This window comes from Piscibacillus sp. B03 (genome assembly GCF_052246295.1).
Lineage (GTDB): Bacteria > Bacillota > Bacilli > Bacillales > Alkalibacillaceae > Piscibacillus.
The window spans coordinates 173014-230684 of the sequence record NZ_JBQQCO010000002.1 but is presented as its reverse complement, the minus strand read 5'-3'; the positions used below and the strand labels follow the sequence as shown (position 1 = coordinate 230684).

The 57671-nt window shown below is 35.5% G+C and carries 59 protein-coding genes, 1 other RNA gene and 2 other annotated features (2 of these 62 only partly in view); of the genes, 12 read left to right on the top strand and 48 right to left on the bottom strand.

Features of this window, described 5'->3' with window-relative positions:
* The 8 genes from dnaK to gpr form a co-directional block, all read right to left on the bottom strand.
* A protein-coding gene (gene dnaK, locus ACTWQB_RS02830; RefSeq protein WP_091772626.1) for a molecular chaperone DnaK crosses the window boundary here: on the bottom strand, positions 1-1746 show its 5' portion. The gene continues 84 nt to the left of window position 1, outside the view; the window shows 1746 of its 1830 coding nt (coding positions 1-1746); its start codon is at positions 1744-1746; its stop codon lies off the left edge, out of view.
* A 41-nt stretch (positions 1747-1787) separates the two neighbouring features.
* Positions 1788-2354, bottom strand: a complete 567-nt coding sequence (grpE, locus tag ACTWQB_RS02825) for a nucleotide exchange factor GrpE (protein WP_443137663.1) — start codon at positions 2352-2354, stop codon at positions 1788-1790.
* Between the two features lie 148 nt (positions 2355-2502).
* The gene (gene hrcA, locus ACTWQB_RS02820) at positions 2503-3534 is read right to left on the bottom strand and encodes a heat-inducible transcriptional repressor HrcA (RefSeq protein ID WP_443137662.1); all 1032 of its coding nucleotides are present in this window, start codon (positions 3532-3534) and stop codon (positions 2503-2505) included.
* A 76-nt stretch (positions 3535-3610) separates the two neighbouring features.
* Positions 3611-4774 (bottom strand): radical SAM family heme chaperone HemW, encoded by a 1164-nt coding sequence (gene hemW, locus ACTWQB_RS02815; RefSeq protein ID WP_443137661.1) that lies wholly within the window; start codon positions 4772-4774, stop codon positions 3611-3613.
* 50 nt (positions 4775-4824) lie between these two features.
* A complete protein-coding gene (gene lepA, locus ACTWQB_RS02810) occupies positions 4825-6633 on the bottom strand; it encodes a translation elongation factor 4 (protein ID WP_443137660.1) in 1809 nt (602 codons plus the stop codon).
* A gap of 445 nt (positions 6634-7078) precedes the next feature.
* A complete protein-coding gene (locus tag ACTWQB_RS02805) occupies positions 7079-7375 on the bottom strand; it encodes a hypothetical protein (protein ID WP_443137659.1) in 297 nt (98 codons plus the stop codon).
* A 17-nt stretch (positions 7376-7392) separates the two neighbouring features.
* Positions 7393-8514, bottom strand: coding sequence for a stage II sporulation protein P (spoIIP, locus tag ACTWQB_RS02800; RefSeq protein WP_443137658.1), 1122 nt, complete (start codon positions 8512-8514; stop codon positions 7393-7395).
* A gap of 69 nt (positions 8515-8583) precedes the next feature.
* Positions 8584-9678 (bottom strand): GPR endopeptidase, encoded by a 1095-nt coding sequence (gene gpr / locus ACTWQB_RS02795; protein ID WP_443137657.1) that lies wholly within the window; start codon positions 9676-9678, stop codon positions 8584-8586.
* 192 nt (positions 9679-9870) lie between these two features.
* On the opposite strand from gpr, the gene rpsT reads away from it, so the two are divergent.
* Positions 9871-10137, top strand: coding sequence for a 30S ribosomal protein S20 (gene rpsT / locus ACTWQB_RS02790; protein WP_443137656.1), 267 nt, complete (start codon positions 9871-9873; stop codon positions 10135-10137).
* Between the two features lie 55 nt (positions 10138-10192).
* Here the strand turns inward: rpsT and holA are convergent, their stop codons facing one another.
* Positions 10193-11221 carry a DNA polymerase III subunit delta gene (gene holA / locus ACTWQB_RS02785; RefSeq protein ID WP_443137655.1) on the bottom strand — a complete coding sequence of 343 codons (1029 nt, stop codon included), beginning with the start codon at positions 11219-11221 and terminating at the stop codon, positions 10193-10195.
* Between the two features lie 309 nt (positions 11222-11530).
* Between holA and ACTWQB_RS02780 the strand changes: the two genes are divergently transcribed.
* A complete protein-coding gene (locus ACTWQB_RS02780) occupies positions 11531-11665 on the top strand; it encodes a YqzM family protein (protein WP_134338326.1) in 135 nt (44 codons plus the stop codon).
* 81 nt (positions 11666-11746) lie between these two features.
* Here the strand turns inward: ACTWQB_RS02780 and ACTWQB_RS02775 are convergent, their stop codons facing one another.
* From ACTWQB_RS02775 to ACTWQB_RS02765, 3 genes are read right to left on the bottom strand one after another with little or no spacing between them, the layout of a single operon-like run.
* Positions 11747-13945 carry a DNA internalization-related competence protein ComEC/Rec2 gene (locus ACTWQB_RS02775; protein WP_443137654.1) on the bottom strand — a complete coding sequence of 733 codons (2199 nt, stop codon included), beginning with the start codon at positions 13943-13945 and terminating at the stop codon, positions 11747-11749.
* On the bottom strand, positions 13945-14514 hold the full coding sequence (locus tag ACTWQB_RS02770) for a ComE operon protein 2 (RefSeq protein ID WP_443137653.1): 570 nt from the start codon (positions 14512-14514) through the stop codon (positions 13945-13947). Before ACTWQB_RS02770 ends, ACTWQB_RS02775 begins: the two co-directional genes overlap by 1 nt.
* Before the next feature lie 46 nt (positions 14515-14560).
* On the bottom strand, positions 14561-15133 hold the full coding sequence (locus tag ACTWQB_RS02765) for a helix-hairpin-helix domain-containing protein (protein WP_443137652.1): 573 nt from the start codon (positions 15131-15133) through the stop codon (positions 14561-14563).
* Positions 15134-15210: 77 nt separating this feature from the next.
* On the opposite strand from ACTWQB_RS02765, the gene comER reads away from it, so the two are divergent.
* Complete coding sequence (comER, locus tag ACTWQB_RS02760) at positions 15211-16044, top strand: late competence protein ComER (RefSeq protein ID WP_443137651.1); 834 nt, start codon at positions 15211-15213, stop codon at positions 16042-16044.
* Between the two features lie 88 nt (positions 16045-16132).
* Here the strand turns inward: comER and ACTWQB_RS02755 are convergent, their stop codons facing one another.
* The 8 genes from ACTWQB_RS02755 to ACTWQB_RS02720 are packed head-to-tail and all read right to left on the bottom strand — an operon-like array spanning position 16133 to position 21122.
* A complete protein-coding gene (locus ACTWQB_RS02755; protein WP_443137650.1) occupies positions 16133-16861 on the bottom strand; it encodes a class I SAM-dependent DNA methyltransferase in 729 nt (242 codons plus the stop codon).
* 12 nt (positions 16862-16873) lie between these two features.
* A complete protein-coding gene (rsfS, locus tag ACTWQB_RS02750) occupies positions 16874-17218 on the bottom strand; it encodes a ribosome silencing factor (RefSeq protein WP_443137649.1) in 345 nt (114 codons plus the stop codon).
* 18 nt (positions 17219-17236) lie between these two features.
* Positions 17237-17815, bottom strand: coding sequence for a bis(5'-nucleosyl)-tetraphosphatase (symmetrical) YqeK (gene yqeK, locus ACTWQB_RS02745; protein WP_443137648.1), 579 nt, complete (start codon positions 17813-17815; stop codon positions 17237-17239).
* Positions 17796-18359, bottom strand: coding sequence for a nicotinate-nucleotide adenylyltransferase (locus tag ACTWQB_RS02740; protein WP_443137647.1), 564 nt, complete (start codon positions 18357-18359; stop codon positions 17796-17798). The genes yqeK and ACTWQB_RS02740 overlap by 20 nt, the downstream gene beginning before the upstream one ends.
* A 14-nt stretch (positions 18360-18373) precedes the next feature.
* Positions 18374-18664, bottom strand: coding sequence for a ribosome assembly RNA-binding protein YhbY (gene yhbY / locus ACTWQB_RS02735; protein ID WP_443137677.1), 291 nt, complete (start codon positions 18662-18664; stop codon positions 18374-18376).
* A gap of 16 nt (positions 18665-18680) precedes the next feature.
* Positions 18681-19484 carry a shikimate dehydrogenase gene (gene aroE, locus ACTWQB_RS02730; RefSeq protein ID WP_443137646.1) on the bottom strand — a complete coding sequence of 268 codons (804 nt, stop codon included), beginning with the start codon at positions 19482-19484 and terminating at the stop codon, positions 18681-18683.
* Positions 19485-19496: 12 nt separating this feature from the next.
* Positions 19497-20603 (bottom strand): ribosome biogenesis GTPase YqeH, encoded by a 1107-nt coding sequence (gene yqeH, locus ACTWQB_RS02725; protein WP_443137645.1) that lies wholly within the window; start codon positions 20601-20603, stop codon positions 19497-19499.
* 3 nt (positions 20604-20606) lie between these two features.
* A complete protein-coding gene (locus ACTWQB_RS02720; protein WP_443137644.1) occupies positions 20607-21122 on the bottom strand; it encodes a YqeG family HAD IIIA-type phosphatase in 516 nt (171 codons plus the stop codon).
* Between the two features lie 351 nt (positions 21123-21473).
* On the opposite strand from ACTWQB_RS02720, the gene ACTWQB_RS02715 reads away from it, so the two are divergent.
* From ACTWQB_RS02715 to sigK, 8 genes are all read left to right on the top strand, one after another.
* Positions 21474-21614: a sporulation histidine kinase inhibitor Sda gene (locus ACTWQB_RS02715; protein WP_443137643.1), complete on the top strand. Its 141-nt coding sequence runs from the start codon at positions 21474-21476 to the stop codon at positions 21612-21614.
* Between the two features lie 170 nt (positions 21615-21784).
* Entirely contained in the window at positions 21785-24121 is a 2337-nt protein-coding gene (locus ACTWQB_RS02710) for a Na+/H+ antiporter subunit A (RefSeq protein WP_443137676.1), read from the top strand.
* A gap of 1 nt (position 24122) precedes the next feature.
* Entirely contained in the window at positions 24123-24455 is a 333-nt protein-coding gene (locus ACTWQB_RS02705; RefSeq protein ID WP_443137642.1) for a Na(+)/H(+) antiporter subunit C, read from the top strand.
* On the top strand, positions 24455-25945 hold the full coding sequence (locus tag ACTWQB_RS02700) for a Na+/H+ antiporter subunit D (RefSeq protein WP_443137675.1): 1491 nt from the start codon (positions 24455-24457) through the stop codon (positions 25943-25945). Before ACTWQB_RS02705 ends, ACTWQB_RS02700 begins: the two co-directional genes overlap by 1 nt.
* A 6-nt stretch (positions 25946-25951) precedes the next feature.
* On the top strand, positions 25952-26428 hold the full coding sequence (locus tag ACTWQB_RS02695; protein ID WP_443137641.1) for a Na+/H+ antiporter subunit E: 477 nt from the start codon (positions 25952-25954) through the stop codon (positions 26426-26428).
* Positions 26428-26733, top strand: coding sequence for a Na(+)/H(+) antiporter subunit F1 (locus ACTWQB_RS02690; protein ID WP_443137640.1), 306 nt, complete (start codon positions 26428-26430; stop codon positions 26731-26733). Before ACTWQB_RS02695 ends, ACTWQB_RS02690 begins: the two co-directional genes overlap by 1 nt.
* On the top strand, positions 26714-27058 hold the full coding sequence (gene mnhG, locus ACTWQB_RS02685) for a monovalent cation/H(+) antiporter subunit G (RefSeq protein WP_443137639.1): 345 nt from the start codon (positions 26714-26716) through the stop codon (positions 27056-27058). The genes ACTWQB_RS02690 and mnhG overlap by 20 nt, the downstream gene beginning before the upstream one ends.
* A 121-nt stretch (positions 27059-27179) precedes the next feature.
* Positions 27180-27896: an RNA polymerase sporulation sigma factor SigK gene (gene sigK / locus ACTWQB_RS02680; protein ID WP_443137638.1), complete on the top strand. Its 717-nt coding sequence runs from the start codon at positions 27180-27182 to the stop codon at positions 27894-27896.
* Positions 27897-28171: 275 nt separating this feature from the next.
* On the opposite strand, the gene mtnN is transcribed toward sigK, so the two are convergent.
* The 18 genes from mtnN to ACTWQB_RS02590 all read right to left on the bottom strand — a co-directional run bounded on the left by mtnN (position 28172) and on the right by ACTWQB_RS02590 (position 44606).
* The gene (gene mtnN / locus ACTWQB_RS02675) at positions 28172-28867 is read right to left on the bottom strand and encodes a 5'-methylthioadenosine/S-adenosylhomocysteine nucleosidase (RefSeq protein WP_443137637.1); all 696 of its coding nucleotides are present in this window, start codon (positions 28865-28867) and stop codon (positions 28172-28174) included.
* Between the two features lie 21 nt (positions 28868-28888).
* Positions 28889-29569, bottom strand: coding sequence for a YrrS family protein (locus ACTWQB_RS02670; RefSeq protein WP_443137636.1), 681 nt, complete (start codon positions 29567-29569; stop codon positions 28889-28891).
* 75 nt (positions 29570-29644) lie between these two features.
* Complete coding sequence (greA, locus tag ACTWQB_RS02665; protein WP_443137635.1) at positions 29645-30121, bottom strand: transcription elongation factor GreA; 477 nt, start codon at positions 30119-30121, stop codon at positions 29645-29647.
* A gap of 69 nt (positions 30122-30190) precedes the next feature.
* Entirely contained in the window at positions 30191-30820 is a 630-nt protein-coding gene (gene udk / locus ACTWQB_RS02660) for a uridine kinase (protein WP_443137634.1), read from the bottom strand.
* A gap of 8 nt (positions 30821-30828) precedes the next feature.
* Entirely contained in the window at positions 30829-31470 is a 642-nt protein-coding gene (locus ACTWQB_RS02655; protein ID WP_443137633.1) for an O-methyltransferase, read from the bottom strand.
* Positions 31471-31540: 70 nt separating this feature from the next.
* Positions 31541-32659, bottom strand: coding sequence for an endolytic transglycosylase MltG (mltG, locus tag ACTWQB_RS02650; RefSeq protein WP_443137632.1), 1119 nt, complete (start codon positions 32657-32659; stop codon positions 31541-31543).
* 107 nt (positions 32660-32766) lie between these two features.
* Complete coding sequence (locus ACTWQB_RS02645) at positions 32767-33045, bottom strand: DUF1292 domain-containing protein (protein WP_443137631.1); 279 nt, start codon at positions 33043-33045, stop codon at positions 32767-32769.
* Positions 33046-33062: 17 nt separating this feature from the next.
* Positions 33063-33479 carry a Holliday junction resolvase RuvX gene (ruvX, locus tag ACTWQB_RS02640; protein ID WP_443137630.1) on the bottom strand — a complete coding sequence of 139 codons (417 nt, stop codon included), beginning with the start codon at positions 33477-33479 and terminating at the stop codon, positions 33063-33065.
* Positions 33480-33481: 2 nt separating this feature from the next.
* Positions 33482-33745 carry an IreB family regulatory phosphoprotein gene (locus ACTWQB_RS02635; RefSeq protein ID WP_443137629.1) on the bottom strand — a complete coding sequence of 88 codons (264 nt, stop codon included), beginning with the start codon at positions 33743-33745 and terminating at the stop codon, positions 33482-33484.
* A gap of 48 nt (positions 33746-33793) precedes the next feature.
* On the bottom strand, positions 33794-36439 hold the full coding sequence (gene alaS / locus ACTWQB_RS02630; protein WP_443137628.1) for an alanine--tRNA ligase: 2646 nt from the start codon (positions 36437-36439) through the stop codon (positions 33794-33796).
* A 192-nt stretch (positions 36440-36631) separates the two neighbouring features.
* Positions 36632-36838 (bottom strand) — a binding site (T-box leader).
* Positions 36839-36935: 97 nt separating this feature from the next.
* Entirely contained in the window at positions 36936-37085 is a 150-nt protein-coding gene (locus ACTWQB_RS02625; RefSeq protein WP_443137627.1) for a hypothetical protein, read from the bottom strand.
* 18 nt (positions 37086-37103) lie between these two features.
* A complete protein-coding gene (locus tag ACTWQB_RS02620) occupies positions 37104-37280 on the bottom strand; it encodes a hypothetical protein (RefSeq protein ID WP_443137626.1) in 177 nt (58 codons plus the stop codon).
* A 126-nt stretch (positions 37281-37406) separates the two neighbouring features.
* Positions 37407-39710, bottom strand: coding sequence for an SF1B family DNA helicase RecD2 (gene recD2 / locus ACTWQB_RS02615; protein WP_443137625.1), 2304 nt, complete (start codon positions 39708-39710; stop codon positions 37407-37409).
* A gap of 21 nt (positions 39711-39731) precedes the next feature.
* Positions 39732-40394: a tetratricopeptide repeat protein gene (locus ACTWQB_RS02610; protein WP_443137624.1), complete on the bottom strand. Its 663-nt coding sequence runs from the start codon at positions 40392-40394 to the stop codon at positions 39732-39734.
* 84 nt (positions 40395-40478) lie between these two features.
* Positions 40479-41591, bottom strand: a complete 1113-nt coding sequence (mnmA, locus tag ACTWQB_RS02605) for a tRNA 2-thiouridine(34) synthase MnmA (protein WP_443137623.1) — start codon at positions 41589-41591, stop codon at positions 40479-40481.
* A gap of 12 nt (positions 41592-41603) precedes the next feature.
* Positions 41604-42758 carry a cysteine desulfurase family protein gene (locus ACTWQB_RS02600; RefSeq protein ID WP_443137622.1) on the bottom strand — a complete coding sequence of 385 codons (1155 nt, stop codon included), beginning with the start codon at positions 42756-42758 and terminating at the stop codon, positions 41604-41606.
* Positions 42759-42770: 12 nt separating this feature from the next.
* The gene (gene cymR, locus ACTWQB_RS02595; protein ID WP_443137621.1) at positions 42771-43190 is read right to left on the bottom strand and encodes a cysteine metabolism transcriptional regulator CymR; all 420 of its coding nucleotides are present in this window, start codon (positions 43188-43190) and stop codon (positions 42771-42773) included.
* A 123-nt stretch (positions 43191-43313) separates the two neighbouring features.
* Positions 43314-44606: a replication-associated recombination protein A gene (locus ACTWQB_RS02590; protein ID WP_443137620.1), complete on the bottom strand. Its 1293-nt coding sequence runs from the start codon at positions 44604-44606 to the stop codon at positions 43314-43316.
* 202 nt (positions 44607-44808) lie between these two features.
* Between ACTWQB_RS02590 and ACTWQB_RS02585 the strand changes: the two genes are divergently transcribed.
* The gene (locus ACTWQB_RS02585; RefSeq protein WP_443137619.1) at positions 44809-45423 is read left to right on the top strand and encodes an RsfA family transcriptional regulator; all 615 of its coding nucleotides are present in this window, start codon (positions 44809-44811) and stop codon (positions 45421-45423) included.
* Between the two features lie 518 nt (positions 45424-45941).
* On the opposite strand, the gene ACTWQB_RS02580 is transcribed toward ACTWQB_RS02585, so the two are convergent.
* The 10 genes from ACTWQB_RS02580 to secD all read right to left on the bottom strand — a co-directional run.
* On the bottom strand, positions 45942-46220 hold the full coding sequence (locus ACTWQB_RS02580) for a hypothetical protein (protein WP_443137618.1): 279 nt from the start codon (positions 46218-46220) through the stop codon (positions 45942-45944).
* Between the two features lie 134 nt (positions 46221-46354).
* A non-coding RNA gene (ssrS, locus tag ACTWQB_RS02575) (6S RNA) lies at positions 46355-46536 on the bottom strand.
* Positions 46537-46638: 102 nt separating this feature from the next.
* Complete coding sequence (gene aspS / locus ACTWQB_RS02570) at positions 46639-48411, bottom strand: aspartate--tRNA ligase (RefSeq protein WP_443137617.1); 1773 nt, start codon at positions 48409-48411, stop codon at positions 46639-46641.
* A 12-nt stretch (positions 48412-48423) separates the two neighbouring features.
* Positions 48424-49692: a histidine--tRNA ligase gene (gene hisS, locus ACTWQB_RS02565; protein WP_443137616.1), complete on the bottom strand. Its 1269-nt coding sequence runs from the start codon at positions 49690-49692 to the stop codon at positions 48424-48426.
* A gap of 73 nt (positions 49693-49765) precedes the next feature.
* Positions 49766-49993, bottom strand: a binding site (T-box leader).
* A 53-nt stretch (positions 49994-50046) separates the two neighbouring features.
* The gene (dtd, locus tag ACTWQB_RS02560) at positions 50047-50490 is read right to left on the bottom strand and encodes a D-aminoacyl-tRNA deacylase (RefSeq protein WP_443137615.1); all 444 of its coding nucleotides are present in this window, start codon (positions 50488-50490) and stop codon (positions 50047-50049) included.
* A 14-nt stretch (positions 50491-50504) separates the two neighbouring features.
* Positions 50505-52697 carry a RelA/SpoT family protein gene (locus tag ACTWQB_RS02555; protein ID WP_443137614.1) on the bottom strand — a complete coding sequence of 731 codons (2193 nt, stop codon included), beginning with the start codon at positions 52695-52697 and terminating at the stop codon, positions 50505-50507.
* 149 nt (positions 52698-52846) lie between these two features.
* Positions 52847-53359, bottom strand: coding sequence for an adenine phosphoribosyltransferase (locus ACTWQB_RS02550; RefSeq protein ID WP_443137613.1), 513 nt, complete (start codon positions 53357-53359; stop codon positions 52847-52849).
* Positions 53349-55661 (bottom strand): single-stranded-DNA-specific exonuclease RecJ, encoded by a 2313-nt coding sequence (gene recJ, locus ACTWQB_RS02545; RefSeq protein ID WP_443137612.1) that lies wholly within the window; start codon positions 55659-55661, stop codon positions 53349-53351. Before recJ ends, ACTWQB_RS02550 begins: the two co-directional genes overlap by 11 nt.
* Before the next feature lie 64 nt (positions 55662-55725).
* Entirely contained in the window at positions 55726-56064 is a 339-nt protein-coding gene (locus ACTWQB_RS02540) for a LapA family protein (protein ID WP_443137611.1), read from the bottom strand.
* A gap of 156 nt (positions 56065-56220) precedes the next feature.
* A protein-coding gene (gene secD, locus ACTWQB_RS02535) for a protein translocase subunit SecD (RefSeq protein WP_443137610.1) crosses the window boundary here: on the bottom strand, positions 56221-57671 show its 3' portion. 829 nt of this gene lie beyond the right edge of the window; the window shows 1451 of its 2280 coding nt (coding positions 830-2280); its start codon lies beyond the right edge, outside the window; its stop codon occupies positions 56221-56223.

Below are 57671 nucleotides of genomic sequence, written 5' to 3'. Positions count from 1 at the left end.
AGCTTGCTGAGCTTGTTGTTGAGCTTGCTCATATAGTTTAACTGAAAGATTTTGAACTTCTTGTTCTAGCGCTTCCTTCTTAGCTTTAATTTCTTCAAAGTCTTCACCTTCTAGAGCTTTCTTAAGCTCTTCTTTAGCATCTTCAGCTTTTTGTTTTTCTTCATCAGATACATTATCGCCTAAGTCTTTAATCGTTTTATCAGTTTGGAAGACTAGTTGATCAGCTTCATTGCGAAGTTCAACTTGTTCACGGCGCTTCTTATCTGCTTCTGCATTTTCCTCAGCTTCTTTAACCATTTGCTCTACTTCTTCTTCTGAAAGGCCTGAAGAAGATTTAATCGTAATGGATTGTTCTTTGTTAGTTCCCATATCTTTCGCACTAACGTTAACAATTCCATTTGCGTCAATGTCGAACTTAACCTCGATTTGAGGTACACCGCGTGGTGCTGGTGGAATATCAGTTAATTGGAAGCGTCCAAGAGTCTTGTTGTCCTGTGCCATTTCACGTTCACCCTGTAACACGTGAATGTCTACAGCCGTTTGGTTGTCAGCTGCTGTAGAGAATACTTGAGAATGGCTTGTCGGGATTGTTGTATTACGTTCGATTAATTTAGTAAATACGCCACCCATTGTCTCAATTCCTAATGAAAGTGGTGTGACATCTAATAATACAACGTCTTTCACATCACCTTGTAAGACTCCGCCTTGAATAGCAGCACCTAACGCAACTACTTCATCAGGGTTAACACCTTTAGAAGGTTCTTTTCCAACTTCTTTTTCAATAGCTTTTTGAACAGCAGGAATACGAGTTGAACCACCGACTAAAATAACTTTATCAATTTCTGAGGCTGACATATCAGCATCTTTTAAAGCTTGACGAGTTGGTTTCATCGTTCTTTCTACTAGATCCGCTGATAATTCTTCGAATTTCGCACGAGTTAAATTCATTTCTAAGTGTAATGGACCTGCTTCACCTGCAGTGATGAATGGTAGTGAAATCTGAGTTTGAGCTACACCTGAAAGGTCTTTCTTAGCTTTTTCAGCAGCATCTTTTAAGCGCTGTAGAGCCATTTTATCTTGAGAAAGATCAATTCCATTTTCTTTTTTGAATTCTTCGACCATATGATCAATAATCACTTGGTCAAAGTCGTCACCACCAAGTTTGTTATCACCGGCTGTAGCAACAACTTCAAATGTACCATCGCCAATATCTAAAATAGAAACGTCGAAAGTACCTCCACCTAGGTCATAAACAAGTACTGTTTGATCTTCATCTTGATCAATACCATAAGCTAAAGCAGCCGCAGTTGGTTCGTTGATAATACGTTCAACTTCTAAACCTGCGATTTTACCTGCATCTTTTGTTGCTTGACGTTCTGCATCGTTGAAGTAAGCAGGTACTGTAATAACAGCTTTAGTCACTTCTTCACCTAAATAATCTTCAGCATAAGCTTTAATATGCTGTAAGATAATCGCAGAAACTTCTTGAGGCGTATATTCTTTTCCTTCAATTTCTTCTTTATGATTAGTACCCATATAACGTTTGATAGATTGAATCGTATTAGGGTTTGTAATCGCTTGACGTTTCGCGACTTCACCTACTTGGCGTTCACCATTTTTGAACGACACAACAGATGGTGTTGTGCGATTTCCTTCTGGGTTAGGGATGACTTTTGCTTCGCCACCTTCCATAACTGCTACACATGAGTTTGTTGTACCTAAGTCAATACCGATGATTTTACTCATTGATAAATCCTCCCTTATTCTTAGTGTCAATTATTATTTTTTTATTCATTAACCTTAACCATTGCTGGTCGGATTACCCGATCTTTCAATTTATAACCTTTTTGTAGAACTTCAACCACTTGATTAGATTCATAGCCTTCCTCTTGCACTTGCATCACGGCTTGGTGCAAGTTAGGGTCAAACTCTTCTTTTTCCGCTTGAATCTCTTCTACTCCAGCTTTTCCAAGTGCTTGATGAAGCTGGTTATATACCATTTTCATTCCTTCTACAAATGACTGACTTCCTTCATCGTTCACTTCTGTTTGAAGTGCTCGTTCAAAGTTATCTAATACAGGTAAAATTTCCGTAACTAACTCTTGGGATTTATATTTCAAGTCATTCTCTCGTTCCTTTTGAGTACGACGACGGAAATTATCAAAGTCGGCTTGTGTACGCAAAAACTTGTTCTTTAATTCTTCTTTTTCAGTTTCAAGTTGTTTAATTTGTTTTTGTAGCTGTTCATCGCTGTGTTGCTCTTGTTCTTCATTAACAGATTCATTACTTCCTTCGACCTGTTCATCGTTAGTAACTTCTTCTTGTTGTTCTTGGTTCATTGTTTTTTTATCCATTTCGTCACCTCCAACGATTCCCTTCCTTTTCCAATTGTTAAATATACCATGAATTCAGAAAATGACAAGTATTTAACCGTAAGAAAACTTGGCTATTGAATCTTGCCAAGTTTTTTATAACACTTTAACAATATAAGCATTTCCGCTTTTATTGTTCAGTAAACCACTTCTGTAATGTCTGGGACATTTGGCCACTCCATAAATCTAAAATCGATACAGCTTTCGCATAATCCATACGTGTGGGCCCGAGTAACGCAATCGTACCAACCTGATTATCACCAAGTGAGTAAGTAGTTGTGATTAAGGTACAGTTACTCATTTCTTCAATCTTATTTTCCTGCCCAATATAAATGTGCAGTCCTTCATCTTCACTCTTTAAGACAGGGGCAATCTGTTCTTCACTTTCCATAATGTCAAATAGAGATCTAATTTTATCGACATCAGCGAATTCCGGTTGAGATAATATATTTGTCTTACCACTTACGTATAGATTAGTAGGTTGTTCTGTAAACAAGGCTTGATTAAGTAATTGATAAGATTTGTGAAAGTCATTTGTATATTTTTTGAGAAGATACTTAACTTCTGTTTCAATAAATCTGTCAAGATATACAATTGGGACTCCACTTAATTTTTCATTAAGAATATTAACTGTTTTTTTTAAATCGGACTGGTCCAATCCTTCAGGAATAGCAAAAGAACGGTGTTCCACATGTCCTTTATCTGTAATAAGTATGGCAATTGCTGATTGGTTATTTAACGGAACAATTTGTAACTGTTTAAGTTTTGTTTCATAAACTTGGGGACCTAGCACCAGTGTTGTATACCTTGTCAACTCAGATAAAATGTGTGCAGAGTTCTGCATAACACGTTCTAACTCCATCATACGTTCACTGAATGATTGTTGAATTTGATTCACTTCATGTTTAGATAACTGCAACGGAGACATTATGTGATCGACATAATATCGATACCCTTTTTCAGAAGGGATACGCCCAGAAGAAGAGTGAGTTTTTTCTAAATACCCTAAATCTTCTAAGTCAGCCATTTCATTACGAATGGTCGCAGGGCTGAAAGATACATTCTCTTTCTTAGCAATATTACGCGAACCTACGGGTTGAGCGGTCTCTATGAAGTCATCAACAATCACTTTTAACACTAGTAATTGACGATCTGTCAACATGTCTATCACCCCTGTTAGCACTCAGTTGTTTCGAGTGCTAATTCTAATAATAAATTATCAAAATCATATTAACGTGTCAATTATTAAACACTTTTTTATAAGTATCTTCTTCTAACAAAAATGACGCGAAAACATCATTTCCAAACATAAGACCTTTATCGGTTAAATAAATACGCGTTCCGTCATTAATTAACCAGCCTTTTTCAACAAGGGATTCAATCTCGCTATTATATAATTCAAATAGGGAAACATTATATTTAGCTTTAAATTCTTGATCAGATACACCTTCTGCTCTTCGCAACCCTAAAAACATTTCTTCTTCTACTTTTTCTTTTAATGTTATAGAGTCTCGGTGGAGAACTGGTTTATTCCAATGTTCAAGTGCGTCATTATAATGGTTCACAGGTCTCAAATTAACATAGCGCTCTTCATTTAAGTAACCATGAGCCCCCGCACCAAAGGCATAATACTCTTCATTATTCCAATAAGTTAAATTGTGCTTACTTTCATAACCAGGTACAGCATAATTACTTATTTCATAATGTTTCTTACCCGCTTGGTCCATCATTTCCATTAACATAGATAACATTTCTGCTTCATCTTCTTCAGGTGGTTTATTTAATTTACCTTGTTGGTGACGCATATGAAAGATTGTTCTTGGCTCAATTTGAAGTGCATAGGCAGAGTAATGTGGTAAATCAAATGCTAATGCTAAATCAAGTGTTTGTTTAAAATGTTCTATGGATTGATCAGGTAAGGCATATATAAAATCCATGCTAATGTTATTTAATCCATATTTCTTCAACACCTGTACTGTGTTCGTCACATCTTCTACAGTATGGTTACGATTTAATAGTTTTAGAAAGTCGTCATCTAAAACTTGCACCCCTAAGGATACTCGGTTGATCCCATACTCTTTCATAACTCGAACATGGCCTTCCTCAAACTCACCTGGATTAGCCTCAATCGTAAACTCTTCCACCTGTTCCACTTGAATAAACTCATTGATCGTTCTAAGTAAATATTCTAATTGTTGTTCATTAAGGCTAGTTGGTGTCCCTCCACCAAGATAAACAGAGCGAGGAGAAATCTTTTGATCTCCAAGGTATAGTTGCATTTCTTTTCTCAGATTTTTTAAATATGCATCTGCTAATTCTCTGTTATAATATATTTTTGCAAAATCACAGTAATGGCAGATTTCATGACAAAACGGAATGTGTATATAAACTGAGCGGTCCAATTCTGCCACCTCCTAGTTACAAGATAAAAGGGCTGACCATTTGGCCGCCCTTATGAATCATCATCCATTTCTAATACAGACATAAATGCTTCTTGTGGGATTTCCACTTTACCAACCATCTTCATACGCTTCTTACCTTCTTTTTGTTTTTCAAGAAGCTTTCTTTTACGTGAAATGTCTCCACCATAACATTTAGATAAAACGTTTTTGCGCATAGCTTTAATGGTCGTTCTTGCCACCACTTTATTTCCAATTGCCGCTTGAACCGGCACTTCAAATTGCTGACGTGGTATAATTTTCTTTAATTTTTCAGCGATATGCTTACCACGGTGATAAGCGAAATCACGGTGAACGATAAACGATAATGCATCAACTGTTTCCCCGTTCAATAAAATATCCATCTTAACTAGGTTTGATGCTTTATAGCCACTTAACTCATAGTCAAATGATGCATATCCTTTAGTTTGGGATTTTAGCTGATCAAAGAAGTCATATACGATTTCCGATAATGGAATCTCATAAACAATATTAACTCGGTTCTCATCTAAATATTGCATATCGATGTACTGGCCACGTTTTTTCTGACAAATTTCCATAACTGGCCCCACAAAATCATTAGGTACCATAATAGTTGCCTTAACAAATGGTTCGCGAACTTCTTTTACGTTTTTAGATTCAGGCATTAATGATGGATTTTCAATATTAATCGTTTCTCCATCATTCATCTCTACTTCATAAATTACACTTGGAGCTGTCGTGATTAAATCAATATTGAATTCGCGTTCGATTCGTTCTTGAATAATCTCCATATGTAGAAGACCTAAGAACCCACAACGAAAGCCGAATCCTAGGGCCTGGGATGTTTCAGGCTCATATTGTAAAGATGAATCATTTAATTCCAAACGCTCTAGCGCTTCACGTAAATCGTTGTAATTATCCGCATCCACTGGGAATAAACCACAGTACACCATTGGGTTTAAACGCTTGTACCCAGGTAACGGTTCTTCTGCTGGGTTATTTGCTAGAGTAATTGTATCCCCTACTCGAGAGTCGCCTACGTTTTTAATTGATGCTGTTAGGAACCCTACATCACCAACTGTTAACTCATCTTTACTAATTGGTTTAGGCGTGAATACACCTAATTCATTAACTTCAAATGTCTTACCCGTTTGCATCATCTTAATTTCATCGCCGACTTTGATGCTACCTTCTTTAATACATATATAAGCGATAACTCCTCTGTATGGGTCGTATAAGGAATCGAAAATAAGGGCTTTAGTCGGTTCATCTGGATCCCCAGCTGGTGCAGGGATGTCTGTCACAATACGCTCTAAGATTTCATCAATTCCAACACCATCTTTGGCTGAAGCTAAAATAGCATCATCCGCATCAATGCCGATGACGTCTTCAATTTCCTGTTTAACACGTTCAACATCAGCACTTGGTAGATCAATTTTATTAATAACCGGAATAATTTCTAAGTCATTATCAAGTGCTAAATATACATTAGCTAGCGTTTGTGCTTCAATCCCTTGAGCTGCATCAACAACAAGCAAAGCACCTTCACAAGCAGCTAAACTCCTTGATACTTCATATGTAAAATCGACGTGTCCAGGTGTATCAATTAAGTGGAATAAATAATCTTCACCATCGTTTGCCTCATGTCTTAGTTGTACTGCATTTAATTTAATTGTAATCCCACGCTCACGTTCTAAATCCATTGCGTCTAGGAATTGTTCTTTCATTTCGCGATCTGTTAAAGCTTTAGTTTTTTCTAATATTCGATCTGCTAATGTTGACTTTCCATGGTCAATATGAGCAATAATCGAGAAATTTCGGACATTCTGTTGTTTTGCCAACTTTCATCACTCCTGTTTCTACGTCCATTAACGCTAGCTCGATTATAGCAATTGCGCCTATATTATTCAATCTTTTGCAAAAGTAAAAAGAAACCCACCTTAAAATGAGTTTCTAATAACATACTAATTTACTTTATTCTCAAGCTAAAAGTCGATAGTTATTTAATGTATAGATGTTCAAAAGATTTGTTAAATTGTGATGCGCGAAAGTGGCGACTCCTGGTCGGCTAAAAACGGTCACGTCCTGTAACCAACGCCAACACTAGAACGTCCTGTTAGTCGCGAGAACAGCACGAGCTGAAGATCCTCTAGTAGAAGGAATAGAATCCCTTCTACTAGATACATGAAAGCCGTGCCCACGGAAAGCATCCACTGATAGCAAATCACTATATAAACAACAATGTGTAACAGAGCAAATTTTAATGAAATTACGTTTTATACAAAGTTAAAAGAACATGGCACTAAATCGGTATAGAAATTGGAAAAGTACTGAGAATATTGTTTTTACGAATTCTTCTAAGAACATGGCAACACTGTAGAATGAACCAGATTTAGGCTCAACTTCTTCTTTCAACACTTCATCATGAACATCATTAAATGATTCAGTTGTGACGCTTGATTGTTTGAAATCCTCTTCTGTCTGAATAATGTTTCGTTCAGGTTCAGCTTGATTTGACGTTGCTGTTTGCATTCCTAAATAAAAGATAAAGAAACAGACGATGATCCAAAACAGTACTCTCATAACTATTTCCCCTTTTCTTATTGACTAGTAGCGCCTTCTTTTTCAAAATAAAACTCGCTAAACACTTCAGCAAAAGCATCAATTGCAAAGTTCAGCTCTTCAAAATCATTTTCAATCCCGCCAACCTCGACTACAATTGATTCATTAGATAAATCTTGATTGTAAATACCATTTGTTCCTGCACCTTCATTAATAATGACCCCTCGACTCAAACCAGGATATTTCTCTTCTAACAAGTCATGTAATTCTGAAGCGAATTGTAGGTTTTGCTCATAATGTTCATTTTCTCCACCAACAACAAAGGCTAAACGAGCAACTGACTTGCCATTAATTGATGCGGTAGTTTTACTTCTTGGCATTGCATCTCTATGAATGTCGATTAAGTATTTCATCTGATCATTACTACCCATAACTTCTTGAACGACTTTTCTTGAAAAGTCATATGATTGGCTATATCCACCTGGTGGCAGTTGTCTCCAATAATCTGTTCGATCAACATAAGGGTTTAAGCCATAATTTTTTAGCTTTTCTCCAAACCTTTCACTTAGTTTCATGACATTTTCTGTTTCGTGATATACGACATTAGCTGGGGTGCCATCTGGCAAATGCGGAAGAAACGATTCTCTGTTGTGGGTTGTATAGACTAAAATATTTTCATCAGTGACAGTCGGTTGTGGTTGCTCTGATTGTTGGTCATCTTCTTGATTTTCGAATAAGTAATCAGGTGGTTCAGTTTCAATAACCGTGGAGAACATGTTAGTACCTTCACCCGCCACCGCTATCGTACTATTTGTATTTGGAAACCTTGGCAATTCGTGACCAAACAATAACCTAGTATCTTGGTAAGGTAAGTTAGTAAATATCGGAAGAGCGAAACTAGCTACTGTAATTTGTTCATCGTGCTGTTCGTTTAGCCCGTCCAAAATAGGCTGATCGATCGTCATAAAAAAAGAATAAGAAGCACCGTCGATTTGATTAAGCCATTCTTCGAGAATATTCGTCGATGCTTCACTAAATGGTTTTATTGAAAATATAGGTACAAATAAAATCAGACATATAAAGAAAATTTGAAATAATAGAAAGGGATGCTGTTTAACCCTCTTAATTTGCGACCAATTAATTTGTATTTTTTTCTTCATTTACCTTTTCAACCTTTCTACTGAAGTTCTATTAAAACTCTATTCAGTAAGTTGAAAAGGTAGAACAAATTAATTTAAATAATGTTTTGCGTTTTCTGGAGTTATTGACTCATGTAAAGCTTGATTAATTCCGGAAGCTACAATTTCACTCATGTACTCAATAACTTCATCAACTTCCTTAGGGGTTACAATTAAATTGTGACCCGTCGGCCTTAAAACTTCTCTTATTAATTGACGCTTTTCATCTTCTTTTAAGGCACCAACAATCCCTAAATATGTTTGTCTAGCTTCTTCATCGGGTAGATCGTCTTCTGTGTAATTCCGTCTTTCACCAAAGTCCATTCCTGCTGGAGTAAGTGCTTTACCAGGCTTATCGCCTTCTTCCATTTCTCTACCGAAATGTTTTAAAATATAGTCAATGGTATCATTTGTAATCGTAACCGCATCTACGACAGTTGGTATACCAATTGAAAAAACTGGAATATCCAAAGTCTCTTTACTAACTTCTTTTCGATCATTTCCAACACCTGAGCCAGGGTTAATACCTGTGTCAGATAGTTGAATAGTCGTATTAACACGATCCACAGAACGCGCCGCTAAAGCATCTATAACAATCATAAAGTCCGGGTTTGTCTTTCTAACAACACCAAAGATAACATCACTTGTTTCCATACCAGTCAGGCCCATTACACCTGGCGTGAATGCTGATACAGGGCGGTCTCCTTCACCAACCATCTCCGGATGTAGTTTAAATAAGTGTGACGTTACATATAGCTTATTAACCGTATGTGGACCAAGTGCATCTGGAGTAACATAACCATTTCCTAACCCGACAATGAGACACCTTGCATCTTCTGGAATTGAATGTTCCTCCATCAACCTTTTTATCTCTTCACCTAATATGGTTGAAGATTGCCTACCAAATTTAGGATCCATATTACGTAAATCTTGAGCTTCAATGGTGACATAGTTTCCTGCCTTTTTACCGACTCGTTCTCCACCTTTTTCATCAATTTCTACTCTAGTCAATTTGTACTTTCCCTGCTCGTATTCTTTAATAATAATCCCATCAAGTTCATGTTTTTTATCTGGATTTTGTTCAATAAACATTTCTTGCGCTTCTACAGCCAAGTCTGTTCTTGGTCGAAATTCTCGTTGTTCCATGAAATCCCTCCTTATCAATTTTATTGTTACCGAAGTCATTTAAAATAAACGAATTGAGTGAGCAATTTTATGACAAGCGAAATATCTTAACAGCAAACTATTGAAAACTCTCGTAGGCTTTGATAAAATGACTTTTGTCCATAATTAAAGAAAAATTGTTTTACGGACATTTTCATCAGGAGGTGAAGAAAAGTGGCAAATACGAAACAAGCTACTAAGCGAATCCGTGTAAACCATGATGCTCGCATGCTAAACCAAGCGTTCAAATCAGACATGCGTTCTGCAATTAAAAGTGTAGAACAAGCTGTCCATGAGAAAAATGCTGATGCAGCTAAAGAAGCTTTAACAACAGCTGTTAGCAAAATTGATAAAGCAGTTCAAAAAGGTATCATTCATCAAAACAATGGTGACCGTAAGAAGAGCTCACTAATGTCAAAAGTTAATCAATTAGCTAACTAATAAAGAGCACTAAAAAATCCATTTCAAGACGAAATGGATTTTTTTATATCTTTTATTAACTTGCCTGCTTTAACCTTTGGACAACTCTTTGTAAAAACAACTCAAAAGCCAGCCACTGTTCGACTTTCCCAGTTTTCATTTTTTCATCGGTAATTGCCGCTTCTATTAGCATTTCTTTTAAAGCACGATCAGAAAAGCGTCTTTCTCTTTTTAATGCCATTTTAACTGCATATGGGTGTGATTGTATTGCGTTTGCAATTTGTTGTTGCTGATAGCCTTTTTGCTTTAATAATTTAGTTTGTAAAATCAATCTTATTTGAGAACTCACTAATGCCAATAATCCAATAGGCTCTTCATTTTGTTTCTTTAGCTCTTTCACTAATTGAACTGCTCTTCCTACCTTAAAATCAACTAAGTAATCAATTAAATTAAACGTATTAGCCTCGGCATGAACAGATACAATTTCACTTGCATCCTGAATCGTAGGTTGCTGGTCTCCACAATATAACTTCAACTTTTCTAGCTCATGTTGAGCCGCTTCAATATGTTCACCTACTCGCTCTGTAAATAATTCAATAATATCTTCTGTTAGAACTAAGTCTTTTTGTTCAGCAAGGCCTTTAATTACCTGTCCCATTTCAAAAGCTTTAGGTGATGAGCAATCTATAAACGTCGCAAATTTTTTTAAGGTTTTAACGATCTTCTTTCGTTGATCCATTTTTTCATAAGGTACAATAATAACTAAGGTTGAAAAATCAACTGGTTGATTAACATATTCTTCGAGTGCATCTAAATTATGTTCTACATCGGTTTTAGATTTTTGACCTGTTAAAAAGTAAGCCCGTTGAATTTCAATTAATTTATTCTCACTAAAAAATGGAAAAGTCTCAGCATCATGAATCGCCTCTTGAACTGGAGTAGTTTCCATGTCATATGTATTACGATCAAATTCAGGATCTGTTTTTTCAACTAACCCTTCGATTCGTTTTTTTGCTTCTTGTATAAAATAGGATTCTTCCCCATATAATACATAAATAGGAACCAGTCGATGGGATTTACCATTTATGAATTCCTGTGCGTGCATCTCTTTCAACACCTTTCTATGCCATTTATCGTATAACGAACCGGCACAGATGACAAGGGTTTTTAACACATATAAAGAGGGGAACGTCAAAGCTCCCCCCAATATCTATATAAACGCCAAAAATAAAATCCCGGGAAATTTTATTTTTAGCGGCGTTTGTTGTATAGTTATTTTGTGCGTAATCGTTTATAATATTGCTGTTAACTCTTAACAGTTAACGAATTTCTACAGTTTTTTGAAAACCTAAAAAAGTGATAGATTTTTTTAGAGAGATGAATTATACTAAAATGTAGCGTAGGAGGGATAACCGTGAACGAATTTGAAAAAGATGTACAATCAAAAAATAATGATGTCGTCGATTCCATCAAAGGTTTCAGCTTATCATTCATTTTCTTCTTGGTTATTTTCTTTATTGGAACAATTTTTAAAGTGGTTGGTTCTTAATAAAGATTAGAATGACGAAATGAATGTAACGTAAAAAGACTGTATCTAAAAGGTACAGTCTTTTTTGTATTCTACTCTAATTTATGGCTTAACTTTACTTAACGTGCCTTGTCCATTAGCATATTTTAATGTTATTGCACCCTGTAAGTCAGTTCTTAAAATTTCAATGCCTCGCTGTTCAAGTCTCTCTATGACCATTGGATCTGGGTGTCCGTAACGATTTTTCCTCCCCACTGAAATTAAGGTCATTTCGGGCTGTATGGTGTCTAGCCAGACATCAGTTGTAGATGTTTTACTTCCGTGGTGTGCCACTTTAAGTACATCAACATCTTGTAAGCGATTTTCACTAATTAAGGTTGCTTCAATATCACCCGTTACATCGCCAGTAAATAATATATTAAAATCTTCATAAGTTAACAAAAACACTAATGAACGATTATTCTCATCAATTTCAACGTTTTCATAACTAGGTGACAATACTTTAATTAATACCTTCCCAGCAATCAGCTTCATTCCAGCCTGAAGTTTTATATGATTGGCATGGTTAATTGAGTTAAAAGGATGCGTATAGATAGCTTCAGGTTTAAATGTTTTTACAAACGGCTTTAACGAGGCTGCATGGTCATGATCAAAATGACTGATAAATAATCCATTCACTGCTCCTCTTCCTTCTGACCAAAGAAAAGGCTTAATTATACGCTCGAAATTTAAATGTTCTTCACTGTTTGATAAAGACACTTCCTCACCTACATCAATCACATATACACCTTGATTATGTGGTAGTTCAATCACGATGGATTCAGCCTGTCCAACGTCCAACATCGTTACTGTTAGGTCTTGATTAAAATATTTTTGTACTAGAGGTATATACCAAATACTAACCATGAGAATTGCTAATAGGGCTGCTCGTTTGAACCTTTGTCGCTCCCAAGTATTCATGAACCATAAAAATATAAAGGCATAAAGAATCATTAAACTATATTCTGGCTTTCCAACAACCCATTGAGCGAACTCAGGTTGACCAGCAGAAAGGATTAATGTCATCATTCGGCTATGAACATAAGAAAAAATGGTTTCTAAAAATATAAGTCCACTTGGAAAGATTAAAGCGCATAACAAAACTAACATCAATATCGGGATGACAATTAATGTGAAGTATGGCACGTAGATTAAGTTCATAACAAATGACAGCACATTAGTATAATAAAAATAATAAAATTGAAGTGGTAATATAACTAATTGGCTAATCAAACTCACCATTAAAGAAGTCATAAGCCAGTTTTGTTTTTCCAGTAACTTTTTCGATAAGATTAGGCTCAAGGTTACAGCAAACGAGAACTGAAAAGATAATTGATAAAGTAGGTATGGATCAATTAATAATAAGGCCATAAATACCATAGATAAAAGATCCGTCGTATCAACTTTATGACTTCTAATGAAACTGAAGATAATCACTAAAACAGCCATTATCCCCGCTCGCATAACTGGAGGTTGTGCGCCAGCTAAAAAGATGTAGATTGGAATAATTGTTAACAAAATCATCTTGCTTTGTTCGTTAGTTAAATGAAGAACTTTATTTAATACAAAATAACATATGCCTAATAAAATACCGACATGCAAGCCAGAAATTGCGAGCAAATGAGATAGCCCCCAAAATTGAAAAGCTTCAATTAAAGGCTTAGGTAAGTCATTACGTTCTCCAAAGAATAAAGCATTAATCCACTTATAAGTATAAGGCTCTAACAATTCAATTAATTTCTCTCTTATATCATCACGAAACTGGTATAAATAAGACACCAAAGAGCGTCCACTACATTCAGTCAACTCGACTTGGTAGCTTACATATAAAACCCCTTGATAAGCTAAATAAGTTTGATAATTAAATTGTCCTGGATTAGTTGGTGGTTCTGGTAACTGGATATCACCTTTCATAACACATGTCGATCCATGATAAAGCTCAATATCATTTTCAGTTGATAAACTTATTTTAGAAATATTCGTCGCTCCAATAAAGCGCACACGTTCATCATCTTTTATTGGATTAGTTTCGACTTTAATTTGACCTTCATAATAACCAAAATCTTGTGCAGGAATAACGATATTTGGGGAAGTAAATGAGGAAATAAAAAAACAGATTAAAGACATTAAAATCAGGATTGGATTATGTATAAGTTTTCTTAACCATGTTACGCCTAGCAACAAAATCATACATAACCCAAACCATGTTGGAAGGTATCCCGCTATGTAGAAAAGAGCGAGAATATACCATTTACCTTTCATTATTCAACGTTAAAGAAAAGTTGATTAGCCTCGTGCCTCAATTGTTTTAGATCATGCTCATCAGAACCGCTTTCTTCAAGCTTCTGAAGTAATTGTGATATAAAATATAATTTTTCTTTAGTGTTTGTATCAATATGTAAATAATCTAACTCAACTTGTTGAACTTCAACACCTGCTTCATCAAGTAATTCAAGTGCATATGGATGGTTCTTATAATCGTTCGCATAATAGATTTTCTTAATCCCACTTTGAATAATCGTCTTTGTACAATTTAAGCAAGGAAAATGTGTCACATAAATTTCAGCACCTTCAGTTGGAACACCAAATTTGGCACATTGAAGAATTGCATTAATCTCCGCGTGAATGGTTCTAACACAATGTCCATCTATTACCTTACACCCTTCATCAGCACAATGAACACTTCCAGATACACTGCCATTATAGCCTCCTGCTATAACTCTTTTATCTCGTACGATTGTAGCTCCTACAGATAAACGTTCGCAGGTACTTCTTAACGCTAATAAATGGCTTTGTGACATGAAATATTGATCCCATGAGATACGTTCCATAACTTTACCTCCTTGTAACCTTTAGTATCATTATAAATGATTTATCCTAAGGAACGACAATAAATTCTCGAATTCTGTCTAAAGTTTTTTCACCAATACCACTAATATTTAATAGGTCCTCTGCTGATTTAAAAAAGCCATGTTCTTCACGATATTGAATAATAGCTTTAGCCTTCTGCTCTCCAATGCCAGGTATTTGCGTTAAATCATTCACATCAGCTGTATTAATTGGAATTTTGTTTGACTGAGTCTCATAACTTTCATTGTCATTATCAATATCACCTGACCTTACATGTATCACCATTTCATCTTTTAAGATCATAGCTAAATTAACACTTGCTTCATCAGCATTCTCCGTTAACCCGCCTGCCTGTTCAATGACATCAATTACTCTTTCACCATCTTTCATTTTATAAACTCCCGGAACTTTCACTTCTCCTTTCACATCAACCATAATTGAATCTGGTTGATTAATCTCGTTATGACGTAAATCTTCCTCTTGTTTAACAAAAACAACATCCTCTTGAACCACTAAATCATGTTCATTCTTTGGCCAAAAAATATAAACTATGATAAGAAAAATGACAGGAATGATGAACCACACTTTATTAATAGGCATGATTTAAACCTTCTTTCATATACATAGTGATGAGTTAGTATTTTTAATTGTCATTTGTCTAATAAGGGGGTTATTACATGAAGTGGGGAATCGTTGGCACAGGTAACATGGGGCAAGTTTTATTACACGCTCTCACCTCCAGTCAAGCTGTAGACCAACAAGATCTCTTTTTATATAATAGAACATTTATGAAAGCATACGGCCTAAAGCGACAATATCCAAATGTTCATGTTGTTCAAACGTTAGATACAATCGTTAGTGAATGCGATATAATTTTCCTTTGTGCCAAACCAAAAGAAATTGTAGATATTTCATACAAAATTAAGGATGAGGTTAATAAAAACCAATGCGTCATCTCAATAACTAGTTCTGTGTCAGTCCAACACCTTGAAAGTATTTTACCGTGTTCGGTTACCAGGATGATTCCAAGTATCACTAATCGCGCTTTAAGTGGTGTAACATTATTAACATTTTCAGAACATATGAATGAAGATAAAAAACAAACCATCTGGCAAACATGTAAACACTTTTCAACACCAGTTGAAATTGAAGAAGAACATGTAAGAATTGCATCAGATATAGTCTCGTGTGGTCCAGCGTTTTTAAGTTATATCCTAGAAGAAATGATTCAATCAGCTGTAGATAAGACTGGTTTACCGAAGGAACAGGCCACTACCTTAGTTGAGAAAATGGTTATTGGGTATGGAAAGTTATTTAAAGATCATGTGTATGATTTTTCCTCGCTTAAAGAAAAAGTTATGGTAAAAGGCGGTATAACTGGGGAAGGGATGGTAGCATTAGAAGATTCATTTATCAACGTATTTGATCACGTGTTTGATGCTACTCATGATAAATTTTACACTGAAAAAGAGCATATTGACGACTTAGTCAATGAGATGAACCTTAAATAAAAATATTATAATAATATTTTAGTCAATATAACAAAAAATTCAAGTGGGTATTTTGCTATTTTTGCAAAAGTACCCACTTGAATTTTATTTAGTGTTTCTTACAAACAAAAAAGATTCGATTTGTTTCTTCGCTTATATTATGTGAAGGTATAAGGTCAAAGTCTTCAAAAAGTTGGATATGATTAAATCCTGCCTTCTTGAGAAGCTTCTTATAAGTATCTACTGAAAAAGTTCTCTGAAAGTGACGTTCATCGTATCGTTTAAATAATCCCGAAGGTTCTTTCACAAAAAACGTTAGATCATGATAGACTTCGCCTAACCCTTCGCCTTCCTCTGTAAACCAAATATAACTTAAATCATTTCGTACTTCAGAAAAAACTTCTTGTTGAATTAACCAATTAATATAGTTCATGGAATGTATGTCAAAGCTAAACACTCCATCATCATTCAAGTGTTTATAGACACGCTCAAATACTTGAAGCAATTCACTTTCGTCAGTTAAATAGTTCAATACATCACAGTAGCTTATAATTAGGTCAAAATTAATATTGTAATCAAAGCTTCTTACATCACCTTGAGAAAATGTAACTGATGAATCTTTGGCTTTTGCCACCTCAATCATTTCATGTGATAGATCAAAAGCTGTCACAGAATGGGCTTTGTGTGCTAGTTCTATTGCAATTTCCCCAGTTCCACAGCCCATGTCCAACACGCGACAATAATCTTTTGGCTTAATCGAACTAGCAAATTGAATCCACATTTCATAAGGAGCATCATTCATGAGGGAATCATATACTTCAGCTAATTTATTATACATAAACAACACCTATTAAAGGCTCAATTGAACTCGGTCAGCGTCGCCCCATAATTTTTCTAAGTTATAATACTCACGTTCATCTTTATGGAAGATATGAACCACAACGTGTTCTAAATCAACTAAAACCCAACGAGATTGGTCTCGACCTTCGATTTTTTTAACGTGGTAACCTTGCTCTTCCACTGCATCCTTAATCCCTTTACTAATAGCATCCACTTGACGCTCATTCGTACCATGACATATTAGGAAATAATCTGCAATTAGTGACACTTCTTTCATATCTAATGCTACGATGTTTTCTGCTCGTTTATCATCGCATGCTTTTGCTGCAATATCTAATAATTGTTCACTTTCCATTAAATTACCCTCCAATAATTAATTTAACAATCTCTCAGTAAAGTCATTGAAAGCAAAAAATGTATCTGGATAAATCGGTTGTTTCTTGCTTATTAAAAATTGTATTGAATTTTCTAATGCATAATGACAAGCTAAGTCCAAATCATTATCGGCTAATTCCCTACCTTTTGCGACAGCAGGAAAATTTCTCCCCGGTTCGATATAATCAGCCAAAAATACAATCTTTTCAACTTGTGTCATATGTTGTCGACCAGTAGTGTGATAGCGAATAGCATTTAAGATATCTTGATCATCAATCAAGAATATTCGATTAGCCATTTTTGAACCAACTGGCCCATGCCAAAGTTCTGTATGATGATGCAATAAATCTTTCGGAAGGTCTAATTCTGCTTTTATCCATTTTTTTAAGACAGTATAATCCATATCTTTAGCATAATCATGTAAAGCAGCGGCAAGCCCTACCTTGTATTCATCCCCGTTGTATTTTTTGGCAAGGTTAATAGCAGTATCAGTGACACGCTTAACATGTTCAAAACGCTTACTGGTTAGAACTTTCTCCGATTCAGCTAATGCTTCTTCAATCTTCATAAAGCTCATTCTCCCTTATATAGTGTAACACTTCATCTGTCAGTCCATGAGGTTCTTTCCCCTTTTTCAATGCTTCTCGAATTTCTGTTGATGAAACTGGAACCTCATCCATAGTTACCATTAGAACGCCTCTGTGGTTATAATCTTCAGATCCTCTACGATTTACTCCAACAAACTGAATCAATCTTTTGAGTTCTTCTATTTTGTACCATTTAGGTAAGTACTCGACCATATCCCCACCAATAATAAAGTAAAATAAAGTATTGGGATATTCTTTACAGAGGTGTTTAACGGTTTCATATGTGTATGATTTACCTTTAAGCTCATATTCAATTGTAGACACCTTTAATTCCGAGTAGTCTGCCAACAGATTATACAGCATATTTAAACGGTGATCAGGACTTGCGACAGCTCCTTCTTTATGTGGAGGCTGATATGTTGGAATAAACCAAACCTCATCAAGTGCTAAAGTATTTAAGACCGTTTGAGATAGTTTAAGATGTCCAATATGAGGTGGGTCGAATGTTCCACCAAATAGACCTACTTTTTTCATAATGTTAGCACCCTTTAAGGAAGTTCTAAAGTCTTATTTTCATCTGATTCTTTATAAAGGACAATGATATTTCCGATTACTTGGACTAGCTCCGCACCTGTACCTTCAACTAGTTGCTCAGCAATAGAGTTTTTATCCTCAAAGCAATTTTGTAGTATTGAAACCTTGATTAATTCCCTTCTTTCTAAGGCTTCATTTATTTGTAGAATCATATTTTCATTCACTCCATCTTTACCAACTTGGAAAATAGGGTTTAGATGATGTGCTTCTTTTCTTAAATAACGTTTTTGTTTACCAGTTAACAAACTATGCACGCCTTTCTTAATCAATTTTTAAATGTTTCTCCACTGATTGATCTGTCCATATTTTAAATGATTTAGCCGCTTGATACCAAAGCATCGATTCACCAAATAACAATCGTGCTCCTTGTTGTTTTCCATTCAATAAGAACTTTGTCATTTTGGGTTTGTAGACAATATCACTCACAATGGCACCTCTATTAAGATGAGTAAGCTTAATAACTTGGTTGTCTTTATCAGGTTCCATACCAACATTCGTTGTTTGTATTACTAAATCATATTCATATAGTTTTTCTTCAGCTTCCTCTAAAGCAAGAACCAAGTGGTTATTCTCTGATACGATATTCTCAGCTTTTCGTTTCGTACGGTTTGCTATATCAATTCTTTTTGGATTGAGTTTTTTTAAGCTAAAATAAATACCTTTTGCAGCACCACCAGCTCCTAAAATTAATACTGTCTTATCCTTAATATCTTTAACAAATTTCGGATAAGTATATCTTAGTGAATCTATAAAACCTTCCCCATCTGTATTATACCCGATTAGTTTATTTCCTTTTCTTTTAATCGTATTAACAGCTTTTAACATTTGAGCATGTTCATCAATTTCATCCAAATAAGGAATGACTTTTTCCTTATACGGAATTGTCACATTAACCCCATTCATATCAGAATGCTTTAATTCATTTAAAAAATATTCTAAGTCTTCTTCCATAACATCAAATAATTCATACTTGCCATTCGCATTAATAACATTTAAAAAATATTGATGGATTTCAGGTGACTTAGAATGTTGGACAGGGTGACCTATTAATCCTAACTTATACAATATATAATCCCCCTATATAATTGCCTCACGTTTCATTACTCGAACTCCTTTAGGGACGTACGCAGAAATCGTTACTTCACCCTCAGGGATTGTAACCCAACCAAGACCCGAAAAAACAATATCTGTTTTCTTTGATGCATTAACCTTGAAGGTTTCCTTCACCATTTCTGGCCAACTCTTTAGCGAATCTTCAGTTGGAGGTGATAATAAATCACCTAAATGCTGTTCATACAACTCATTAGCTTTTTCTTGTTTTGTTCTGTGTATATTTAAGTCATTTGAAAAATAACAGACATAACCAATATTTGACTTAGCCTGTTCAATATCGAAACGTGCTAAGCCACCAACAAATAGTGTTTGACCTTCATTTAATTGAAACACTTTAGGTTTAACTTCTTTTTTAGGTGTAACAGTTTTAAGATCTTGTTTTGATAAATAATGTGACATTTGGTGATGATTAATGATACCCGGTGTGTCAATCATGCTTGATCGATCATCAAGTGGAATATCAATAAAACCTAAAGTTGTTCCAGGAAAATAAGATGTTGTAATAACATCTTTCTCTTCAGTAGCGTTCTGAATAAAATGATTTATCAAAGTTGATTTACCAACATTTGTGCTACCAACAACATATATATCTTTCCCTTTTCGAATTCTTTCAAGTTCGAATGCCATCTCTTTCATATTAACGCCAGTTGTCGCGCTAACTAGGAATACATCTTCTACTTTTAAACCATATTCTTTAGCAACTCTACGCATCCAATTCTTAACTTTGTTTAATTTTGTCGATTTAGGAAGTAAGTCCACTTTATTCCCTACTAATACGATTGGATTACTTCCTGCAATACGGTTTAATCCTTGAATAAAGCTTCCATGCACATCAAATAAGTCAACAACCTTTACAATAAGACCATCTTTATGACCAATCTCATGTAACATGTTTAGAAAGTCATCTGCTGTCATATCAACATCTTGAACTTCATTATAATGTTTTAAGCGAAAACAACGTTTACAAACAATCTCATCACGCTGTAAAGCTGACTTTGGTGCATAGCCTACTTTTGATTCATCGTCTGTTTGGACACGGGCTCCACACCCTTGACAATATAATTCTTCCATTCATTAATCCTCCCAATGCAGTTTGCCTTTTTTCTTAAAGTATTCTAATATTCGGCGTTCAATCTTTCGGTTAAACCGTGTAAAAAAACCATCAGTTTGTACAACAGGTACGACTAAAATGGTATGTAACTTAGACCTATTACCTCCAAAGACATCCGTTAATAATTGATCTCCAACCACAACAACCTCTTCTTTTGGTAACTTCATTTCTTTAATCGCTTTATTAAAAGCGGTTTGCATTGGCTTCCTTGCTTTAGAGATAAACGGAATATCTAACGGTTTAGAAAAGAATGCTACACGATCTTCCGTGTTATTGGAAATAATTGTAACTTGTATACCTGCACTTCGAAGCTCTGTAAACCACTCTATAACTTCAGGTGTCGCTTCTGGTTGATCCCAAGCGACTAATGTATTATCTAAATCAGTAATAACTCCTTTTATACCTTTCTTTTTCAAAAATTCAGGCGTTACCTCAAGTACTGTTTGAACATGATCATCTGGTAAAAATAGTTTCAACAAGACTTTCACCTCTACTAATCTTTAACTATCCTTCATCATATACAATTCAAAGCCATGTTTCAAAGAAAATTTTGCTAACTAGACTTATGTTACAATATTATTTTTATCGAGATATTCTAAAAATCGTTCGACAAATTACATCATTTTTCAACCTGTGGATAAAAATATCAACATTATACACACCATTTAAACAATATTCCTACCGTTATATTCGGTATTTACAAACAGTTTATACACAAGTTATCAACAAGTTATCCAAGTTGTTCAAACTTTTAATTAATGATAGGATAATAACAGTTACAAGGTGGACGACTTTCAAGGAGGTGCGAGCCGATTTCGGCTAGGACGAATATGGAACAATTATCAGATCAATTGTTGGTAGAATCCTATAAAAAGGCACAGAAATTAGAATTAAATAACGATTTTATAAAATTGATCGAGGCTGAACTTATTAGACGAGGCTTATATCAATACTTGAAAGAATCGTCATAAAAAACATATAAATATGAAGATAGCGTATTACTGGCACATGAAAATGTGTCAGTTTTTTTATAATTTTGCTATAAAGGGGGTTTTTCTTTTCATTAGACATTGAAAATCTGTATAATATTACTGTACCTTTATAGAGACATACATATAGTGAAAGGATGGAAGACATACATATGGTTTATGCCGTATTTGCACCACTCATTTTCGCAATATTAATCCCTTTCTTAAGTCGAATTAAACAGAAGGTTCATACCGGCTGGTTAATCCTACCAGTTCCTTTACTCATCTTTATATATTTCATTCAATTTTTAGGTTCTAACTTTGAACCTATTAGGCAAACAATCAATTGGATCCCTTCTCTAAATATTGCACTCGATTTTTATTTAGATGGACTTAGTTTATTATTTGTATTACTCATAAGTGGGATAGGAACATTAGTAGTCTTATATTCGATTTATTACCTAGACAAAGAAGAACAAATTGGACATTTTTATACTTATTTATACATTTTTATGTCCTCGATGTTAGGTGTAGTATTATCCGATAATGTATTTGTACTCTACACATTTTGGGAATTTACATCACTTTCTTCATTTCTACTAATCGGTTATTGGCATTATCGCGAACGTTCGCGTTACGGTGCTTTAAAGTCAATGTTAATTACAGTTCTAGGTGGTTTTAGTCTCCTTGGTGGACTTATTTTACTATCCATCGAAACCGGAACAACAAGTATTAGGGGAATGATTGATCAAGCGGATGTCATTGTTAATAGTGAGCATTTTATCTTTATTTTAATCTTTTTGCTGTTAGGAGCCTTTACAAAATCTGCTCAGTTCCCATTTCACATTTGGCTACCAGATGCTATGGAAGCCCCAACTCCAGTAAGTGCATATTTACACTCTGCAACAATGGTTAAAGCGGGTATTTATTTAATGGCTCGTTTTTCACCTATTTTCTCAGAAGTGCCGTTATTCTTTATCCTATTAAGTATTTTCGGACTTGTAACATTAGCATGGGCATCTTACATGGCAGTTAGGCAAACAGATTTAAAAGGAATATTAGCATTTTCTACTATTAGCCAATTAGGTATGATTATGGCTATGTTAGGTTTTGGTACGTCATATGCAGTTTTTGCAGCTGTGTTTCATATTCTAAACCACGCGACATTTAAAGGTAGTCTATTTATGATCGCTGGCATTGTTGATCACGAGTCAGGTACTAGAGATATCCGTAAACTCGGAGGTCTCATGACACTTATGCCCATTTCAGCTACATTAGCGATTTTTGGTACATTCTCAATGGCAGGTGTCCCTTTACCGTTTTTAAACGGTTTCTATAGTAAGGAAATGTTCTTTGAATCAACTCTTGATTTAGGTGGCTATTCTGGAGCATTCATTGATTCTTTAATTACAGCAATTCCTATTATTGCTGTCGTCGGAAGTATCTTCACATTTGTTTACTCAATGTATTTATTCTTTGGCACATTTAGAGGTGAGTATAAAGAAGAAGAACTTCCTAAGAAACCTCATGAAGCACCATTCATGATGTTGGTACCACCAATGCTTTTAGTAGTTGGTGTCATTGTAATTGGCTTATTCCCTACAATCTTCAACCAAGCATTAATTACACACTCTGCTGATGCAGTGTACGGTAGTAGCGTTGAGAAAGACATTTATTTCTGGCATGGATTTGAAAGCAGAGCATTCCAGATGTCATTAATCGTGGTCGGAGTAGGTATTCTACTTTATTTAACTAAACGTAAGTGGGAAGGAATATATCGAGTACTTCCAGGAACTTTAAGCTTTAACCGTGTATATGATTGGATTGTAGAAAAAATTGAATCTGTTTCAAACAAGATCACAACCGCTTATATGACAGGTTCATTACGTCTATATATGATTTTGATTCTTACAGGTATTATATCCATTACAGCTTTAACAATCTTAGTTACTGGTGGAGTTAATTTTGAACTGCAAGATTTAGCACCTATTACGGCACCAGAAGTCATTGTGGCTTCCATCATGGCTATTGCAGCCATTGGCACAACAGTGGCAAGAAACCGTATTGCAGCTATTCTAATTCTTGGTGTTGTAGGTTATGGTTTAGCTATATTATTTGTTATGTATAGTGCGCCTGACTTAGCTTTAACACAACTAATTGTTGAAACAGTAACAGTCGTATTATTCCTATTATGCTTCTACCACCTGCCTAACTTGACTGCTGATACAAACTCTGTTGTTAGAAAAGGTACAAATGTACTGGTGTCAGTAGCTTACGGTGCCTTAATGCTTGTCATTGGTGTTACAGCATATAATAGTCGATTTGCAGATACCATTTCTAATTTCTTTATGGAAAACACTTATGATTTAGGTGGAGGACATAATGCAGTTAACGTTATATTAGTTGATTTCCGTGGAATTGATACGTTGTTTGAAGTAGCAGTATTGTTTGGAGCTGCTTTAGGCATTTATGCCATGATTAAACTTCGCCAAGATAAGGGGGCGAAATAGTATGGAAATAATTATGATTATATTAGCTTCACTGCTATTTACAACTGGAGTTTATAACTTATTACAAAAACAGTTATTAAGAATCGTTATAGGTACTGCGTTAATTTCACACGGTGCCCATCTTTTCATCTTAACAATGGGTAAGCTTAAACGTGGTGCGCCGCCTGTTGATACTTATGGGGTCACGGAATATGCTGACCCCCTTCCTCAGGCATTAATTCTAACTTCCATAGTTATTAGTTTTGGTGTTACAAGTTTCTTATTAGTTCTGGCTTATAGAACTTATAAACTTAATCACACAGATAATATGGAGAAATTGCGAGGTTCTGAATGATGAATAACTTAGCTATACTTCCAATCGTACTACCATTACTAGCAAGTGCCCTTGTTGCATTTTTCCCTTCAAAACTGAATATTGTAAGAAAAGTCTCTCAAGCTTTAACAGTTGTATTTCTTATTGTTATCGGATACATAGCATGGCTAGTCTTCAATGATGGGATCATTGTTGTGCAAGGTGGTGGATGGGCAGCTCCATTTGGAATTTCAATTGTTGCTGACTACTTATCTATTGTCCTTGTTTTAACAACTTATATCATCGCAACAGCCGCGATATTTTATGCACCGCACTCACTCTCGGAACAACAAGAAAAGTTTTATTTTTACACATTTTACTTTCTACTAATTTCAGGTGTGTCTGGTGCATTCCTAACTGGAGACTTATTCAACTTATTCGTGTTTTTTGAAGTATTATTAATGGCTTCATATGGGTTAATTATCTTAGGAAATGGCAAAGCACAACTAAGAGAATCTTTAAAGTATGTACTGGTAAACTTATTTTCTTCTATGTTGTTTGTAACGACGATCGCATTTATCTACGCCCTGGTTGGAACAGTTAACATGGCGCATATTGCTGAACGAGTTGAACAAGTACCTGCAGCTCAACAAGGCATTCTAACCGGAATTGGTGTACTGTTATTCTTTGTATTCGCGGTTAAAGCAGCTGTTTTCCCACTTTATTATTGGTTACCTAACTCTTATGTAGTACCTAATCCGGTCATCTCAGCCTTGTTTGGAGCATTACTAACAAAAGTCGGTATCTACTCGATTTTCCGTGTGTACACTTTAATCTTTGTTCATGACACAGCTTTGACGCATCAACAAATTTTTATTTGGTTAGCAATATTCACGATGTTGTTTGGTGTAATTGGTGCATTGTCAACGAATAACGTTAAGTTAATCGTTACTTATAACATAATCCCAGCAATTGGGTTCATCCTTATGGGTATTGGACTATATTCTGAAGATGGATTAGCTGGATCAATTTACTACCTTATGCATGACATGGTCGTTAAAGCAGCATTATTTCTATTAATCGGTGCCTTGGTTGTAGCAGCGGGGACGAAAGATTTATCTAAGATGAGTGGCGTCATACAACGTTTCCCTGTATTAGGTTGGTTATTTTTCCTAGGAACGATTGTATTGGCTGGTGTTCCACCATTTAGTGGTTTTATCGGAAAGTTATTATTGTTAAGAGGCGCATTAAGTCAAGAGCACTTTTTATTAACAATTGTCGCATTACTTTCAAGTCTATTAATACTTTTATCAATGATTAGAATCTTTATTCGTGGATTCTGGGGCGAGAAAATGGAAGGTATTACTGATAATAATCGAAAAGTGCATGCATTAACTATACCAGCAGGGTTTCTATTAGCTATCTCGATATTTTTAGGTGTTGGTGCTGAATTTGTTTTACCTTATGTCGATACTATCTCAACCTATTTATTAGATCGTAGCGAATATATCTCTGCCGTATTAAAGGGGTGAACATAAATGGCTTTACAAATAATTTTGAACATCCTAATAGCTGCACTATGGATGTTTCTTTGGGAATCTTATGATTTCCAATCATTTTTCACCGGGTATTTAGTAGGTATGGCGCTCTTATTCTTCCTAAGACGTTTCGTACCAGACGCATACTACCTTGAACGTGTTTGGAAAATTATAACTTTAATCTTACTCTTTATTAAAGAACTAGTACTGTCAACTTGGAGCGTTGTTAAATTGGCGTATAAGCCAAAATTAAAAGTTGAACCTGGTATTTTCGCATTACCGACCGACCTAAAAAGCAATTGGGAAATTACATTACTAGCAAATCTCATTTCACTTACACCAGGAACATTATCTGTCGCAGTGTCTGATGATTATACAACAATTTATATTCATGCTATGGATATGCCAGATGTTGAGGAAGAAATCAATGATATTAAAAACACATTTGAACGTGCGATTATGGAGGTGACTCGATAATGCTCAATGAATTTGGAAATCAGATGTTAAGTATCGTATTAGTCATTTGTTTTATTGTGCTAACAATATCTGTCTTCTTACTTCTTGTAAGAGCGATTATCGGCCCTTCTAATGCAGACCGCGCAGTGGCTATCGATACGATTGGTGTAAATATGATGGCCATAACAGGGCTTGTTGCAATACAATTAGCAACTGACAAGTTAAATGACGTGGTTTTACTTGTAGGAATATTACTTTATATCGGCACGATTGCAATAGCCAAATTTATAGAAAAGGGTGTTGTCATTGATCGAAATAATCATTAGTCTATTCTTATTGTTTGGCACCTTTTTTGTTATTTCAGGTTCTATTGGTGTCATCCGATTTCCTGATATATATACCCGCTTACACGCTGTCACGAAAGCTGCAACTCTTGGAGTGGCATGTGTGTTATTAGGTGCCTTTTTCTTCTTATATTTTGAAAGTGGGATTATTAGCGGGAAACTTATTCTCGGTATTATTTTCATTCTCATTACGGCACCAGTAAGTGGTCATATGATTTCAAGAGCAGCGCATAGTACTGGGGTTAAACTTTGGGAACATAGTGTACGTGATGACTTAGAAAGAGACAGAGAAAAACATACGAATTAATACAAAAGTCGGCTTGAGATTTCAAGTCGACTTTTTCTGTATGTACAGGCACTAATCCATTAAATCAACATACATTTTACTATAGGCGATTACCTATAATTTTAAATGTGGGGTTGGTGCGATGTATACATTATTGAAAATTTTTACCATATTTTTTGAGAATCTTTACTTCTTTGCTTCCTATGTTAAAGGTAACGCTTTCCCACAGCCATTAAGTCGAGATGAAGAAGAAGAATACCTCAAGAGGTGGGAACAAGGGGATGTTGAGGCACGAAATAAGTTAATTGAACATAACCTACGTCTGGTGGCCCACATAGCAAAAAAATACGAAAATAATAAAGAGGACCAAGAAGATTTAATTTCTATTGGGACTATCGGTTTGATTAAAGGTGTTGAGAGTTTTTCGAGTAATCGAGGTACTAAGTTAGCTACCTATGTCGCTAGATGTATTGATAACGAAATTCTTATGTACTTAAGAACGTCTAAAAAGTCTAATAAAGATATGTCGTTGCACGATCCTATTGGGCAAGATAAAGAAGGAAATGAGATTAGTCTAATCGATATTTTAAAATCTGACCAGCCTGATTTAGTTGAAAAAATTCAAACCTCTATGGAAATTGCAAAAGTATTTAAATACATTAATTTATTAGATGAACGTGAAAAAGAAGTCATTGTAAAACGATACGGGTTAAATGACTTGGATGAATTAACCCAAAGGGAAATTGCAAAAGAATTAAAAATATCTAGAAGCTATGTCTCTAGAATTGAAAAAAGAGCCTTAATGAAAATGTTCCATGCCTTTTATCGTGATGAGCAAAAGAAGGAACAACAAGATTAAATAAACATTTAGGCAATCATCTATCCAAATTAAAGACATTCGCATATATTATAATATAAATCGATACGAAGACTGGAGTGAGCCTATATGTATAATCATCACTATAATTATGGTCCTCCTAATTATCCTCCCTACCCTATATATCCGAACAGTAACAGTTTCGCTAATAGTCTACTTATTGTCTCATTACTACTATTACTCATTTTAGGTGGATACTATCTATATTATAAATAAAAGCAACTTATACTCTTTGTAGTATAAGTTGCTCTATTTTTCTAGACTTGTTTTAGAATCTGTACAATCATCTCAGCACTATTTCTTGCTGCCTTAGATAAAAACTGATCAAAAGATAAATCAGAATCTTTTCCAGCAACATCAGATATAGATCTAATGATGATGAAAGGCGTGTCATATTGATAGCAAACTTGGGCGATTGCCGCTGCTTCCATTTCCAATGCTTTTACCTCTTTTAATTTATCGACTACTTCTTGAACTCTTTTTGCATCAGACATGAAAGAATCGCCTGTTCCAATTAAACCATTCATAACATTAATGTCAGGATCTACTTGTTTAGTCGCAGCTTGAGCATATTTTACTAATGTTTGATCTGATGGGTAGTGTTCTGGCATTTGAGGAATTTGACCATACTCATAACCAAACGCTGTCGCATCCGCATCATGGTGTATAATTTCAGTCCCAATCACAACGTCGCCTACATTTAATTCTGGGTCTGTACCACCTGCAGAACCAGTATTAATGACATAATCAGGCTTAAAACGTTCATGTAAGATTGTTGTAGACAATGCAGCATTCACTTTACCAATACCTGATTGTAAAAGAACCACCTCTTGTCCTGCTAATGTTCCTTCGTAAAATTTACAATTAGCCACAACAAGTTCTTGTTCAATTGACATCTCAGATTTCAGCCAATCTAATTCTTGTTCCATGGCTCCAATAATTCCATATTTCATGCTATATACCCTCGCTTATATCTAGTTGTTTGCTTCATTTAGCTTTTGTTTACCTAAATTTTCATAAAGAACTTCTACCTTCTGAGGTTGCCATCCTTCATTTTCGATCCACTTTAATGGAACACGGTAATACTCGCCATTTGTTTTATCTTCAACATATCCAACGACCTGATCTGGAATACCGCCGCTTTCTAACCACCAATAAGTAAGGTTATCTGTTGAAGATTGAACAGCTTGAGCAATTGCTTGTTCCATCTCAATTCGATCTTGAGATCCTTGACTTAAATTAATACTATGTGGTTCTTCCTGCTCTGTTGGATAAGGCTCCCAATTGCCATTAATAACTTCTTTAACCTCTTCTCCATCACCAGCAGTTCTTTCTTCTTCTATTTCATCTTCACTATTTTCTTCTGATTCAGTTTCATCTTCAGAGGATTCCTGGTCTTCAGCGCTTTCCTCATCATTTGTTTCTTCATTTTCTTCATTTTCTTGTTCTTCAGTGTTTTTTTCTCCTAAGCCTGAATCATTTGTTTCCTCATTTTGCACTTGTTCTTCTTCGTCATCTCCACCACCAAACACAAACATTCCAAATAAAAATGCAGATAACAACACGGCTATAACAATTAGTGTATTCGTCAACTTTGTATTTTTTCTACGCTTTTCAAAACGATCTGATCTAGATTCATAATGATCATAGGACATGATACTCTCCCCCTTTTTGTGCGAAATAATAGTATGTCCTACACAATCATTGTGCAGGACATAGATGACAATACCTTAAGATACTTCTACAATTTTAACATCAATTTCGCCACCAGGCGTTTGAACCGTAACCTGATCGCCTATCTTTTTACCTAATAAGCTTTGTGCCATAGGTGAATCATTAGAAATACGACCTTCAAATGGATCAGCTTCAGCACTACCAACAATTTGATACTCTTCTTCTTCACCATCTGGCAATTCGATAAATTTAACTTTCTTACCTAGTTGTACAATATCACTTGATTCTTCATCATTTTCAATAATCACAGCATTGCGAATCATATTCTCAACCTGTGCAATTCTAGATTCAACAAACGCCTGCTCATCTTTTGCTGCATCATACTCAGAGTTCTCAGATAAGTCACCGAAGCTACGAGCAACTTTAATACGCTCAACCACTTCAGGGCGACGTTCAGTTTTTAACTGATTTAATTCTTGTTCTAATTTTTCAAGTCCTTCTTCTGTCATATAGAAGCTTTTTTCTTCTGCCATAATTCTTACACTCCTTTGAATAGTTACAAATTCGATTTAATAGGATTTAAATTTTGTCTATACCTATGTTTATTGTTTGCTTATAATACTTTCAATCTTGGTTGTTAATAGGTCAATTGCGACATGATTTTGTCCACCTTCAGGAATAATGACATCGGCATATCGCTTTGCCGGTTCAACAAACTGTAAATGCATAGGGCGGACAACATTAATATATTGATTAATGACCGATTCAAGTGTTCTTCCTCGCTCATTAATATCTCTCAACAGTCGTCTAATAATACGAATATCAGCATCCGTATCAACAAAAACCTTAATATCCATCATATTACGTAAGTCTTCGTCTTCAAGCACTAAAATTCCTTCTAAAATTATAACATCTTTTGGCTCTACCGTAATGGTCTCATCAGAACGCGTATGCATTTCATAATTATATACTGGCTTTTCAATTGATTCCCAGTTCTTTAATTTATTTAAATGATCAACTAGTAATTGATTGTCAAAAGCTAGTGGATGATCATAGTTAGTATTTAAACGCTCTTCATAAGGCATATGCGATTGATCCTTATAATAGAAATCTTGTTCCATCATAAGAACAGATGTATTTTTAAAATGATCACAAATAGCACGTGTTACGGTGGTCTTTCCAGAACCAGAACCTCCAGCAACACCAATTATAATTGGATTATCCTTACCCACGATGTCTGTCACCTCTTTAATGCAATTGCTACTCCATCCCCAGTTTCCATAATTGTTGTATCATACTCAGGATGTTCGATTAACCAATGATTAAAACGATCGATTTTTTCTCCAAGTTTCACCAAGCGTTTTCGATCGTCTTGTACTTCTTTAGAAACATAACCCTTAAATAAGACATTGTCAATAACTAAAAGTGAACCAGATCTTAGAAATGGTGATATTTTTTTGACATAGTTTATATACTGTCCTTTTGCAGCATCAATGAAAACAAAATCAAACTCATTTTCTTTAATATTATTTAAATATTCGTTAGCATCATCTAAGATTAATTGAATCCGATCAGACAAATTTGCTTTATTCACATTTTGATTTGCTTCCAAATATCTTGTTTCATCTAGCTCTACAGAAGTGATATGTGTTTGCTTATTTGCTAAGGCCATTTGAATTGTTGAATATCCAATTGCAGTTCCTATTTCTAAAATATGTTTAGGTCTATGCAACCTTACAAGTTGTTTTAACAGTTCAACACCATCTGTTTCTATAATAGGAACTCGGTGTTCAGCTGCATAAAGCTCCATCTCCTTAATAAAAGTTTCTTTTTCAAATTTAGCATATAAATTTCGAATGTAATTTTTATTTGAGTCATTCATATCAGGTACCCTCACACATGCATTTGATATTAATATAAAATAGGAGAATGCGCCTCTCGCGCATCCCCTATTAATCTTGTGGTGGTCGATGTTCTTGAATATTTTGATTATGCTCATCTAATGTTTCAGCATAATAAACTTCGCCATCATACCCCGCAACAAAGTATAAATAATTGTGTTCTTCTGGATATAATGCAGCCTGTAACGCATTTTCATGGAAGTTAGAGATCGGCCCTATTGGTAATCCTACATTTTCATACGTATTATAAGGTGAGTCCACCTCTAAGTCTTCATATAACACTCGCTCTTTATGTTCACCTAATGCATACAATACCGTGGGATCAGTTTGTAACGGCATCTCTGGTTCTTGGTTCATACGATTATAGAAAACACCAGAAATTGTTTGTCGATCGTCTTCACCAACCGCTTCTTCTTCTATTAATGAAGCCATTGTAATAGCTTCGTGAATAGACATATTTTGTTCTATAATATCCTGACGATAAGTCATTATACGATTATTAGTTTGTTGGAGCATGATATCAACTACATGTTCGATAGTCGGCTCTTCTTCGTAAAACGGATAAGTAAGAGGGAAAAGATAACCTTCTAGCGGATATCTAATGTCTTCTTTTAGAATTTCATTTTCATCTAGCAATTCAGGATATCTGACTATATATGATTTGATGAATTCCTCATCATTCATTCGTTCTAAAAACTCTTCTTCATCTATTGAAGTTTGTTCCCCAAATATTGAAGCAATTTGCTCGATTGTTGTTCCTTCAGGTATCGTTACAGTAAATAAAGGATCCACCAATATTTTACCTGTTTTTAGTGATTCCACAATTTCATTTAATTGCATATTCTTAGCTAGTTTATATTCCCCTGCTTGAAAGCCTGTCTCATTATTAAACTTAACGTAATATTTAAAAATTGTTGCGCTATTAATAATATTTTTTTCTTCAAGGATACTACCAATTGAGTCGACTGTAGATCCTAGGGGGATCTCAACTTCAATTATAGTATTATCATCTGGGTCTACAGGGCTTAATCCTTCAGATATATATGTATATGCCTTATAACCAACTGTACCTAATGTAATGATTAAGATGGTTAATATAATGACAATAATACGGCGTGAGATTTTTGCTTCTTTAACCCGCTGTTTCTTTAAATCAGAATAACTACTCATTTATTTCCCCCCTACACCCGTAATATTATAAATTATTTTATAATATTTTTCTATCCTTTTTACACTAAAAAATAGGGAATAGCCTCAAAAGGGCTATTCCCTTTATTTTACTCTTCGTCTGAATCAGTAAAGGTTGCCAACATCTCTTCAATCATATCCCATTCTTCGTCTGTTTCAATTTGATAAAGTGTTAAATCATCTTCATTTTGTTCATTTTCTTCAAATCGAAATGCGAAGACTTCTTGTTCTTCTTCTTCAGCTTGCTCTGCTGGGACAGCAACTAAGTAAGACTTCTCTGTTTCATCAACATCAAAAGTAAAGAGAATATCAAATAAATGCTCTTCACCGTTTTCATCTGGAATGATAATCCGTTCTTTTTCGTCCATTATTAAACCTCCTAATATTAATGACTCGCATCTAAATAACTTTGTAAAATCATTACTGCGGCCATTTTATCAATAACTTTCTTTCGCTTACTTCTACTAACATCTGCTTCTAACAATACCCTTTCAGCTGCCATTGTAGTCAGCCTTTCATCCCATAATACTACTGGAAGGTTGAATGTGCTTTCTATGTGCTTTGCAAATGTCTCAGATGATTTAGCACGATCTCCAATTGTATTATTCATATTTTTAGGATATCCCACGACAATTTTACTTATTTCATATTCTTTTAAAATCTGTTCTAATCGTGGAACAGCGGTATCGTAATCCGATTCATCCCATTTTATTGTTTCTAACCCTTGAGCTGTAAAGTGAAGAGCATCGGATACAGCCACACCGATGGTTCTTTCGCCTACATCTAAACCTAAAATTTTCATTTTTATGCCTCTTTATTCGATTTCAAATAATGCTTGACGACTTCTTCAATGATTTCGTCTCTCTCAACTTTTCTAATTAAATTTCTAGCATCTCTGTGACGAGGGATGTATGCTGGATCACCTGACAGCAAGTAGCCGACAATTTGATTAATCGGATTATACCCTTTTTCTTCTAATGATTCATACACCGAGTGTAGAATTTCATTTACTTTTTGCTCTTGTGAATCATCGTTGAACTGGAATTTCATAGTGTGATCATTTGACATCTTCTCATATAACCCCCTCGTATACTTCTACCCTTATTATAAACTTAATTAGGATGAAGTTAAAACACTTTGTACATATTCTTTTGCAACGTTTAAAGCATCATTAATCTTTTCTGGTTGCTTTCCACCAGCTTGAGCCATGTCTGGACGGCCACCACCGCCACCACCACATTTAGTTGCGGCTTCTTTAATTAAATTGCCTGCATGTAACCCTTGATCAATTAGATCTTTAGTAACCCCTGATGCTAACTGTACTTTACCATCCTTCTCCATCGCAAGTAATACTACTACCGAACTTAATTGATTCTTAAGATCATCAACCATGTTTCTTAAAGCATTCATATCATTCACATTAACTTTTGCTGCTAATAGAGGTATTCCGTTAACATCCTCAATCTGTTCAGTAATATTCGCTGATTCATAATTAGCGAGCTTAGCTGCTAATGATTCAATCTCTCTTTCCTTACCCTTCAAATCATCATATAAAGCTTCAATACGGCTAGGAATCTGTTCTGATTTGGTTTTCAATAAGTTTGCTGCTTCTTCTAATAACTTTTCTCTCTGTTCGTAATATTGATAAGCACCATGCCCTGTTCTAGCTTCTACTCTTCTAGTACCAGCGCCAATACCTGTTTCTGTAACGATTTTGAATAGTCCTATTTCAGCTGTGTTTTGAACGTGGCACCCTCCACATAATTCAATACTGTAATCGCCAACTGAAACCACACGAACAACATCTCCATATTTAGCATCAAATAATGCCATCGCTCCCATTTGTTTAGCTTCATCTAACGAACGGTGAGTAATCTCAACGTCAATGGAGTCCCAAATTTTCTTGTTTACGATTTCCTCTATTTCGTTGAGTTCCTCTTGTGTAACCGAACTGAAGTGTGAAAAGTCAAATCTCAGACGATCCGGAGAAACTAATGAACCAGCCTGATTAACGTGATCACCTAGAACATCTTTTAACGCTTGATGTAGTAAGTGAGTTGCTGTATGGTTTTTAATTATTTGATTTCTAAACTGACGGTAAACAGATGCGTTAGCGACCTGTTCAACGTATAAGGTACCGTCTTCAATTTCAATTTGATGTAAGTTTTGTCCGTTTGGTGCTTTCTGTACATCAATCACTTGAGCACGACCTGTATCCGTTTGAATTAACCCTTTATCTGCAATTTGCCCTCCACTCTCAGCATAGAATGGTGTTTCTTTTAGTATGATGTATCCTGTTTCTCCAACATTCAACTCTTCTACTAACTCTTGATTATAAACCATCGCTTCGATTGATGATTGAGTCGTTAATTGTTCGTAACCAACAAATGTACTTTCATTATGAATGTTTTGTAAGACTTCACTTTGAACTTGCATGGAATCAACTTTTTGCCTTGCTTCACGTGCGCGTTCACGTTGCTTTTTCATCTCATCCTCGAAGCCTACTTCATCAATTGAGAAACCTTCAGCTTGCACGTATTCCTCAGTTAATTCTTTTGGAAAACCATACGTATCATATAATGTAAATACCTCATGCCCTGGGAAGACTTGACTACCTTTAGCCTTTTCTTGATCCATGACTTTTTCTAAAATCGCTAACCCTTCTTGAAGCGTCTCGTGGAAACGTTCTTCTTCTGTTTTAATGACACTCTTTATAAAATCTTTTTTCTCCTGAACTTCTGGATAGAAATCATTCATAATCTCTGCAACTTCATCTACTAATTGATACATGAATGGTTCGTTAATATTTAGTTCTTTAGCAAAACGTACAGCACGACGAAGTAAACGTCTTAGTACGTAACCACGACCCTCGTTTGAAGGCAGTGCACCATCACCAATAGCAAAAGCTACAGTGCGAACATGATCCGCTACAACTTTAAACGCAGTATCTTTTGATGTTGATTGTCCATATGTTTCCCCAGAAATTTCTTCAGTCTGTTTGATAATTGGTCTAAATAAATCTGTCTCAAAGTTGGTTTGCGTATCTTGAATAACAGATAATATACGCTCTAAGCCCATACCTGTATCTATATTCTTCTTCGGAAGTGGGGTATAAGTATCATCTGGATTATGGTTAAATTGTGAGAACACAAGATTCCAAATTTCTAAGTAGCGTTCGTTTTCCCCACCTGGATAGAGTTCAGGGTCATTCGGGTCGTTTCCGTATTTCTCACCACGATCATAGAAGATTTCTGTATTTGGCCCACTTGGCCCCTCCCCAATATCCCAAAAGTTCTCTTCAATTCGAATGATACGTTCTTCTGGTACATCGACTTGATCACGCCAAATTGCGTATGCTTCCTCGTCTTCAGGATGAACTGTTACCGATAATCTCTCAGGTTCAAAACCAATCCAATCTTTACTTGTTAGAAACTCCCATGCCCATTTAATGGCGTCTTCTTTGAAATAATCGCCAATAGAGAAATTACCTAGCATTTCAAAGAAGGTGTGGTGTCTAGCTGTAAATCCAACGTTCTCAATATCATTTGTACGAATCGATTTTTGTGCATTCACGATTCTTGGGTTTTTAGGGATAACACGACCATCGAAATATTTTTTTAGTGTCGCAACACCACTGTTAATCCATAATAAAGTAGGGTCATCTTGTGGCACTAAAGAACGACTTGGTTCTACAGAATGCCCTTTTTCTTTAAAGAAATCCAAAAACATTTGTCTTACTTCAGCTGAATTTAATTGTTTCATGACAATTCCTCCTTATATAAATCAGAAAAAATTATTTCTTGCATCAAAATACTTTGTTTTTGGGTACCTATCATTAACTTTCCGAACAGAGTGAGTTTAGGAAGTTTAAGCCGTGCCCGTGGAAAGCGTCCACCAAAAAAACAACTAAGTTTAAAAAGTGCCTAAAAACGAAAATCGCCCCTACATGTAACATGTAGGGACGATGATTCCGCGGTACCACCCTAATTATAAGCATAAATTGCTTATCGTCTCTTAACACCGTAACGTGGTGTAAACGGTGGTGATTAGCCACTCTCTGGAATAGCTTCAATGACCCTTTCACTTAGCACCTCTCTCAGCTAATGAGGCACCTCTCTTCTAAGCAGGTTGTCATTTACTCGGTTCCTTCTACGATTTCAACTTATTTATCTGCCGTTATTATAGATAACCGTTCGCCTTATGTCAAATAAAATATGTAAACGCTAACTCCACAGAGGAGCTAGCGTACAGCTTCAATCTAAAAATAACGCTTCATCAACCTTTTCCCTGTTTTGCGCATTCGCTTCATATAGCGATTCTTTTTGATCATTTTATCGTTATTGCGAATCATCCATCCCATGGCTGCACCCATACCAACTTTAGCGCTGTTCGAAACTATTCGGTTCAACGCCAATCACCAACCTTATTATCCGTTTTCATCTAAAAACAGATCATCTAAAGAAGACAGAGAACCATCTTCTTCTATTTCGCGAACATGCATGGCTCCGTCGACAAAAGCCATTTCAATAAAACAATTCCAACAATAATATTGTTGTTCACCTATTCTTCCAATATCAGAAGACTGACAATTTGGACACTTCATCGGACGAACTCCTTTGTGTTTGATCTGTTGAAGTCTAAAAACAACAAAATGTGTTGCTTTGTCCTCAGCTTATCCAAATCATTTTTATCCTATACACCCGTATAAGATAGTTATAGTTTACCTTCATTACATAAAATCATAAGGCGTAATTTCTTCCTCTTCAGAAGCTTCATTTTCATTTAAATTAGCAGTTACTTCAAATTCTTGAGAGAAGATAGCTTGAATTCTTTGAACAAGTGTCGTGTTTCTTTCATACGCAAAGTTTCTCTTTAAGCCATCTATAAATGCGTTATAATCACCACATATGATTAATGACGTTTTACTACGTGTAATAGCTGTATAAAGTAACTTTTTTACTAACATTCGTTTAAAAGCTTTCACAACGGGTAACACTACGATTGGAAATTCACTTCCCTGTGATTTGTGTATTGAGATCGCATAAGCCAACATGATTTGATTAAAATCTTGCTTTGTATAAGAAACTTGAAGGCCTTCAAAATTGATAATCAATTCATCTTTTTTGTTTTCAGACTCACTCGGTTTCTTAATTGCAATAATTTCACCAATATCCCCATTAAACACTTTTTTCTCAGGCTGATTTACAAGTTGTATTACCTTATCACCCGTTCTAAAAATCGTATCAAAGTGTTGCATTTCTCTTTTTTGATCATCTTTTGGGTTAAAAATCGTTTGAAGGCTTTTATTTAACTGGTTAATCCCTACATCTGTTTTATACATTGGTGCAAGAACTTGAATATCCTTCATAGTATAACCTTTATTCAATGCTCTTTGAACAATTTGTTCAATTACGTTCAATGTATGCTCCTCATGGCTCGGAATGAAGTTAAAATCGCCCGAACGATTCAACTCCATATTTTCAACGTTATCATTTTTAATATGGTGGGCTAATTGAATAATGTATGAGTTCTCTTTTTGGCGATATATTTCTGATAAATGGCTGACCGGAATGGCATTAGCCATTAATAAATCGGACAAAACTTGGCCAGGCCCTACAGAAGGTAATTGATCCTCATCTCCAACGAGTATGACTTTCATATCTGACGGAATGGCTTTAAATAAAGAATTCGCTAGCCAAACATCCACCATTGAGAATTCGTCTACAATGATTACTTCGCCTTCTAATTGGTTTCCTTGATGATATTCAAATGAATCATCACCAGACCAACCAAGTAAGCTATGAATGGTTTTCGCTTTTAAACCAGTGGCCTCTGATAATCTTTTTGCTGCTCGACCGGTTGGCGCTGTTAATATAAAACGGCGCTCTTGGCTAACTTTTTTCTGTGGTTGATAAAGCTCTTCAAAACAAGAAATAATCCCTTTTACGACGGTGGTTTTACCAGTTCCTGGACCACCTGTTAACAGCATGACTTTTTCACTCATAGCTTTTTTAATCGCTTCATACTGCTCTTCACCATAAGCGAATCCTTCTGTTTCTTCAAGTTCACCAATAATTTTTAATAATTCACTTTCATCAAAAGAATCTTCATCATTAATGTCCATGATCCGCTTAAGCTGTGAAGCAATCCCTTCTTCTGAAAAATATAAATGTGGTAAATATATTCGTTGGTTTTCAACTACAATAAGACTTTCTTCTTCTAAATGTTTCGCTCGTTCTTCAAAATCTTCTTCAGTAAGTAAGTGCTGTCTTTGATACAATAATCTGTTCGTCTTTCTAATTAACGAATCTTGATCCATATATACATGTCCGTTCATCGATTCTTGCTCTAAAATATGAAGAATACCAGCTTCAACTCGAGTTGGATGGTCCTCACCAATTCCTAACTCTTTAGCCATTTCATCTGCTCTTTGGAAGCCAAACCCTTCAATACCAAATACGAAAGCATAAGGGTTTTCCTTTAATTGTTGCAACGTATTTTCTTCATACTCTTGATAAATCTTTTGTGCTAACTGTAACCCTATTCCATATTTCGCTAATTCTATAGCGACTTGTTCAAACCCTTGATTAACTCGTAAATCTGCGATTAATTGCTTTTTTGTTTCTTCCTTAATGCCTGGTACTTGATCTAATGCTGTTTCATCACGAAGAATTTGATCAACAGCGTTCAGTCCAAGTGAATTGACAATTCTTTTTGCTGTCTTTTCACCAATTCCATAAAATAAATCGCTTGAGAAATATTTAACTAGGCTGTCTTCTGTTTTGGGCATTTCCTTTTCATATGTAAAAACTTGATACTGTTCACCAAATTTAGGGTGATTTTTCATGGAGCCGTAGAAAATATATTCATTACCATAAGTTAATGGGGGAAAATGGCCTTTTACTACAAGCTCATCTTCATCCACCTCTTCATTAGTTTCAATAACAGAGACCGAAGCAATCGAGAATTGTTCCTCTGCTTTGTGGAAAATCATATGGTTTAATTTCGCTTTGACAAAGCCTTTCTCTGACATTGGCTTTCGGCCTCCTTAAAATTAATGTTTATTTATCATCTCTTCTACTTGCTTCTTTCCATGCCCTGCTAATACGTGGTCTGGCTGAAGTTCTAAAGCCTGATTGAAGTGTTCTAAAGCTTCATTAGGCAATTCTTTATATAAATAAGCTACACCCAAATTATAATGAGCATCACTATGGTTCTCATCTAATTTTAGTACATGCTTAAATTGATTAAAAGCTTCTTCGATTAAATTCGCATACGCGAGTGATAATCCATACTGAAATTGAATATCAACGTCTTCTTTTTCAAGTTCACTTGCTCGTTGAAGATATGGTAATGCTAACTTAGGCTGCTCTTGATTCATTAATGACATTCCGAGCATTAAATATACATCAGCTTCATTCAACCCTTGTTTAATAGCATTTTGATATTGCTGAGTTGCTTCGGAGTAATTTTCTTCTTCAAAATAAACATTTCCCAATCCATAATGAGCCGTCGGAAGCTCTTCTTCCAGCTCTAATGCTTTATTGAAAAAGCGCTTTGCACGGTCGTATTCTCTAATATGAACTAATAAATTACCGAAATTAACATAGCCTATTGGATCTACAGGGTTCTCCTCAATATGTTGATTAAATTGTTGTGCAGCTTCTTCAATTTTCTGGTCTTTCATATACTGTAAACCTTGTTGAATATAATCCAATGTAAGACTCCTCTCTAAATGAATTAGAAAAAGTCACCACATCAAAATGTGCTGACTTTTTCATATATATGATGGTAAAAAGCCTTATGCTAAGTGTTTAACTTGCTCTTCGTTTTTATATACGCGTTCAATGGTTCCCCCACCTATGCAAACATCTTCGTCATAAAATACAACTGCTTGCCCCGGAGTGATTGCACGCTGTTGCTCGTCAAATTGCACCATTAGTGAACCATCTGACTGAGGGTCAATTGTAACTGGACACTCTTCTTGACGATAACGGAATTTCGCTTTACATCTAAACGGTTTAGTGAAGTCACCATCAATTAACCAATTAATGTCAACCGCTTCAAGCCCATCTGCATAAAGGGCATCCTGATTATAGCCTTGTCCAACATACAACACATTTTCCTCTAAGTTTTTACCAATGGCGAACCAAGGTTCACCTGACCCGCCAATGCCTAGGCCTTGCCGTTGACCAATTGTATAATACATTAATCCATCATGTTGCCCTTTCACTTCACCATCTAGCGTTTGCATCTCGCCCGGCTGTGCAGGTAAGAATTCACTTAGAAATTCTTTAAAGTTTCTTTCACCAATAAAACAAATTCCTGTGCTGTCTTTCTTGGTTGCAGTAGCCAAATCATGTTTTTTAGCGATTTCACGTACTTCTTTTTTCTCCATACCACCTAATGGAAACATTATTTTGGGCAAAATTTCTTTAGGAATTTGATTTAAGAAGTACGTTTGGTCTTTATTATCATCAATGCCTTTGACCATTTCATATTGACCGTTTCGTTCACGTACTTGGGCATAGTGTCCAGTTGCTAAATAATCTGCACCTAGAGACATGGCATGGTCTAAAAAAGCTTTAAACTTTATTTCTTTATTACACATAACATCTGGATTAGGAGTACGTCCTGCTTTATACTCATCAAGGAAATACGTAAATACTTTATCCCAGTATTGTTTTTCAAAATTCACTGCATAGTATGGGATATCTAATTGGTTACAAACTCTTACAACGTCTTCATAGTCTTTTGTTGCCGTACAGACTCCAAATTCATCTGTATCATCCCAGTTTTTCATGAAGATCCCAACAACATCATAACCTTGTTGTTTTAAAAGCAATGCTGTAACTGAAGAATCTACCCCTCCAGACATTCCGACAACTACTCTTGTATTTGCATTTTCATTCATGGTTTCACCACCTTATACATTTGAAGATAAACGATTTACAATCATTTCTATTCGATCAGCGACCTGTTCCATTTCTTCAACTGAATTATCCATCCCAAAACTAAAACGTATCGAGTTTCTTAATTTTGGACTGTCTTCACCATACATCGCCTTTAATACGTGTGAAGGATCAATGGAACCAGCCGTGCAAGCCGATCCTGATGATACTGCAACGCCAGATAAATCTAAATTAGTTAAGAAGATCTCAACATCCATACCAGGGAAACTTAAGTTTAAGATGTTTGGCACTTTATGCTCTGAATCTAATTTACCGTTGACTTCATACTGTACACCTTTTTCATTTAATGAATGAATCAATTGATGTGATAACTTTTCATAATGATCTACTCTTTGTTGGCGTTCGTCATTTAGTACTTCGACAGCCTTTTTAAACCCCTCAATCGCTAAAGTGTTTTCTGTTCCTGAACGCCACGTGCGTTCTTGTTCACCACCAAATAAACGTTGTGCAATATTAATACCGTCACGTTTATATAAAAAACCTACACCCTTAGGTCCATAAATTTTATGAGAGGACGCTGTAAGTAAATCGATTTTCAGTTCTTCAACATCGATTTCTTCAACACCATAAGCTTGGACCGCATCTGTATGAAAAGGGATTCCTTTACTTCTAAGTAAGTTACCAATCATATGAATGGGCTGCTTCATACCTGTTTCATTGTTTACAAACATAATCGTAGCAAAGATGGTATCTTTTCGAAGCGCCTTTTTAACATCCATAATATCAACCATGCCGTTTTCATCAACTGGTAAATAAGTTACGTCAAACCCTTCTCTTTCTAACTGTTCACAAGGATGCAGTACTGCATGATGTTCAATCTGAGTTGTAATAATATGATTACCTTTTTTACGATTAGCATAAGCTAAACCAAAAATAGCTAAATTATTCGCCTCAGTTCCACCACTTGTAAAGATCATCGATTCATAATTAGCATTAATACTATTCGCCATTGTCATTCTTGCTTCATCTAATCGCTTACGACTTTCACGTCCAAAGTGATGAATACTAGATGGGTTTCCAAAGCTTTCTTCCATTACTTCGCGCATCTTTTCTTTTACCGATGGATGAATAGGTGTTGTAGCTGCATGATCTAAATAAATTCTGTTCAAAAACATCACCTTCTAAATATAAAACATATTTTCTTCTTGATAATTCGTATCATTGTATTCTATTAAATCCTGTAGAGTTGTTTGTTCTAAAACATCTCTAACAGCATCTCTAATTCGTTTCCATAATTCTCGCTTTGAAGGCTCATCATCATCCATTTCCTCAACTGGACGTATAGGACCTTCTAACGTACGAATGATATCAGCAGCAGTGATTAACTTCGGTTCTCTAGTTAATAGGTAACCACCTTTTGCACCCCGAACACTTTTGACTAAACCTGAATTTCTTAATGGTGCAATTAGTTGTTCTAAATAATGCTCAGATAACTCGTATTCATTGGCAATCGCTTTAAGGGGTAAAGGCTGGTCCCCGTAATTTTTAGCTAGCGCAATCATAATCGTAAGACCATAGCGCCCTTTAGTTGAAATCTTCAATGGATGGGCCTCCCTTAACTTGTTCTAATCTATAGTTTAACTAGTAAATGAAACTTCTATAATAAACTACACAAAACCACCTGTCATTATAGCATGAAGACGCTTTGTGTGCATTCTAAATGTTTAGGACTTCTTCTTTCGTTCTTGTTGTTTTAATTGGTTTAATTTCTCATGCACATTTTTATATCTCTTTTCCTCACCTAAGTCATTAGGTTGATAATATGACATATGACGAATGGAATCAGGTAAATATTCTTGATAAACCCAACTGTTTGGGTAATTGTGAGGGTATTTATATTCTTCACCATGTCCTAAGTCTTTAGCCCCCTGGTAATGCGTATCTTTTAAGTGGTCAGGAACATCTTCGGTCGCCACTTTTTGAACATGTTTAATAGCTTTATCCAACGCTTTATAGGCGGTGTTTGACTTAGGTGATAAACACAATTCAACGGTTACAACAGATAGTGGAATTCTAGCTTCAGGTAAACCTAAACGTTCAACTGATTGAATCGCAGGAAGTACGCGTGCACATAATTGTGGGTTAGCCAAACCTATATCTTCATATGCGATGACTAACAACCGACGCGAAATGGCTTCTAAGTCCCCACCTTCTAATAATCTTGCGAGGTAATATAAAGCTGCATCCGCATCACTACCTCGAATACTTTTTTGAAAGCTAGATAATAAATTGTAATAAATATCTCCTTTGTTGTCATGAGAAAAACCTTTATTCTTTATACAATATTCAACTGTTTCTTTTGTGACGACTATACCTTGATCTGTCTCATCTGACGCATACACAATATCTTCTAACAATGATAAAGCAGTACGCCCATCACCAGTTGTTTCAGCTATTGAGGTTAATAGGCTATCATCCATTTTGACATTCATTTCGCCTAAACCCTTCTCTTCATCCGTTAAAGCACGTTTTAATAATTGAATAATGGCTTTTCGGTCTAAAGGCTTTAACTGTTTTATTTGACCACACCTTGATCTGATTGCGTGGTTAACACTATGAAATGGGTTTTCTGTCGTTGCCCCAATTAGTGTGATGACGCCTTCTTCTAATGCTTTAAGCAATGAATCTTGTTGACTCTTATTAAATCGATGGATCTCATCTATAAACAAAATCGCATCGTTTGTCATTTTCGCTTCACTAATAATGCGTTCAACATCTTTTTTACCTGCAGTTGTGGCATTTATAGCATAAAATTCTTTATTAGTAGAACCTGAAATAGCGAATGCTAAAGATGTTTTACCTGTTCCAGGTTCACCATATAATAACATAGAAGGAACATATCCTTTTTGAATCATTTTATATAATGGTGTGTCAGGACCTACAATTTCATCTTGCCCCACTACTTCTTCTATTTTCTCAGGCCTCATACGATAAGCTAACGGCTCTTGATATAGCATAAACCTTCTCCTTTTAGTTAGACAAAACTCCTATAGTTTCCTATTTTACTATATTTAAGAGGAAGTTTGCGAACTGTAAACACGACTCTAAATTATAAAATCTCGCAAAATTAATAACTATAATTTTTTATATGTATATATTGTTTTTAATTTGCACATGATAGAAATAGAAAACTATCAAATATAAAAGGAGATGAAAATCGTGGTAAAAGTACGACAGGATGCATGGTCTCATGAAGACGATCTATTACTAGCTGAAACTGTGCTACGCCACATTCGTGAAGGTAGCACGCAGTTAAACGCTTTTGAGGAAGTTGGAGATCAATTAAATCGTACAGCTGCAGCATGCGGTTTTCGTTGGAATGCGGAAGTTCGACAAAACTATGAAAAAGCAATAGATTTAGCCAAAAGACAACGAAAACAACGTAAGCAAGCTGAAAAACATAAACTTAAAGAGACTTCAAACTTAAAAACTGTTCAACGCAAACCTACTTACACTTCAACTCAAGAGCACCCATCGATAGATTCGATCATTGCTCAATTACAAAAGCTTAAGTCTAATGACATAAGAATGAGCACTCAAGAAGTTGAAAAATTAAAAGAAGAAAATGAACGATTAAAAGGTGAAAAAGACACCTTAGAACGCGAGCTTGAGAAAATGCATAATGAATATCAATCCTTACAAGAGGATTATCAAACCTTTATCTCGATTATGGAGCGTGCAAGAAAAATGGTCGTGCTAGACGATGATTCGTCTTTGTCGTCCCCGACGTTCAAAATGGAGAAAAACGGAAATTTGCAACAAATCGCGAAGTAAATTAATGAAACTTCACTTCGCGATCTTTTAAACTGTCCTATTCAAAGGGCAGTTTTTATTTTATTAAGAATTTCCTTATATATTTAGAATTTTTCCTCATAAAATCTGATTTTTCCTTGTAAAATTAAAAAATTCCTCATAAATTTAAATTTTTCCTTATATATGAGAATTCTTCCTCATAAAAAGTGTACTAAGAAAAGGCTCCATTTCAAATATGGTGGTGTAAAATTTACACCATCCACTTTTTATCATTTTAATGATTATATTTAACATCGCTCCATCAAAATGCTTCGCTTTCCGCGGGCACGGCTCGAGCCTCCTCGGCCCAAAGAGCGGGGCCTGTGGGGTCTCGAGACTTGTGCTGTTACCGCAGGAGTCTACGCATTTTGATTCCGCTTAGTGCGGCTCACCTAACACAAAAGTGGTTTTATGCTCTTTATTCTGTTATAGATGCTTTATTGAATGATTGTAGCATCAATTGGTGCCATAAAACCTTCGACGCAACCTTTCAAATGATTTTATACCATATCAATCATATCGCCTCTCTTTTTTTCTAGTGTTTTCGTCGACTTTAAGATAACAAGAGATGGCGAATGAGTGTATTTTTTTGTTTTGAATGTGATGTTCAACCTCATCTTTTTATACAGATGAGAATGTGACGAGCGATAGGCGGCGACGCCAGTGGGAACAGCACGAGCTGAAGATCCACTGGGGAAAGCGTATTTCTTTCCCCAGTTAGCTGAAGCCGTGCCCACGGCAAGCGTCCGCCGATAGCGAGTCACAAACCAACGGTTCAATCATCAATCTCTCAACATAATTGTTGTGACAATGGACACCACCACATTTAGTATAGAACCAGAAAAGCGCTAGCTCTGTTATACCACTAAAAAACGCCACTCATTACGAATGGCGTTTGACGTACAATATGTACAACAATCCCAATTGTGCCGTCAATCTGATTATAGTTTTGAACCCGCTCTACGCAGGTGGGTGCCCTGTTTCGCGTTTTGTAAGTCCTCGCTGAGGCATTTACGCTGCGCGAAAACACCAGGCTCCCTTTTCTATAAGTGTTCGGTCAAAACATGTGAAGATCAACGTACACATTAGGATTGTTTGTGTTCATTTGTGTTCATTTGTTTGTGTAATTAAATAATAGCATATTAGCTAAACTGATTCAAGCTCGGACAAGTAGTAAAATCGATGTATTTTTTTCCTTTATTCGCTGGCCTTTCCAATTAACTTTAAGTGCAATTCATCGAGCTGAGAATGGCTTACAGCTGATGGTGCATCAGTTAATGGGTCTGATGCTGAAGCTGTTTTTGGGAATAAGATTGTATCTCTTAAGTTGGTTTTGCCAGCTAAAATCATAACAAAACGGTCTAGTCCTAAAGCAATACCACCATGTGGTGGAGCGCCGAATTCTAATGCCTCTAGTAAGAAACCAAATTGTTCTTGTGCTTCTTCTTCACTAAATCCAAGTGTTTTTAACATTATTTCTTGAAGTTCTTTTTCGTAAATACGTAATGAGCCCCCACCTAATTCAAATCCATTTAACACAACGTCATATGCTTGAGCTTTGACATTTGCTGGGTCTTGTTCTAATTTTTCAACATCTTGAACTTGTGGCATCGTAAATGGATGGTGAGCCGCATGGTATCTACCTTCATCTTCATCATACTCAAATAATGGCCAATCTGTAACCCATAAGAAGTTAAATTGTGACTCATCAATTAGGCCTAATTCTTTACCTAATTTAAGTCTTAAAGCACCAAGGCTGTCAGCTACAACATTGGTTTGGTCAGCAACAAATAATAATAAATCTTGGTCTTCAGCATTTAGTTTTTCAGTTAATTGTGTAACTTCATTTTCATCAAAAAACTTAGCAATTGGCCCGGTAAAACTATCTCCATCAACTTTCATCCAAGCTAAGCCTTTTGCTCCATATACTGCTACATGCTCAGTTAATTTATCGATATCTTTACGAGAGAATTGCCCAGCTGCACCTTTTACATTAATAGCACTAACTTTGCCACCAGATTCAACAGCGCCTTTAAATACTTTAAACCCACTATCTGAAACAACATCACTAACGTTAACTAGCTCTAATCCAAAACGCGTATCTGGCTTATCTGAACCATAACGTTCCATCGCTTCATCGTAAGTCATACGCGGGAATGGTTTAGGAACGTCAATGCCTTTAACTTCTTTTACAACAGATGTAAGCATATCTTCAGTCATGGCCATAATTTCTTCTTGATCCATAAAAGATGTTTCAATATCTAACTGCGTAAATTCTGGCTGTCTGTCTGCACGCAAGTCTTCATCACGGAAACATCTTGTGATTTGGAAATAACGTTCATAACCTGAAACCATTAATAACTGTTTAAATAGTTGCGGTGACTGTGGTAATGCATAGAATTCGCCTGGGTGCACTCGGCTAGGTACTAAGTAATCACGAGCTCCTTCAGGTGTACTTTTCGTCAGCATTGGTGTTTCCATTTCAAAAAAACCTTCCTGATCTAAGTAACGACGTAAAGCTTGAGATGTATGGTGACGTAACTTCATTGTTTCTTGCATCTCTCCACGACGCAAATCTAAATAGCGGTATTTTAAGCGAATTTCTTCTGTTGCATCTGTATTGTTTTCAATCTTAATTGGAAGTGCTTTAGATTTATTTAAAATGTTAACTTCATCTGCTAAAACTTCAATCTCACCTGTTTGCATTTTCGGGTTAATGGTTGACTCTTCACGCTTCTTAACAACACCTTTAACCTCAATAACAAATTCACTTCTTAATGACTCTGCCACTTCTAATGCTTTTTGATTAACATCCGGGTTAAAAACGACTTGAACAATGCCAGAACGATCTCTTAAATCAACAAAGATTAAACCGCCTAAGTCACGGCGCTTTTGCACCCAACCTTTTAATAAAACATTCTCATCTACGTGTTTTGTTGTAATAGTTCCACAATGTGTACGACTTTGCATCTTGATGCCTCCTTAAAATCCAGTTTTTATTTCTTTAGGGATATGTTTAATTTCAACGGTCTTTTGGTCACCTGTCTTTAAGTTCTTAACATTAGCCACGCCGTTTGCAATTTCTTCTTCACCAATGATAACGGCATAAGTCGCTCCTAAGCGATCAGCTGCTTTGAATTGACCTTTAACTTTTTTATCAAGATAGTCTTGATCAGCTTTGACACCTTCTTTTCTTAGTTGGTTCACTATATTGGAAGATGTATATTTAGCTTCATCACCAATAGCGATGACATAACAATCAATACTTTCATCTTGATCTAATTGAACACCTTCAGCATCAAGTGCCATTAATAGACGTTCAATACTTAGGGCAAAACCAATACCTGATATATCTGGCCCGCCAATTTCTTCAATTAAACCACTGTATCGGCCACCACCAGAAAGAGTAGTAATTGCCCCAAATCCTTCTGCTTCACTCATAATTTCAAATGCAGTGTGAGTATAGTAATCCAACCCTCTCACTAATGTCTCATCAACTACATAAGCAATTCCCATTGCATCTAAGTGCTTTTTTACTTGTTCAAAATAAGTTGAAGATTCTTCATTTAAATAATCTAAAATAGATGGGGCTGTCTTCATCGCTTCGTGATCACGGTCTACTTTACAGTCTAATAGTCTCAATGGATTTTTCTCTAGACGACTTTGACAATCTTGGCATAAGTCATCTTTTACTGGTTTAAAATGCTCAATTAATGCATTACGATGAGCTTCGCGACTATCCTTATCACCTAGACTATTGATAACAAGCTTTAATGATTTAAGACCTAATGCTTGATAACAATCCATTGCAAACGCCATAACTTCTGCATCAATAGCCGGTTTAGCACTACCAATTGCTTCTATACCAAACTGTGTAAACTGTCTTGTACGACCTTGTTGTGGTCGCTCATAACGAAACATAGGACCAATATAGTACAGTTTAGTTGGCTGTTCAGGAGAGCCGTGAATTTTATGTTGTACATATGCACGTGCTACAGAAGCCGTTCCTTCTGGTCTTAACGTTAAACTGCGCCCTCCACGATCTTCAAATGTATACATTTCCTTTTGCACAATGTCAGTCGTATCACCAACACCTCTTTGAAACAATTCAGTTCGTTCAAAAATAGGTGTTCTAATTTCTTTATAGTTATAAATTTGAGCTAAATGATTCAATTTCTCTTCAATGACTTGCCACTTTTTAGTTGCTTCTGGTAATAAATCTTCTGTTCCCCTTGGTACATGAATATTCATAAAGCTCCTCCTTAAAATTCAAAATCATTTTATAATTAAAAAAGCCCCTATCAAAGAATTTTCCTGATTCTTTGATAGGGACGAGTTTACCCGTGTTGCCACCCTGATTAGAATGGTTTTGTTCAACCATTCTCACTTCATTATGTAACGCTTTTTAGCGGCCATCACCTACTACAATCGGTTCGATGCGGCACCTCCGGAATGTCTTTCGTAAAGTTAACGAATAGGTTTATTCTCAGCCTATTGATAAACCCTCTCTGTAAAGTTTAGCCTTTACTACTTTTTCCTTCATTGGCTTTCACTATTTAAATGTTTTACTTATCATAAGACGCATTTATCATTCTGTCAAGATATTTATTCCTTTGAATCCAAAATTAATGTAACAGGACCATCATTCATTATTGAAACTTGCATGTATTCCTGGAACACACCCGTTTCAACCTCTAATCCCTGTTCACGAATAAGTTCGTTAAATTGCACATACATATCACTTGCGAAATCAGGTTTAGCAGCTTGCATGAAGTTAGGGCGTCGTCCCTTACGGCAATCTCCGTATAAGGTAAACTGTGAAACGGATAAAACTTTTCCTCCAATATCTTTTACAGATAAGTTCATTTTGCCTTGTTCGTCTTCAAATATTCTTAAATTAGATACTTTATCAGCCATAAACTTTAAATCTTTCTCTGTATCTTCATGCGTGACGCCCAAAAGAACCACTAATCCATTATCGATTTGTCCAGTTGTTGTTCCATTTACCGTAACTGAACCTTCAGTTACACGTTGAATAACGGCTCTCATTGTTATCTGACCCCTTAATGTATCTGTCTTTGTACGGTAAATACATCTTTGATTTGTTTAATTCGTTCAACAATTTTCTTAAGATGTTCTACATTATGAATTAATATGGTTAGGTGAATGGTTGCCATCTTATTTCGATCTGATTTGCCATTCACAGCCGTAATACTTGTGTTGGTTTCATTTACTGCTTGTAAAATTTCATTTAATAAACCACTTCTGTCAAAACCTGAAATTTCCAAGTCAACACTATAACTTTTTTGATTATTATGCTGATCCCATTCTACTTCAATAAATCTTGATTCATCTTCATTTACAATATTCGGGCAATCTGCACGGTGAACTGAAACGCCTCGCCCTCTAGTAATAAAACCCACAATCTGGTCACCCGGAACAGGGTTACAACATCTTGATAATCTAATAAGTAAATTATCGATACCTTTAACAAAAACACCAGAACCAGAAGAGCGTCTACGTCTGTTTTCAACCTCTTGCTGAACTTCTTTAATTGTATTTTCAAGGTCTGTTGCTTTTTCTTGTTTACGAAGTTTTTCTGTAATTCGGTTTGCCACTTGTTGTGCTGTTACACCTTGATACCCAACCGCCGCATATAAATCTTCTTCATTATTAAAGTTAAATCGGTCTAAGGCTAATTGAATATTTTCTTCAATTAGCACTTCTTTTGGTTGGAAGCCTAAATTACGAATTTCAGTTTCAACAGCTTCTTTACCCTTTTGAACATTTTCTTCTCGTCGTTGCTTTTTGAAAAATTGTTTTATTTTATTTTTAGCTTGTGATGTTTGTGTTACCTTTAACCAATCTTCTGACGGGCCATATGAATGCTTAGACGTTAACATTTCTATAATGTCACCCGTCTTAAGTTTATAATCAAGTGGTTCCATCTTGCCGTTAACTTTTGCACCAATGGTTTTATTGCCAACTTCAGTATGAATTCGATAAGCAAAATCTAACGGAACCGAACCTCTTGGCAACTCAATAACATCACCGTTTGGAGTGAAAACATAGACCATATCAGATAGGAAATCTACCTTTAATGATTCCATAAATTCTTCTGCATCATTTGTTTCATTTTGCCATTCTAGAATTTCTCTAAACCAAGCAAGTTGACGTGACATATCTTCTTGCTTGTCTGCACTTGTACTACCTTCTTTATAAGCCCAATGAGCAGCAATCCCGTATTCAGCGATTTCATGCATATCATGCGTTCTAATTTGAACTTCTAGTGGCTCACCCTTTGGCCCAATCACGGTAGTATGCAGTGATTGATATAAGTTTGGCTTCGGCATCGCAATATAATCTTTAAAGCGACCTGGCATAGGCTTCCAGCATGTATGAATGATTCCTAATACGGCATAACAATCCTTAATACTTTTTACAATCACTCGAACAGCTAATAAATCGTAAATCTCATTAAAGTTTTTCTTTTGGTGTACCATCTTCTTGTAAATACTGTATATATGCTTCGGGCGACCAGAGATTTCAGCTGTAATATTAACATCACCAAGTTGTGAGTTAATCTCATCTATTACTTGTTCAATGTATTGTTCACGCTCTTCTCTCTTCTGTCGCATTAAATGAACGATACGATAATATTGCTGAGGGTTTAAATAACGTAAAGAAGTATCTTCTAATTCCCATTTGATTGTTGAAATACCTAAGCGATGAGCTAAGGGTGCAAAAATTTCTAATGTCTCATTGGCAATACGTCTTTGCTTTTCTTCAGGTAAATGAGATAAAGTGCGCATGTTATGTAAACGGTCTGCTAATTTAATTAAAATGACACGAATGTCCTTGGCCATCGCCACAAACATTTTTCGATGATTTTCAGCTTGTTGCGCTTGTTTAGATTTGTATTTAATTTTTCCCAATTTGGTTACGCCATCTACTAAAAGAGCAACCTCTTCACTAAACTCATCTTTTAGATTTTCAAAAGTTACGTCTGTATCTTCAAGCACATCATGTAAAAAGCCACTTGCAATCGTAGCAGGATCCATTTCAAGCTCTATTAAAATACTAGCAACTTGTATTGGGTGAATAATATAAGCTTCACCAGATTTACGTACTTGTCCCTTATGAGCTTCATCAGCATATTGATATGCACGACGAAGCATAGCCGTATGTTCTTCATTTAAATAGCGGCTTGCATCTTGTAGTACTTCTTCAATTGTTTTAGTTGGATGTTTTGCCATACAATCACCTAGTCGCCCCTAAAATTCTCGTCCAGAAATATAAAGGTTTTGTTTTATTATTAATAATTTATCGAAAATTGTAAAGTCAAAAAACAGATAAAGTATATAATACCGGCTGGCTCTATTGATGAGACCAGCCGGTATATGCATTAGTACTGCATTAACGTTAGAAGATCGTAATCTTTAAGTTTATCTCTGCCATTTAGATAAGTTAGCTCAATCAAGAAAGCACAACCTGCAACCTCTCCACCTAATTGTTCAACTAAATCAATGGATGCTTCTACCGTTCCACCTGTAGCTAATAAATCATCAACAATTAGAACTCTTTGTCCAGGTTTAATCGCGTCTTTATGGATTGTTAAGACATTCTCACCATATTCTAAACCATAATCTACTTTTATAACCTCGCGTGGCAATTTACCTTCTTTACGCACTGGAGCAAACCCAATTTCTAAAGCATATGATACTGGGCACCCTACAATAAAACCACGAGCCTCAGGACCTACAACGATATCAACGTCACGATTTCGGGCATACTCGACGATTTCGTCTACTGCTGATTTAAAAGCTTTTCCGTTATCCATCAAAGTTGTTATATCTTTAAATTTAATTCCTTCTTTTGGCCAATCCTCTACAATTGTAATGTACTCTTTATAATCCATGTACAACTTCTCCTTCCTTCGACTGAGGCTGCATATTCTCCATAAACCAACGTTTAAGCTCATCGTATGTAGAATAAAATAACGTTTTTTCAACCTCAATCTTCTGCAACTGTTCATTATAAGTTTTTGAATTTGTTAACGGTTGTTGTTCAACATTTGAATTTAATTGAATATCACCATTCTTCATTGTAACAAAATTTAATTCAAAAAACACTTGAAGCATGAATTCTAATTGTTTTATATGCCAACCTTTAGCTTGAGCTAATTGTGACTTTTGACGTTCACTTATTATTTTGTGTTGGGTAAGGGTTTTATATAATGACTTAAAATGCTCCCTACTTGGTCTTGATGTAAAAAATTGATCGTCTTCGTTCTGAAAACACGCATAAACATTTTTGAATAACTTTATCTTCAGTATTTCCTCAAGGTCTTCAAGTGTGTTAGGTAGATCAACAAATACGATTTTTGAATAGTCTTGAATGTATTCTGAAAGATTATTTTTAACTTTAGTATAATCCAACACCTTCAAATCGATATGACTTATATCCCCTTTGAAGCTAATCGCAATTGCGTCTTTTGGAAGATTTAAATATTCTAGTTTCTTACCTCTATAATCGAAAACTTGTGTTTCAAGACATCGAATATCTTTTAGTTTCAATTGTAGCTTTTGCTGCCCATTCCATTCATTAATTTCGATTTCACCCACAACATCGATTAAACTCCCTGGTGATAGATAATCTGCTACATCACCAATTTGGAACCCTACCATATCAATTTTCTCTGCCCCATTTAAAGCACTTATTTTAACATGGTTCTTTTTAGCCCCTATCTTTCTAGCTTCAATTAATGTTAACCCATTTAACTGAAAATATGGCTTTTCATTTCCCATTCCGTAAGGGGCTAAATGAGTCAACTGTCTAGGGAAATTAAAGTCAATTTCGTCCCAAGAGATTTCATCTTCAACCTCTAAAACGGGTTGAAAATCCTCTTCAGTTAAAAGTTCTTTAGCTTGTTCATTTAGAGCTTGCCTCAATTCATCAATTTGATCGACTGCAACGGTCATTCCTGCCGCTTGTGCATGTCCTCCAAATTGTAAAAACAAATGGCGAAGTTTCATACCATTATTAAATATATCATAAGCAGGTATACTTCTCGCACTACCTTTTGCTTCACCTTTTTCTGGATCAATTCCAAGTACAATAGTTGGACGATGGTATTGATTTACAATTCTCGATGCGACAATTCCTAATACTCCAGGATTCCAACCTTCTCTTGCAATTAATATGACTTTATCGTTCGCAAATTTGCTCTCAATCTCATCAACAGCTTCCTCAACTAAATTCGAGACAATCTTTTGACGTTTTTTATTCAGTTCATCAATTTCTTGAGCCATATCTGCCGCAATGAAATCATCATCTTCAAGCAATAAATCAACAGCTAATGTGGCATCTTGTAATCTTCCAACTGCGTTTAAACGCGGGCCAATAATAAAACCAATTGATTCTTCAGTTACTTGATCATCTATTTTACCAATAGTCTTCAATGCTTTTAGCCCTGCGTCATTGGTATTTTTAAGTACTTCAAGCCCTTTGCGTACGATGATTCTATTCTCATCCTTAAGTGGTACAAGATCCGCAACAGTTCCAATAGCAGCTAATGCTAGTAATTCTTCAGGTAATTCACCTAATAACGCATGTGCTAATTTGAATGCCACACCAACACCTGCTAAATAATCAAATGGATATGACTCTGACAAACGCGGATGAATAATCGCAAGTGCTTCAGGAATTTCGTCTTGTTCTTCGTGGTGATCAGTTATGATTAAATCGACACCTAGCTGCTTTGCTAGTCTTGCTTCATTTGGAGCAGCAATTCCGGTATCAACTGTTATAATTAAGTCAATTCCTGCTTTATGGGCTTCCATGAATGCATCTTCATTCGGCCCATAACCTTCAGTGAATCGATTTGGAATATAGTAATGAACGTTTGCACCTAATTGTCGTAAGGTCTTGACTAAAACCGTCGTTGACGTTACTCCATCGGCATCATAATCTCCAAATATTAATATATCTTCATTATGTTCAATAGCTTTTCTAATTCTCTGAACAGCTATTTCCATATCTGTAAACAAAAAAGGATCATGCAAATCATCAAGACTCGCATGCAAAAACTGATTTGCTTTTTCTGTTGTATTAATACCTCTTTTAACAAGCATTCGCTTGATTACATTCGAAAATGGTAATTCTATCTCTGGTATATTCTCAACCTTATGTAATACCCATTTCATTTTACTCTCTAGCATAAGTACACCCCTAACGAGATTCATTATACTAGAGCTCATCAGGGGTATCAATGACGTTTATTATTTATTCATTTTTTTCTTGTTCATCTACCTCAAACTTCTCCTTGTTTACTTCAGTTTTATTTTGTACCGCTTCTTCTTTAGTTAGACTAGCTTGTTCATACTCACTCTTTTCATTTTTCAACGCTTTCACTTCACGTTGTAACTGATAAATTTTTGAGAAACTAAATCCAACAATTAGAAGTGCTCCCATTAATACAGATAATAATATAACTAAAATTAGTGGAGCATTGGTTGTCATAAATAAAAAGTCTACTTCTACTGTTTCAACGTTTATAATAGCAAAAACAGCAATAATAAGAGCGAAAACTAATGACATTACAATCCATGATTGTTGTTTCATGAATCATCATCTCCTTTATAAAACTTGTATAGTTATTATATCGACTAAATATGAGTATTACGAATATAACAACTGTATTTTATTAAATATTTATACAGATAAACAAAAAACTGCTTCTAGTTATCAACAACTATAGAAGCAGTTTCTCATTAGTGTTTAGACTTGTGGTCCTTCTGGCTTTTTCTTCTTCCTATAATCAACAGGTTTATCTTCAATATTCTTACCTCTCCATACTAACCATAACTGTGCAGCTAGGAATAATGAAGAGTAAGTACCAGCAATTAACCCAACAATTAATGCGAACGAGAAGTACGTAATGGCTTGTGCGCCAAATATAAATAACATTAATGCAGCAAACACAACCGTAATAACTGTGTTAAAGCTTCTAGCTAATGTCTGCATTAAACTCTTATTGACGACGCTAGCTAATTGTTTAAACGTTTTAACTCGTTTCTCTAAGCGTAGGTTCTCCCTAATCCGATCAAATGTAACAATTGTATCGTTAATCGAATAACCCACTATGGTGAGTATAGCAGCAATGATCACGACACTAAATTCGAATTGGAAAATACTAAATAACGCTAAGATGAAGAACGCATCATGAAGCAATGCTATGATGGCCGTCACGGCAAAGAACATTTCAAATCTAAACGCCACATAAATAATAATTCCAATTGAAGCGTATAATACTGCTTTAACAGCGTTCATTGCTAACTCTTTACCTACTTTAGGTGTAACGGTACTTATATTAGGTTCATTACCATATAACTCTACAAAATGAGAATTGATTTCTGCAATTTCTTCTTTTTCTAAAACATCTAACCTTACAGTTCCAATTTCTTGATTATCACCAGCTAGAACGACCTGTTTTGGTTCAAAACCTAAATCATTGAACTGCTCTTCTATTTGTTCTGTCGTTAGCGGTTGATCAGCTAATACTTCTACACGTGAACCACTAACAAAGTCAACACCTAAGTTTAATCCTCTAAATAGTAAGAAGCCTGCACCAATTACGACCAATGTAATTGAAATGATAAAGAACTTCTTACGATGTTGCACAAAATCAAACGACTTTCCAAATAAATGTGATTTAACCTCTTCACCTTTGGAAATATCAAGAATTTCGTTCGGTTTAACACCAAACCACTTTGGACGTTTATTTAAGAATTTACTCTTAACCCATAGACCTAGTAGAAGACGAGTTAAGAATACAGCTGTAATAAAGCTTAATATGATACTTATGATTAACATTGTTGCGAACCCTTTAACTGAACTAGTACCAAAGATAAACAAGACAATGGCAGCCAATAATGTTGTTACGTTCGCATCCAAAATAGTAGCTAATGAGCGTTTATTACCTGCATTAAAAGCCGCAAGTGTTGATTTACCAGCTTTTAGTTCCTCTTTTAGCCGTTCATAAGTAATAATGTTCGCATCGACCGCCATACCAACACCTAGTACGAGTGCTGCAATACCCGGTAAAGTTAGGACACCATTAATCATGTTAAAGACTAATAAAATTAAGAAGATATATACTGTTAACGTAATAGATGCAATTACTCCTGGGAATCGATAATACGCAATCATATATAGGAAAATGAGTAAAA

What these genes read in the sequence shown, in the direction of transcription:
- holA (WP_443137655.1), bottom strand. Translation starts at nt 11,221, where the DNA reads ATGCACGCACAGGAATTCATAAATGGTAAATCCCATCGACTGGTTCCT.
- ACTWQB_RS02695 (WP_443137641.1), top strand. Translation starts at nt 25,952, where the DNA reads ATGGCTTTACAAATAATTTTGAACATCCTAATAGCTGCACTATGGATG.
- gpr (WP_443137657.1), bottom strand. Translation starts at nt 9,678, where the DNA reads ATGGAACAACGAGAATTTCGACCAAGAACAGACTTGGCTGTAGAAGCG.
- recJ (WP_443137612.1), bottom strand. Translation starts at nt 55,661, where the DNA reads ATGCTAGAGAGTAAAATGAAATGGGTATTACATAAGGTTGAGAATATA.
- recD2 (WP_443137625.1), bottom strand. Translation starts at nt 39,710, where the DNA reads ATGTCAGAGAAAGGCTTTGTCAAAGCGAAATTAAACCATATGATTTTC.
- dtd (WP_443137615.1), bottom strand. Translation starts at nt 50,490, where the DNA reads ATGAGAGCCGTTATTCAACGTGTAACTGAAGGTTCAGTTACGGTAAAT.
- spoIIP (WP_443137658.1), bottom strand. Translation starts at nt 8,514, where the DNA reads ATGAAGAAAAAAATACAAATTAATTGGTCGCAAATTAAGAGGGTTAAA.
- ACTWQB_RS02635 (WP_443137629.1), bottom strand. Translation starts at nt 33,745, where the DNA reads ATGTCAAATGATCACACTATGAAATTCCAGTTCAACGATGATTCACAA.
- alaS (WP_443137628.1), bottom strand. Translation starts at nt 36,439, where the DNA reads ATGAAACAATTAAATTCAGCTGAAGTAAGACAAATGTTTTTGGATTTC.
- ACTWQB_RS02775 (WP_443137654.1), bottom strand. Translation starts at nt 13,945, where the DNA reads ATGAAAGGTAAATGGTATATTCTCGCTCTTTTCTACATAGCGGGATAC.
- ACTWQB_RS02715 (WP_443137643.1), top strand. Translation starts at nt 21,474, where the DNA reads ATGGAACAATTATCAGATCAATTGTTGGTAGAATCCTATAAAAAGGCA.
- yqeK (WP_443137648.1), bottom strand. Translation starts at nt 17,815, where the DNA reads ATGAGCTTTATGAAGATTGAAGAAGCATTAGCTGAATCGGAGAAAGTT.
- grpE (WP_443137663.1), bottom strand. Translation starts at nt 2,354, where the DNA reads ATGGATAAAAAAACAATGAACCAAGAACAACAAGAAGAAGTTACTAAC.
- ACTWQB_RS02805 (WP_443137659.1), bottom strand. Translation starts at nt 7,375, where the DNA reads ATGAGAGTACTGTTTTGGATCATCGTCTGTTTCTTTATCTTTTATTTA.
- comER (WP_443137651.1), top strand. Translation starts at nt 15,211, where the DNA reads ATGAAGTGGGGAATCGTTGGCACAGGTAACATGGGGCAAGTTTTATTA.
- ACTWQB_RS02670 (WP_443137636.1), bottom strand. Translation starts at nt 29,569, where the DNA reads ATGTCCTATGATCATTATGAATCTAGATCAGATCGTTTTGAAAAGCGT.
- ACTWQB_RS02690 (WP_443137640.1), top strand. Translation starts at nt 26,428, where the DNA reads ATGCTCAATGAATTTGGAAATCAGATGTTAAGTATCGTATTAGTCATT.
- mltG (WP_443137632.1), bottom strand. Translation starts at nt 32,659, where the DNA reads ATGAGTAGTTATTCTGATTTAAAGAAACAGCGGGTTAAAGAAGCAAAA.
- ACTWQB_RS02550 (WP_443137613.1), bottom strand. Translation starts at nt 53,359, where the DNA reads ATGGATTATAAAGAGTACATTACAATTGTAGAGGATTGGCCAAAAGAA.
- hrcA (WP_443137662.1), bottom strand. Translation starts at nt 3,534, where the DNA reads ATGTTGACAGATCGTCAATTACTAGTGTTAAAAGTGATTGTTGATGAC.
- ACTWQB_RS02655 (WP_443137633.1), bottom strand. Translation starts at nt 31,470, where the DNA reads ATGAATGACTCAAATAAAAATTACATTCGAAATTTATATGCTAAATTT.
- aspS (WP_443137617.1), bottom strand. Translation starts at nt 48,411, where the DNA reads ATGCAAAGTCGTACACATTGTGGAACTATTACAACAAAACACGTAGAT.
- ACTWQB_RS02620 (WP_443137626.1), bottom strand. Translation starts at nt 37,280, where the DNA reads ATGAAGTGTCCAAATTGTCAGTCTTCTGATATTGGAAGAATAGGTGAA.
- yqeH (WP_443137645.1), bottom strand. Translation starts at nt 20,603, where the DNA reads ATGGAAGAATTATATTGTCAAGGGTGTGGAGCCCGTGTCCAAACAGAC.
- ACTWQB_RS02700 (WP_443137675.1), top strand. Translation starts at nt 24,455, where the DNA reads ATGAATAACTTAGCTATACTTCCAATCGTACTACCATTACTAGCAAGT.
- mnmA (WP_443137623.1), bottom strand. Translation starts at nt 41,591, where the DNA reads ATGAATGAAAATGCAAATACAAGAGTAGTTGTCGGAATGTCTGGAGGG.
- ACTWQB_RS02710 (WP_443137676.1), top strand. Translation starts at nt 21,785, where the DNA reads ATGGTTTATGCCGTATTTGCACCACTCATTTTCGCAATATTAATCCCT.
- greA (WP_443137635.1), bottom strand. Translation starts at nt 30,121, where the DNA reads ATGGCAGAAGAAAAAAGCTTCTATATGACAGAAGAAGGACTTGAAAAA.
- ACTWQB_RS02740 (WP_443137647.1), bottom strand. Translation starts at nt 18,359, where the DNA reads ATGAAAAAAGTAGGTCTATTTGGTGGAACATTCGACCCACCTCATATT.
- ACTWQB_RS02705 (WP_443137642.1), top strand. Translation starts at nt 24,123, where the DNA reads ATGGAAATAATTATGATTATATTAGCTTCACTGCTATTTACAACTGGA.
- ACTWQB_RS02555 (WP_443137614.1), bottom strand. Translation starts at nt 52,697, where the DNA reads ATGGCAAAACATCCAACTAAAACAATTGAAGAAGTACTACAAGATGCA.
- mtnN (WP_443137637.1), bottom strand. Translation starts at nt 28,867, where the DNA reads ATGAAATATGGAATTATTGGAGCCATGGAACAAGAATTAGATTGGCTG.
- ACTWQB_RS02540 (WP_443137611.1), bottom strand. Translation starts at nt 56,064, where the DNA reads ATGAAACAACAATCATGGATTGTAATGTCATTAGTTTTCGCTCTTATT.
- ACTWQB_RS02755 (WP_443137650.1), bottom strand. Translation starts at nt 16,861, where the DNA reads ATGTATAATAAATTAGCTGAAGTATATGATTCCCTCATGAATGATGCT.
- ruvX (WP_443137630.1), bottom strand. Translation starts at nt 33,479, where the DNA reads ATGAAAATTTTAGGTTTAGATGTAGGCGAAAGAACCATCGGTGTGGCT.
- hisS (WP_443137616.1), bottom strand. Translation starts at nt 49,692, where the DNA reads ATGAATATTCATGTACCAAGGGGAACAGAAGATTTATTACCAGAAGCA.
- rsfS (WP_443137649.1), bottom strand. Translation starts at nt 17,218, where the DNA reads ATGGAAAGTGAACAATTATTAGATATTGCAGCAAAAGCATGCGATGAT.
- ACTWQB_RS02765 (WP_443137652.1), bottom strand. Translation starts at nt 15,133, where the DNA reads ATGCCTATTAATAAAGTGTGGTTCATCATTCCTGTCATTTTTCTTATC.
- ACTWQB_RS02590 (WP_443137620.1), bottom strand. Translation starts at nt 44,606, where the DNA reads ATGCTATATCAAGAGCCGTTAGCTTATCGTATGAGGCCTGAGAAAATA.
- ACTWQB_RS02645 (WP_443137631.1), bottom strand. Translation starts at nt 33,045, where the DNA reads ATGGACGAAAAAGAACGGATTATCATTCCAGATGAAAACGGTGAAGAG.
- ACTWQB_RS02770 (WP_443137653.1), bottom strand. Translation starts at nt 14,514, where the DNA reads ATGGAACGTATCTCATGGGATCAATATTTCATGTCACAAAGCCATTTA.
- sigK (WP_443137638.1), top strand. Translation starts at nt 27,180, where the DNA reads ATGTATACATTATTGAAAATTTTTACCATATTTTTTGAGAATCTTTAC.